This is a genomic window from Bradyrhizobium sp. USDA 4486 (genome assembly GCF_054057995.1).
In genome coordinates this window covers 2,477,589-2,532,225 of sequence record NZ_JBSRZV010000001.1, presented here as the reverse complement: position 1 = coordinate 2,532,225, position 54,637 = coordinate 2,477,589, and the positions used below count along the sequence as shown (strand labels likewise).

The following is a 54,637-nucleotide window of genomic DNA, read 5'->3' as shown; positions in this document are numbered from 1 at the left end:
GCACGCCTGCGGCAAGGTGCAGGGTCGAGAGTCCGAACGAGGTGCCGAACTCGACGATCGCCCTGGCGCGGGAGCTGCGCGTCAGCATGTAGAGCAGCATGCCCGTCTCGCGCGACACCGCAAGCGGTGCGTCCTTCAGGCGGCCATAGAGTTCGGCGTAATCGGTCTTGCTCCGCATCATCCGCGCCCGGTCGGCATCGGACAGGTCGGCGACAGCGGCTTGCGTTGCATCGCTTGCGGCTTCGGCCTTGAGAAACAGGCGATTCAGCAGCGGCGCAAGCGATGTGATGGTCGGGGTGGTCATTCGAGGATCTCCGGGATCGGCAGGAAAGCGCGTGCTTGCGCGGAGCCTGGAATACGACTAATTCGCCGCATTTCCTATTCGCATTGCCGGGGTGTGCCATGGCCGATCGTCGAAGCCGTTCAGTTTCCTCACGAAAACAGCCGCAGCAGGTCCGCTCCACCGAGCTGGTTGCGGCCATTCTGGATGCAGCTGTTCAGGTCCTGGCAAGGGAAGGGGCGCAGCGTTTCACCACGGCGCGGGTAGCGGAGCGGGCCGGGGTGAGTGTCGGGTCGCTCTACCAATATTTTCCGAACAAGGCCGCGATCCTGTTCCGCCTCCAGAGCGACGAGTGGCGGCGCACAAGCGAGATGCTGCGCGGCATTCTCGAAGACCGGGCGAGGCCGCCCCTGGCGCGGTTGCGCGCGCTGGTCCATGCCTTCATCCGCTCCGAGTGCGAGGAGGCTGCGATTCGCACGGCGCTCAGCGACGCGGCGCCGCTCTATCGCGACGCGCCCGAGGCGCAGGAGGCGCGGGCCGGGGGCGAGGGCGTCGTCGCGGCCTTCATGCGGGAGGCGCTGCCCAAGGTCTCGGATGCGACGCGCGAGCTCGCCGGCGAGCTGATCACGACGACATTGAGCGAGGTCGGCAAGCGGTTCTCGGAGACGTCGCGTAGCGAGGCTGAGATCGCACATCATGCCGACGGGCTGGCCGACATGTTCTGCGCCTATCTCGCGGAGCTCGCGCGAGGCCGGGATCATTCCTGACATCCGCATTTGCGCGCCGATATTGTTTCGGAATCCGGAGCATGATGGGTTAGCCTCGCACCGTCCTTCGTCCAGTGCGAGTCCGCCATGCATGTTCTCCGTCCCCAATTCCGCATCGAGGAGCAGCGCGCGCTGGGATTTGCCGCAGGGCGCGGCTTCGGCGTGATCGTGGCGGCGGATGAGCGCGGCCCGCGCGCCTCGCATGTGCCGTTCGTGCTGCATCAGCGCGACGGACGCGCGATCGTGCAGGTTCATTTCACGGCAAAGAATCCGCTTGTGTCGCTGGCGGACGGCAACAGGCGCTTCCTGCTGATCGTTGCCGGCGATGATGCCTACATTTCGAACGACTGGTATTTCTCACGCGACAACGTCTCGACCTGGCTCTACGAGGCCGTGCACCTATCGGGCGTGGCGCATCTGCGCGGGCTGGATGAGAACCGCGGACATGGCGATGCGTTGCTGGCGGTGGCGGAAGCGCGGCTTCCGAAACAGCCTTGGGACCTTGCAGAGATGGAGGGCGGCAAGCGCGAGAGCATGCTGGCTGCAATCCGGGTCGTCGATCTCGTGGTGGACCAGATCGAGGGACAGGCCAAGCTCAACCAGCACAAGCCCGATGCGGACCATGTCGCGGTGGCAAACCAGTTGGCGCGTTCGGAAGAGAGTGGGCATCGGCGGCTGGCGCGAAAGATGCGAGCGCTGCGGCCGGGGCTCGGGTATGAGATCCCTTAGCTTGCCACATCCAGCTTTTGATCCTACGGACCTCCGCATGCTCGTCATCTCCATTCAAAGCCAGGTGGTTCACGGCCACGTCGGCAACAGCGCGGCGGCCTATGCCATGCAGGCGGAGGGCGTAAACGTCGCGGCGGTGCCGACGACGCTGCTGTCGAACCATCCGCGCTATCTAACCCTGCGCGGTCGCGTGCTGGAAACCGAGCTCGTCGCCGATCTGCTGAGGGGTGTCGAGGAGCGCGGTCTCGTCGAGGAAGCGGCCGTGCTCGTGACCGGCTATCTCGGCTCGGTCGGCAACGCCGCTGTGATCGCCGATTTCGTCGAGCGGGCGCTCACGCGCAATTCGAAGCTGATCTATCTCTGCGATCCCGTGGTCGGCGACGATGGCCGCGTCTATGTCGCCGAAGGCATTCTGGACGTGGTGCGGCACCGTCTGCTGCCGGCCGCGAAGATCACGACACCGAACCAGTTCGAGCTCGAGCTGCTGTCGGGCGTCGCGATTGCGGATGCGCAAGGCCTGCGTGCGGCGTGTTCGGCGCTCGCGGGGACCAGCCGCACCGATTTGGTCGCTACCGGCTGCACGCTCACTGATACGCCGGCCGGACAGGTGGAGACGATCCTCTGCGCGCATGGTCAATTGTCGCGCTTTGCAACGCCGCGTCTGCCGATCCGGCCCTATGGCACTGGCGATCTGCTCGCAGGCCTGATCGCGGCGCATCTGGCCAAGGGCCTGGCAATGGACGCAGCGGTGCGGCTCGCCGTCGACACCATCTTTGCGGTGCTGGTGCGCACGCAGCAAGCCGGCACCGCCGAGATGCGCCTCGTGCCGCTGCCGGTAACGGAGCCTAAATCGTAGCGAATCAGGTCGCGCGCTTGCCGGCAGATTGCGCTGACTTCTGCGGCTTGGCCGCGCTTCTCTGCTCACGCGCGGCGTGCGCCTTTGGCGGCTTGGCGCTGGCCACAGCCCGCGCCTTCCTGGACTTGGTGTTCGCGGCTTCCTTGCGTTCGCTCGCAACGCCGCGCTTCGAGATGTATTCCGCACCGTCGATCGGGCCGACATGCGGCGGATCGCGGTCGAGATAGGGTCGGCCGATGCCGAGCGCCTTGCCGTTGGCATCGACCCACTTCCACAGGATTTCGGTCGAGACCCACCGCTGCGCGCGGTTATTGCCCTGGGTGCTGACGATGTCGGCCGCCATGCCATGGCCGTAGCCGCCGCGGGTGCTGCCGCCGTGATAGGAGCGGTCGGAGGCGGCCTTCAGGCCGCTCGCGATCGACTGGCGATAATCGTCGCGGAACGCGCTGGTGATGCCGGGCGAGAGGCCGGCAGCTTCGGCGGCGAGCAGCGTGCGGAACAGTTTTCGCTTGAAACTCTTGTCCATGCCGCCGATGACATAGTCCATCATCGACATGCCGGCGTGCTCGGCCGCCTTCGGATCCTTCCAGCCGAAATCCTCGTCGACCAGCTTGGTGAAGCTGCGCATCACCGTGACCGTCTTGCCCCTGCGCTTGATGGTGACGGCGCGGCGCTCCTGCACCCTGATGGAGTCTTCCTTGGGCGTACGCTGGTAGAGCGTCCAGAGATAGCGGTCGATGCAGGCATCGATGACGAAGCATTCGTCGAGGACGGCGACGGTGTCTGCCGGCGGCGATGCCTTGCTTGGGGCCGGGGCGGGTCCGCCCGCGATGGAGGCGAGGGACGGTTCGTCGGTCGTCACGATCTCGGTGGGATCGGCGGATGCAATCTTGACGGGCTCGGGCGCCGGTGCAGGCGGAGCCTCGCTCATAACTGGCTCCGGTTCAGGCGAAAGCTGCGGGGCTGGGGGGGCTTCCGCCGGCAAGATCACTGTCGTATCGGCCGAAGCGAGCTTGATGGTGGAGACGGGATCCTCGGGCGCTGCTGCTTCAGCGATCGCTGGCGCCGCAGCAACGGCCGCTGCGATGTCGGCCGTCAACGCGATGCCATCCTCGATGGTTGCGGCGCGCGGAACATTGGCGAGTTCGAGACGGGGGAGATCTTTCGCGCGGGACACCGAGGCCGCATTGGCGCCGCTGTTCTCGATGAGCGCCGGAGCGTAGGCGGAGAGGGAGAGCGCCAGCCAGCCGGCCATAACGGCCGAGGGGCACGCGATAGCCACAAGAAGAGACCGCCGATCATTCATGATCCCTGCCTCCAAACGGTTCTGTTCAAAACCCGTCTTGTCCGAACAGTCTTGATGCAAACAGTCTTGCACGGAAAGGCATGTAGCGGCGTCGATTGTTCGGGGGACGATGTGGCGACGCAATGGCGCAAATGGCATAAATGGGGCTTTTCGCCTGGGTGTTGCGCAAGAGCAACGCGAGTTCCGTCGCAATTCCCGGGCTCAAGCAGCGGAAAACGCCCGCAAATTCAAGGTTCTTTTGTTGGTAAATTGAGCGAGCCGAATTTACTCGATCTTGGATTGATCAGGTGCATCTCTCCCGCGCCGGCAACGTCCGGTAGAGTTGGGAAGGACACGATAGTGAAACTGAACACCATGCTGGCCGCTTTCGCCGCCGATGAGTCCGGCGCCACCGCAATCGAATACGGCCTGATCGCGGCGGGCATCGCGCTCGCAATCATCGAAGTGATTTACGCACTCGGCACCAATCTTGTCGCAAAGCTGCAGACGCTGGCAACGGCCTTGAAATAGCGCGTTGCGCGGGCTCGCTGTTGCTTCGCTGCGCTCGCAATGAGGCGTGGAGCAGCGCGGCGTTTTGTCCGGTGCTTTGCGGCAACCTTGCTGACGTGGGTGCGTTGACAGGGCATGACGCATTCCTCGCTTCGTCCCATGGACGCCTTCGATCCCTCCGAGCCCGCCATCCTGCACGATCGTGTCTCCGGCACGATCATCACCTGGACCGCCGATCAGGCGGACGATTACCGGCGGGCCAGCCGGTTGCGCAGCGATGGAACCGTGGCCTGGAAAGCCTATGTCTTCGACGGCTGGGGCAACGTGATGGGTGGTTAGGTCTTCGGTTGGAAAACGCGTCCACCGGCGGGCGTTAGGCATATCGCCATGCACGGTACGCGATATTGCGTTGCGGCAATGCATATCGCAATGCAGCAAATCCGGCTTACATGTGCTCCGCACTTTTCCAGGAGCATCACCATGAACAAGAAGACTCTGTCGATCGCAGTTGCCGCCCTCGCCATCGTGGGCTCGACTGCCGCCTTCGCCGGCGAGCTGCCGGCCTACGAGGCCAATGGCATTCCGGCTTCGCCCCTGCAGGTCCGCGTGCTCGGCGCCAAGAATGTCGAGCAGCAGATCGCAGCGCCCGCCACCAGCGTGACGGCCCTCCAGGTCAGCGTCCTGACCCCGCGCAAGGTGAAGACCGCAACCGTGACAACGGGCTCGGTCCGCTGAATCGATCGCACCGAGCCGAGAGCTTGGTACCAAAGCTTTCCGCGACGTCATGGCCGGGCTTGTCCCGGCCATCTTTTTTGCGCGCCGGCTCGATCTCAGTCCCGGGTTTTTCTGAGGCGTGCTACGGCGATCGTGCCGGCCTTGACGCTGCTGCCGGCTGGCTGCTGCTCGGCGAGGCCCCGACCAGTTGCAGCTGGCGGGTCTTGGCACGGTGCTGTGCGGATTTTACCTGGCGCAGCGGCAGCGCTGATCGAGGGATCAACCTCCCGTCATCGTGAGGCGGCAATTGCCTGCTACTGCTTGTGCCCCGCCATCGCCGGCATAGCTATGGGGAACGTGGATTTCCGCGCCGCCCCCTTTCAGGTAAAATCATTGCATGAGCGAGATCGAAACGCTGTTCGGTGTGCTGCGCCAGTCAGTCGACGAGAACGTCGCCGATCTCATCGAGCGCATGGTGCGGGAGGCGCCGGACCACGCGCTCTCCAAGATCAACCCGCTGCATCTGGCCCGCGAGGCCAGCCTGGACGAGGAGCTGGTGATCGGCGCTCTGCTGCGCGCGGTCGGGCTCGGCATCCTGGAGATGACCTGGAGCGTGATGTGCCCGAGCTGCGCCGGCGTGCTCTCCGCCAACAAGAGTCTGAAGACGGTCAACAGCGCGCAGTATCATTGCGCGTTCTGCGCGGCGGGCTATGAGACGACGCTCGACAATCTAGTCGAGGTGACCTTCACCGTCAGCCCGCGCGTGCGCAAGATCGCCGCCCACAATGCCGACCAGCTGTCGCTCGCCGAATATTATCGCCAGGTGTTCTGGAGCTCGGCGATCGTCCTGCCCAATGATGTCGACGCCCTCATGCGCGAGCTCACGCTCGAAGCCGTCGACCTGCCGCCAGGCGAGCGGGCCATCCTGTCGCTCCAGATTCCCGCGGGCATGCTGATCCTGTTCGATCCGGTGACGCACACCGCGCAGTTCATCGAGGTCAAGGGCGAGGAGACCAGCGAGCGCCAGAACCTCGTGCTGCTCTTCAACAAGGCCGACGTGCCGGTCGACGCCGTCACGCTTCGCCCCGGCGCGCTGCGGCTGACGCTGGAGAACCGCACCGATACGCGCGTGCTGCCGGCGGTGTGGGTTGCGAACGAGCGGCTCGATGCAGTCCTGACGCGGCGGAGGCCCAGCCTCACCGCAAAGCGGCTGCTCACCAACCAGACCTTCCGCGATCTCTACCGCACCGACACGCTCGCCATCGGCCAGCGCCTGAAGATCCTGAGCCTGACCTTCCTGTTCTCCGATCTCAAGGACTCCACCGGCCTCTACGAGCATGTCGGCGACCTCGTCGCCTTCGATCTCGTCAACGAGCATTTCCGCCTGCTCCAGGAGATCATCGCCGCCGAGCGCGGCGCCGTGGTCAAGACCATCGGCGATGCCGTGATGGCGACGTTCGAGACGCCCGACCGGGCGATCGCCGCCGCGATCCGCATGCGCGAGGCCATGAGCGAGCTCGGCGCCCAGCGTCAGCAGCAAGGCCTGTTGCTGAAGATGGGCATCCACGAGGGATCGTGCCTTGCGGTCACGCTCAACGGCCAGCAGGACTATTTCGGCCAGACCGTCAACATCGCCTCGCGCGTCCAGGGCCTCGCCGCCTCGCGCTCGATCGTGGTGACGGAGCAGGTGGTGGAGAATGCCGAGACACGCAGCCTGCTCGAGGCCGGCGGCCTTGTCCCGATCCGCCGCAGCGTCGCGCTGAGCGGGATCGCGGACCGCGTGTCGGTGTACGAGATCCCGTAAGCTTCGAACAGCGGGTGCGGCACCATCCCGGATTGCGTGTTGCGCCATCCGGGCTACGCTGTCCCGATGAGCATTCTCCTCAACATCGACGTCCCCGACGTTGCCGCCGCCACAGACTTCTACACCGCCGCTTTCGGCCTGACGGTCGGCCGCCGCTTCGGCACCGACTTCGTCGAGCTCAATGGCTGGCCGGCGCCGGTGTATCTGCTCACCAAGCAGGCCGGCACGATTGGCGCGGGCGGCGACCGCCGCCGCTATGAGCGGCACTGGACACCCATGCATATCGACGTCGTCGTCGACGATGTCGATGCCGCTGTTGCGCGTGCGCTCGCCGCCGGCGCGGTGCTCGAGGTGCCGGCGCGCGATGCGCCCTATGGGCGGATCGCGATGCTGGCCGATCCGTTCGGGCACGGGTTTTGTCTCTTGGCGTTCAGCGCGAAGGGCTATGACGCGCTGCTCGATGCGGGATCGTAGCGTCGTGGCGAGGCCAGTCCGGCAAAAGTTCGAAAACAACCCCATGCACAGTAGAAAGCAATTGGGATTTCACCGCCGGGTAAGGCGTGGATGGCCGGGACCCCGGCCATGACGGCGTGGGGGCCAGGCTGCCCAAAGCTCCGACGTCATATGCGGTTGCACCGAGCCCGGAGCGACTTCGGCGATCCCGAAATAACGTTTGACGCGTCGGGCAAAACAGGGGCATGATGTCAGGGTGGCGCCGGTGCGACGAGAGCTGGTTGCTGCGCCGGGGCCGCGGAGCGACATGCCAGAGAAGCCGAAGACAAAACCGCAAAGAAAACTGAAGATATACCAGACCTCGCTCGGCTTCTACGACCAGGCGGTCGCCGCACCCTCGATGAAGGCGGCGCTTCAGGCCTGGGGCGCGAGCTCCAATCTGTTCCATCAGGGCGTCGCAAAGGAGACCGACGACCCCGATGTCGTCGCCGCGACCATGGCAAGCCCCGGCGTCGTGCTCAGGCGCCCGGTCGGCTCGGACGATCCGTTCACCGAAGACGCCCAGCTGCCGAGCGCTCTCGCCGACGGCGAACCCAGGCCCAAGCGCAGGCCCAAGGCGGAATCGAAGAAGCGTCCCGTCAAGACCGCACACAAGCCGTCCCGCAAGGCCGACGATCAGGCCGCGCGCAAGGCGGCTGCGGCGTTCGAGAAGGAGGACCAGCGGCGCGAGGCCGAGCGCCGCAAGGAGGAGGCGGCGCGCGCGAAGGCGCGTGCGCGCCGGGACAAGGCCGTCGCCGCGGCCGAAGCCGCGCTGGAAGAGGCGAGGCGGAAGCACGTGGCGCGCACCGAGGCGATCGAGGCCGAGCGGGCCGCGCTCGATGAACGCAGCGAGGCCGAGCAGACCCGTTGGGACAAGCAAAGGCGGAAGCTCGAAGACGCCCTGCGCCGCGCGCGCGAGTAGGCGCGGGCGGATTTGGGACGGTCTGAGAGCGCGCTTTGTCCTTCGAGACGGCTGCTTTCAGCGGTCTTCTCAGCATGAGGCTAAGCGGCATTGGTGCCCGCTGAAGCGATTGCCGCACCTCCGTCCTCATCCTGAGGAGCCCGCCCAAGCGGGCGTCTCGAAGGATGGCCGCAGGGACGGCGCTTCCAGATGCGACAGCCGTGCCGCAGCTTGGGAGTAAATCCTTTACCATGGCGGCCGGTCGTGGGCGGCCCGGTGGAGCATTAGGGGTTTTGCGAAAAACTCTGCGCTAGGTTTCGATCCGGAATTTGCGGCTGCGTCGGATCCCTCGCCTGGCGCTGCCGCGAGCGTACGGGAGTCGTCATGGGCGATCATCGCGCCGCAGTCAGGCATCACACGCTGCGGACCGGCATTGTCGAGTTCGACAACGGCGCCGGCAGCGGCATCAGCGTGCCCTGCACGATCCGCGATGTCTCCGGCACCGGCGCGCGCCTCCAGCTCAACAGCTCGGCCTGGGTGCCGGAGCAGTTTTCGGTGATCTTCTCGAGCGGACTGCGCAAAGCCTGCCGGCTCGCCTGGCGCAAGGAGCGGCTGATCGGCACCGCGTTCGCGGACGGCTATGCGAGCCCGGAGGAGCAGGCCGCCATGATGACTGCGGACGAGCAGTCGCGGCACCGGCTCGGCATCGGCGCGCGTGTGAAAGCCGCGCGCGAGAGCCGCGGCTACACCGAAGCCCAGCTCGCCGAGCGCATCGGCGTTGCGCCCGCCTTCGTGGCGCGGGCCGAGATGGGCGAGGCGGACATTCCGCTCTACCAGCTGATGCACATCGCCGATTTGCTGATGGTCGGCCTCGACGGGCTCGTGGCAGGGCCTGCGCCCGAGGACGCCGACGCGGCGTAGGCGTTGACGACGTATCCGTCTCGGCTCACATCGAGCTGAGTGTGCGCGGCGGCCGGCATCGGCGGAGTCGCAGCGGTCAATCAGGCAAATCGAACAGCGAAATAGCTTGCCTTGCTTTGCATCCTTGAGCACTCTTCGTCGCGAAGGAGACCAACGCATGAAGAAAATGACCCTCGCGTGTGCGCTCGGAACCGCCGTGGTGCTGTGCAGCCTGGCAACGTCAGGTGCGGAAGCCCGGACGCGAAAGGCTGTCGTGGTCCGGGCACCACAAGAGAGGCTCATCGTCACCGCGCCTGTGCTCCGGCCGACGCCGTGGGATTACTATGTCGTTCCGCGCTATCGTTATCGCCCTGAAGACGACCGTGTCGATCCCTATGGCCCACCGCTGGTGCCGTCATATGTTCGTTATGAGGGATGGCGCTGGCCGTATTGGTGGTAGCACCCGGCTCGCGTAGCTCTGGTAAGGGTGGTCAAAGCGACCTGTCCGCCGTAGCTCGAAGAGGTTCGCCTTTGCTCACCCTGCGGCAGTCAGGGCAATCGCATATGAAAACGATGAGATTTTTGGTGCTACCGTTTCCACATCGTCATGGCCGGGCTTGTCCCGGCCATCCACGTCTTCACTCCTGCAAAACAAGACGTGGATGCCCGGGACATAGGCGAGCGAAGCGACGCCGTCCTTGCGGACGGCTATGCCCGGGCATGACGAGTTTGTGGTGCGATCGGCTGCTCACAAGGCACATCCAACCTGCAGCATTATCCGCATATGCGATAGCCCTGCTGCGGCAGGGTAGCCTGCCTTGTGAGCTCACCAATCGGGATCGCCGTAATAGGGGTCCATATAAGGCGGAGGCATCCAGGGACCTCGCGGCGGCCTGGGCCGCCGGGGCGCAGCGTCTGGTACATGGGGCCGGGCACGCGCAGCCGTATCGTTGTTCACACTGCGCACGACGGGCTTTGCGGCTGCGGAGGCCGATGACGCCGTCAGCTGCGTTTGCAGCGCCTGGACCTGCGCGGCGAGGCGCGCATTGTCCGCCGCATCCTTCTCCTGCGCCGCCTTGAGCTGTTGAATGGTGTCGGCCTGCTCGCGCAGGGTCTGCTCGTTGCGGCTTTTCAGTTGCTCGAGCTTGCCGTTGATGTTCGCAAGCTCGCTCGTGATGGCCCTGAGCGATTGCGCGAGATCGGACGATGACGCCTCAGGCGCCGCTGCGCCAGGCTTTGGTCTGCTTTCCGTGTCCTTGGCTTGCGTGTCCTTGGCTTGCGTATCCTTAGCTTGCGTATCGTCGGCTTCGGAGTTCTTGGCGACCGGCGGCGCGGGCGCCGGGCTCGTCTCATCCGCCGCGGCCAGCAGCATGGCCGGCGGCTGCGCCGGACTGTCCACGGCGGAGGCTTGCGATTGTGTGCTCGCGGCGGGCGGACCCAATCGTGCCATGATCGACTTGCTGATCGACTTGCCGATCGACTTGGCCTCATCGCGATATTGCGAAGCGAAGGCCGCACCGAGAAGGCCGATCACCAGCACGAGGCCAACCAAGGCGCGCATCATGGTCCGGTCTCCCTTCAGGCCCTGATCGCGAAGCCTGTCATTTGGACCCTTGGCAGCCGGTGTCGGCGCCTTGCTTGCGGGACCAGCGGCTGCCGTCGCAGCGGCGCTGGCGTGCGAAACGGGCGGGCTTTCGCTGTTGCGTTCCATTCCGGAAACCAGCCGGTCCAGCCGAGCAAGGTCTTGCTCTGCGCTCTTGATCCGGTCATAGGCCCGCGCCAGCCCGCCGTCGACGCGCGCCTCGTCCGGCTTGGCAGCATCAGGCTTGGCAGCATCAGGCTTGGCAGCATCAGGCTTGGCAGCATCAGGCTTGGCAGCATCAGGCTTGGCGGCGTCAAGCTTGGCGTTATCAGGCTTGTCGGTCTCGGGTTTGGGGTCGTTCGTCTCAGGCACCGATGCGCTCTCCATCCGGTCGGGCGTCAATGGGAGGCGGTCCGATCGCTGCAAGGATAGGTCTCGCCGCGGTCCGACACAACGCGTGTGCAAGGAAAAATTATGGCGGACCCGGGGAGCGGGCAGAGTGAGCGCAGCGTGGGTTAGCTCCGCGACCGCGCAAGCGCAGTTCGTAGGTTGAGCCGAGCGGAGCGAAGCCCATCAATGTCGATGATCGCACGATGGGTTTCGCAAGTGTTCTACCCCTAAGGGCTTCCGGCCACGCGGCGCGGGATACGCGGCCGCCGTTAAAGCGCGACGAGATCAGGAATCGTCATCGCGCTTCAGGTTGTTGTTTGCGCATGATCTTTCCGGAAAGCCGCTTCGCGCTTTGCGCTAAGGCGGCCCTCCGGGTCCATGCTTTAGTGACGTGTGGCGCGGATTTCGAGCGTCGTCTGGGTGAGCCTGGCCACGAACCCCTCAAAATGCATGGCCCTTTGTCTGTTCATTTGTTCATGCAGCTCGGCGATCTCTTGGGACTTGGCGACGAAGGCCTCGCACGCCTGTTTCGCGTACGCCATCTGAAGCTCGATGGCCTCGATGGGTGAGCGCGCCGTCGCGAGCTGTCCCAGGAAGGTCCAGGCGTGCTCAAGCGACGTCCTGACGTAATCGCCATAGGCATCGGCAATCGCCTGCGTGCCGGCCTGAGAGGGGTCCCTTGGTGTGACGGGCGCGCTTGCCGCGATCTCTATCCCGGGCGGCAGGGTTGCAGTCGAGGGAACCTGCTCACCGATCAGCCGGCTCGTCTCGACCTCTTGCTTGGTCTCTGGCCCGTTCTCTTGCTTGTTCTCTTCCTTGTTCTCTTCTTTGTTCTCTTGGCTGATCTCCGCCGAGGCATCCGGCAATGGATGCGCCGGGGTTGCGTGGTGCTCCCCGGCCCCGGTCCGTTGCCCGGCCTTTTTCTTGCCGCCGCGCCGGCCGGATTTTCCCGTTGGCTTATTTTCTACCGTACTCAACATTGCAAATGGCTCCTGAATATCGCTGAAGCCGCAAGCCTCCGTCGCGTTTGCGCTGAAATCGCGATTGCGGGTTGTCACTTGCGTGGCGGCGATGTGATGAGATTTGGCCGGAGCCGGCAGTGCGTGGGGCCGGTTAGCCGCGCGACGGCGCGAAGCGCAGGTCGCGCGGCCGATCGGGTTCTTGCTAGAAATTATTCGCGTCTGTACCCTACGTTGCAGAAGTGTTCTGGAAGTGAGCCTGAAATGACCATAGTCGAGAGCGTGGAGCAGGGCGCGGAGGCGAAAATGCCGGCGGGCGTGCTGCTCGAAGGCCCCGTGGTCGATGCAAAATTTCGCGATTCCTACATCTCGTTCGCGCTCATGATCGGAGGCTCGATCGGGGCGCTGCTCTGGACCGTCATTTATGGCATCGGCTGGGTGGAGATCTCGGTCTTCGCCGGCATGTTCGTGCTGACCACGATGGGCATCGGCTTCATGCATCGCTACTTCGTGCATCGCAGCTACCGCTGCGGTCCGGTGATGCGCACGATCCTCGCTGCGATCGCCACGATGGCGGTGCAGGGCTCGATCCTGAAATGGGTGAGCAACCATCGCCGGCACCATCTCCACTCCGACCGGCCCGGCGACGTCCACAGCCCCTACTATGATGGCTCCGGCAACCGCATCGAGAGTTTTGCAAAGGGGATGGGCCACGCGCAGGGTGGCTGGGTGTGGGACAAGGAGACCACCGATGCCGAATACTACGCCAGGGACATCCTGGCCGACCCGATCGCGATGTTCTTCACGAGGACACGCTGGTACTGGTACGCGCTGTCGGCGCTGATCATCCCCGCCGCCCTCGGCTTCGCGCTCAGTGGCATGCGCACGATGATCGGCTGCGTCCTGTTCTCAGGCCTGTTCCGCAGCTACGTCATGACCATGGCCACCTCGCTGGTCAACTCGGTCTGCCACAGCGACGGCCGCTGGGGCTACCGCCGCTTCGATACCAATGACGGCACCACCAATGAGCTCGTCACCACGATCCTCACCTTCGGCGAAGGCCTGCACAACAACCACCACCGGTTCCCGCGCGATGCGTATCTCTCGCATGCGTGGTACGAGCTGGACATCAACGGCCTGATCATTCTGGGGCTGGGAAAGCTCGGGCTGGTGCAGGATATTTTCATGGCGGGCGCGCGTCAGAAGGCCCGGCCGGATGGACCTCGCGAGCCGGGACCGGCGCCCAAGGAGACCGACGCGGCGAGCAGCCGCTAGCGGCCTTGCCCCTACGGCTGGCGGCGGTTGAGACTTTCTCCGAATGCGCCCATATTGCGGGGATGACGAAAGATGCGTTCGAGAACCTGACCGCGGCTGTAACGACGATCAACACGCCGATGCCTGCCGCCATCGACGAAGGCACGCTGCTGGCCTGTCTGAAGGGGGAGATCTCCGAGCGAAAATGGCGCGTGTACGTGCAAGCGTTGTTCGACGAGGTCGATGTCTCAGTCATCCACAATCTCGTCGTTGATCATATCGTGACGTTCGACGAGTTATTGAAGGCAATCGAGGCCTGGCAGGTCACGGAGTCCGAGAATGAAAGATGGGTCAGGGAGATGGCTGCCCTCGCGGTGGGAAGATCTCCTGCAGAAGGCGCTGGTCGCCCTCGATAGTCGGGAGGGCGGCGCCGGACCTTGGACGTTCGGCGGCGGCACCGCGCTGGCGCAGATTCTGGCTCACCGGATCAGCTACGACGTCGATATCTTCCTTTTCAAGTACCGCCTTGAAGAACCTCGCACCGAACATGAACCCGGTCACGAAGTCGCTCTGCGATGGCTGGCAATGGCCGGGCAAGTACCCGAAGCTCACCCTGCGCGACGTAGGTGAGATCGATTTCCTCAACGCCCCGTCATACACCGCCAATCCGACCTATGACCTGAGATTTGGCGAGCGCACGATTGCGGCGGAGCGGTCTGCGGAAATCGCGACCAAGAAACTGGTCTATCGCGCGTCGACCTACACGGCGCGCGACGCCTTCGATCTGGCCGCGATCTATTTGCATGATCGTTCGGCGCTGGGCGAGATCGCGCGATCTCCGGCCATCACTCAGCACGTCGTCTCGTCTGCGTTGAACCGGGTGAACCTCGCGAAGAGCCAATATCAGGCGGAGATGAGAAGTCTAATCAACGCGACTTCGCGTGGGGAGGAATTCATCGACGAGGCTTGTGAAATTGCGTTGGAGGCATTGATGGAGGTTCGCGCTTTGATTCCTGACGGCAGAGCCAGGTCAGGGCGTTGAGTGCGCTGTCACCATAGTGCGACAATCAATAGCGGCCGCCGCTGCTCTTTTGCTGCGTGATCCAGTCCGACAATGTTTTCGGTTTCGATCTTGCAGTCCGGCCCGGTGATGCCTTCGGATTGTCGCGGATGCCTTTCGTCGGACGGGTGCGCGTCGCTTCCTTTGCGCCGACGCCCTTCAATTCAGCAATCGATGCCTCCGCGGCTTCCTTCTCGAGGCGCAGCTGTTTCAAGCGCGCCATCTTGATGCGCTCTGCCTCGATTTCGGGGCGTTCGGACAGCAGCGGCTTGTGGTGAGCAAGCTCGGCCGGAACCAGGACGCCGAGAATGGTTGTCTCACCAAGCGCCTTGCAGGCTTCGAGCCGATGCAGTCCCTCGACCAGAACGAGGCGGTCTCCGTCGAGCCGAACGGAAATGGGGGCCTGTTGTCCGATGTCCAGAATGCTTTCCGCAATCTCCCCGACGATCTCGGGCCTGATCGCCTTCATCTGCTTCGCGGGAACGAAGATCTTCTCGATCGGGAAGCTTTCCGGTTTGGGCATAACTTGACTCCGCTTCTACCGGGCCCGTCGGAACCCATGCCGGTGATGTCTGGAGTTTAGGGGGGAAGGGCTCGACCGCAAAGGCAATTTCGACGGTTGGGTATTGATGAGCGTCGGAGCCGGAACCGATTTAGTGGCACCGTAACTCCGCCGCGGCCGTGGGATTAGTGAGGTAGATGGGTTCGCTGATGCCGAGATCGTATTTTGCGTTCGGTAAGTCTTGCCGAGGGGGCAATCCACCGCGGCTTGTCCGCGCGGGGAATGAGAGATGGGTTAGGCTACGCTAACCCACCTTGCGTGCTAATTGCTGTGCGCCCAAAAAAAGTCATACCGCAATTGTGAATTGGTCCACAGACGGCGGCCGTTCAGTCTGTTTATCTGCCGCCAACCGGCATCTCGTGCGCGCGTTTGGCATTGTGCATCTGGCGCCTTCGCATTTCGAAATTTCTGGGTGATCGCTATGGGCGTTTTTCATCGCACGGCCATGCTTTGCAGCTGGTTCATCGAGTCCACCATGAGCGGGTGTACCGAGAGATTTCGCGTGCGCTGAACAAGGCGCCCAGAGATTTTCCCGAGGCCCCGCCGGCGACGGACGGGGCTTTTTCATGTTCGCAAGCTACCCATTCCGCCCGGCGGAGCCTTCGCGAGAAGGAGGCAGGGTCGTGTGGGAGCATTTTGGACCCGATTTCGCTTTCGACGTGGTGAAAGGAATGGTCGCCGGAATAGCCTCAATGGCATTCCAGGTCGTGGCACCACGCACCTTTCGCGCCGCGAAGCAGTTTCGCGCGCGCTGGGTTGCGAGGAAAGCGGCGAAGCGAGCTGCGAGACGGGCACGCAGCAATGCGGTGGCCAATGATGAGCCGTGAGGAGCGGGTGGCCCGACGCATTAAGCGGATGAAGTTGCTGAAATGAGAAGGGCGGCCCTTTCGGCCGCCCTTTGCGTGTGTCCGGATCTAACGATGATCCTCGAGACGTTCTATGGCCTCACGAACACCCCGTCGTGCTTCCGCACGTATCGCACTTCATGCAGGTCCCATTCCGCACCAGCGTGAAGTTGCCGCACTCGCTGCACATCTCGCCCTCGTAGCCCTTGGCCTTGGCTTCGGCGCGGCGCTCGGCCTTGGTTGGGGCGGCGGACGCGGTACTGCCGGCCTTGCTCCACTGCAGCGCCTCGAGCTTCTCGGTTGGCGAGAGGTCGTGGCTGGCTTCCTGCTTCAGGGCGACGGCGCCTTCGATGGCGTCGCCGGCGCGGGCGGAGGTGCCGTGCGCGGCGAGCGCCGTGACGCGGCTGCCGCCGGATGGCGCGCTGTCGTTGCCTTGCGTGACCGCGGCGCTGCCGCCGCGCATCACGACGAGGTTGTCGGTCCGCGAGCGGGTGAGGCCGCGCGACACCAGCTTGGTGGCGTGGTGGCCGCCGTCCTCGTCCGGCTCCTTGCCTTCCTCGACGCCCTTGCCGAGCGCGTCAAAGCCCGTCTCGTTGGGATCGACGTGGGCGAGGTCGAAGCGAGAGAGGTAGCTCACCGCCAGCTCGCGGAAGACGTAGTCGAGGATCGAGGTCGCGTATTTGATGCTGTCGTTGCCCTGCACGGGGCCCGCCGGCTCGAAACGGGTGAAGGTGAAGGCGTCGACATACTCGTCCAGCGGCACGCCGTATTGCAGACCGAGGGAGACCGCGATCGCAAAATTGTTGATGAAGGAGCGGAGCGCTGCGCCTTCCTTGTGCATGTCGATGAAGATCTCGCCGAGACGGCCGTCGTCATACTCGCCGGTACGGAGATAGACCTTGTGGCCGCCGACGACCGCCTTCTGGGTGTAGCCCTTGCGTCGGTCAGGCATCTTCTCGCGCTCGCGCATCACGATGATGCGCTCGACCAGCTTCTCGACGATCTTCTCCGAGACCTGGGTCGCGCGTGCGGCCATCGGCTTCTCGTAGAGATGATCGACCGCGTCGTCTTCGTCCTCATCGTCGCTGATGAGCTGCGCGTTGAGCGGCTGGCTGAGCTTGGAGCCGTCGCGATAGAGCGCGTTGGCCTTCAGCGCCAGCTTCCACGACAGCATGTAGGCGGACTTGCAGTCCTCCACCGTGGCGTCATTCGGCATGTTGATGGTCTTGGAGATCGCACCCGAGATGAAGGGCTGCGCCGCCGCCATCATGCGGATGTGGCTCTCGACCGACAGGTAGCGCTTGCCGATCTTGCCGCAGGGATTGGCGCAGTCGAACACCGGATAGTGCTCGGCCTTGAGGTGCGGGGCACCTTCCACCGTCATCGCGCCGCAGATGTGGACGTTGGCGGCCTCGATCTCGCGCTTGGTGAAGCCGACGGCCTGGAGCAGGTCGAAGCCGGGGGCCGCGATCGCCTCGGCACCGATGCCGAGCTGGTCGCGGATGAAGTCTTCGCCAAAGGTCCACTTGTTGAAGGCGAACTTGATGTCGAAGGCGGTCGGCAGGGCCTTCTCGACCTTGGCGATGGCTTCATCGGTGAAGCCTTTGGCCTTGAGCGTCGAGGCGTTGATGCCGGGCGAGTTGGAGAGCGAGCCGTGGCCGACGGCGTAGGCTTCGATCTCCGCGATCTCGCTCTCGCGATAGCCGAGCGCGCGCAGTGCAGACGGCACCGCACGGTTGATGATCTTGAAGTAGCCGCCGCCGGCGAGCTTCTTGAACTTCACCAGGGCGAAGTCGGGCTCGATGCCGGTGGTGTCGCAATCCATGACGAGGCCGATCGTGCCGGTCGGCGCGATCACCGTGGTCTGGGCGTTGCGATAGCCGTGCTTCTCGCCGAGCTCGAGCGCCGCATCCCAGGCCGCCTTGGCATGCGCGACCAGGTCTTGTTGCGGGCAGGAGGCGTGGTCGAGCGGCACCGGGTTGACGGAGAGCGCCTCGTAGCCGGAAGCCTCGCCATGGGCGGCGCGGCGGTGATTGCGGATGACGCGCAGCATGTGCTGGGCGTTCTTCTTGTAGCCCGGGAAGGTGCCGAGCTCCGCCGCCATCTCCGCCGAGGTCTTGTAGGTGATGCCGGTCATCACCGCAGTCAGCGCGCCGCAGAGCGCACGGCCTTCCTTGCTGTCATACGATAGACCCATGGTCATCAGCAGGCCGCCGATATTGGCGTAGCCGAGACCCAGCGTGCGGAACTCGTAGGAGAGCTCGGCGATCGCGCGCGAGGGGAATTGCGCCATCATGACCGAGATCTCGAGCACGATGGTCCAGAGCCGGCAGAGATGCTCGTAGCCGGCGACGTCGAACTGCTTGGTCGTCGTGTTGTAGAACGTCAGCAGGTTCGCGGACGCCAGGTTGCACGCCGTGTCGTCCAGGAACATGTATTCCGAGCACGGATTGGATGCGCGGATGTCGCCGGACGCCTTGCAGGTGTGCCAGTCGTTCATGGTGGTGTTGAAGTGCAGGCCCGGGTCGGCCGACGCCCAGGCGGCGTAGCCGATCTTTTCCCAGAGGTCGCGCGCCTTCAGCGTCTTCGTCACCTTCTTGGAGGTGCGGGCGTTGAGATTCCAGTCACCGTCCGTTTCCACGGCGCGGAGAAAATCGTCCTTCAGCGAGACCGAGTTGTTGGAGTTCTGGCCCGAGACGGTGAGATAGGCTTCGCTATCCCAGTCGGTGTCGTAGGTGTCGAACTGGATGTCCTTGTAGCCTTGCTTGGCAAACTGGATGACGCGCTTGATGTAATTGTCAGGCACGAGGCTGCGGCGCGCGAGCTTGATCTCGCGGCGGAGCGCAGGGTTCTTCTCGGGATCGAAGCAATCGTCGCCCGAGCCTTCGCAGTTCACGCAGGCCTTGAGCACCGCCTTGAGGTGCTTCTGGTTGATCTTGGAGCCAGTGACGAGGGCAGCGACCTTCTGCTCCTCCTTCACCTTCCAGTCGATATAGGTCTCGATATCGGGGTGATCGACGTCGACGACGACCATCTTGGCCGCGCGGCGCGTGGTGCCGCCCGACTTGATCGCGCCGGCGGCGCGGTCGCCGATCTTGAGGAAGCTCATCAGGCCGCTCGAGCGGCCGCCGCCCGAGAGTTTCTCGCCTTCGCCGCGCAGGCGGGAGAAGTTCGAGCCGGTGCCGGAGCCGTATTTGAACAGGCGGGCCTCGCGGACCCAGAGGTCCATGATGCCGCCCTCGTTGACGAGATCGTCACCGACGCCCTGGATGAAGCAGGCGTGCGGCTGCGGATGCTCATAGGCCGACTTGGACTTGGTCAGCTTGCCGGTGAAGGGGTCGACGTAATAGTGGCCCTGGCCGGGGCCGTCGATGCCATAGGCCCAGTGCAGACCGGTGTTGAACCATTGCGGCGAATTCGGCGCGACCATCTGCATGGCGAGCATGTAGCGGAGTTCGTCATAGAACGCCTGGGCGTCCTCGTCGGAGCTGAAATAGCCGCCCTTCCAGCCCCAATAGGTCCAGCAGCCGGCGAGGCGATCGAACACCTGCTTGGCGCTGAGCTCGCTGACATAGCGCTCTTTCTCGGGGAGAGCTGCGAGAGCCTCGGTGTCGGGCACGGAGCGCCACAGGAAAGAGGGGACGGACTCCTCCTCGACCTTCTTCAGGCGCGCGGCAACGCCCGCCTTGCGGAAGTATTTCTGGGCCAGCACGTCGGAGGCGACCTGCGACCACTCGGTCGGCACCTCGACGTTATCCAGCTTGAACACGACCGAGCCGTCGGGATTGCGAATCTCCGACGTGGTCAGCCGGAAATCGATCCCGGCATAAGGTGACTGTCCCGAAGTGGTGTGGCGCCGCTCAATTCGCATTGTCTTGCCCCGTCCTTATCTTTGACCGGATCCGCTCCTCGTTGGAAGCGGGCCGGGTCGTCATTTCTCTCTCGCGCTTCCTCACAGGGCCACCGGCCCAAAGGCTTCGCAGTTCAGCCGGTGGAGTCCGGCCCAGTTTCTCCCTGCGCGATGGCTCGATGCGTGCATCGATCATCCCGCCGGCATGTCCAGACACATCCGCCCCAACGGGATGAGCCCGACATGTGTTCAACGCCCCACAACGTCACTTCTTCAACCGATGCCATCCGAGCCTTTTGCCGGCCCGTTCTGGCGCCCGAAAAGTCCGCTTCTTGAGGGCAGACAAGCCCTCATCCCGCAGCCTTTGGCCGGCTGGCGGAGCTAAGATTTGCGAGACCCTTTGGGGGAGTGCCGGCGGGACGCAAACTCACTCGCGCCGAACGGACCGAAAGCTAGGACTCTCCGTTGCGCCCGTCAAGAACTAGTGCGAGTTCCTGAATCAAATACTAAATATGGTGGATTGCGGGGGATAACAGGGGGCAAGCCCGCGCCTGTTCTGGAGCCAAGTATCAGTGAGTCCTCAGGGATTCCCAACCGAAAAAATTTGTCTCCCGTGACGATGCGGACCCTTCATCCCGCTGTTCACAGGGCAGGTATATTTCTGGGCAACGGGATTGCGTCAGCAGGACTCACGTACCCTTACGGAAGATGAGGGCAGGCATGCCCGCCGAGGTGGTGGTGGAGGGGGCGAATCCGGGTCAAGCTGACCTCGATTTTGCCGGACTGCCCACATGCTTGATTCGACTCGCCGGGATACGCGGCCGCGTATCGCCCCGGCCGGCCTGATGTTCCTCGCGATCACCTCGATCGGCTGGGGCTTCAATTGGCCGGTGACGAAATTCCTCCTCGCCGAGCTGCCGCCGCTGACCCTGCGCGGGGTGACCGGCGTGCTGGGCGCGCTGCTGCTGGCCGCGCTGGCGGTGATCCGCCGGCAGAGCCTAAAGGTCGACCCTGCGATCTGGCCGCGCCTCTTGACCGCCGCCGTCCTCAACGTCACCGGCTGGATGGTGCTGATGGGCCTCGCGCTGCTCTGGCTGCCGGCGAGCGAAGCGGCGCTGATCGCCTACACCATGCCGGTCTGGGCCTCGATCATCGCCTGGCCGGTGCTGGGCGAGCGGCCGACATTGCTGCGCACGTTGGGGCTGGTGATGGCCTTTGCCGGGCTGGCCTCGATCATGGGCGGCAACGGCATTGCCGCGAGCGCGGAGAAGCTGCCCGGCATCATCATGGCGCTCGCGGGCGCGCTCGGCTTTGCCGTCGGCACGGTCTTCTCGAAGAGATACCCGATCCACCTGCCGCCGATCACCGCCGCGGCCTGGCAGATCGGGATCGGCTGCCTGCCGATCTCGGTCATCGGGCTGCTGGTCGAGACCTCGCATCTGGACAAGGTGACGCCGGTCGGCTGGTGGCTGCTGCTCTATTCGACCGTGGTGCAGTTCTGCATCGCCTATGTCAGCTGGTTCGCCGCGCTGTCGCGATTGCCGGCCTCCGTCGCTGCGATCGGCACCATGGCGGTGCCGGTCATCGGTGTCGTGGCGTCTGCGATCGCGCTCGGCGAGCCGCTCGGGGCAGGGCAGATCGCGGGACTGGTGTTCACGCTGGCCGCGGTGATGCTGGCGACGCGTTAGGCTTTTCGTTTGAGCATGATCCTGTCGGAAACCGCTGCACACTTTTCCGGATCATGCTCCCAGCGCCTTCCTGATCATCGCCGCCAGCTGATTGCGCCGATAGGGCTTTGTCAGCAGCAGCACGCCGTCATCCAACTTGCCGTGATGCACGATGGCGTTGTCGGTGTAGCCGGAGGTGTAGAGCACCTTCAGGCCGGGGCGGAGCGCTGCCACCTTCTCGGCGAGCTCGCGCCCGCTCATGCCGCCGGGAATGACGACGTCGGTGAAGAGGAGGTCGAATTCCTGGCCGGCCTCGATCAATTCCAGCGCGGCCTTGCTGTCCGCAGCGGCGACCGTCTTATAGCCGAGGCTCTGCAATTGCGCGGTGACGAAGTTGCGCACCAGCGGATCGTCCTCGACGACCAGAATGGTCTCGGCGCCGCCTTCGGCTTGCGGAGCTGTGGCGGCGGCCGTCTCGCTCGCGCCTTCGCCCGGCGGCAGATAGAGCTTGATCGTGGTGCCGTGGCCTGGCTCGCTGTAGATCTTGATGTGCCCGCCCGACTGCTTGACGAAGCCGTACACCATGGAGAGGCCGAGGCCCGAGCCCTTGCCGACCTCCTTGGTGGTGAAGAACGGCTCGAACGCCTTCTGCTGGATGTCGGTCGACATGCCGGTGCCGGTGTCGCTGACCGCGAGCATCACGTAGGGGCCGGGCACCACCTCGGCGTTGGCCTGCGCATAGGCCTCGTCCAGCACGACCCGGCGGGTCTCCAGCAGCAGCTTGCCGCCGTTCGGCATCGCGTCGCGGGCGTTGATCGCCATGTTGAGCACGGCATTGGTGAGCCGGGACGGATCGATATGCGCCGTCATCGGTCCCCGTTCCAGCACGGTCTCGATCTGGATCTGCTCGCCGAGCGTCGGGCGCAAGAGCTTTGCGATGTCGGTGATCGCCGCATTGATCTCGACGTTGCGCGGCTGCAGCGGCTGCTTGCGCGCGAAGGCGAGCAGGTGCTGGATCAGCTCGGCGCAGCGCTCGGCGGCATCGTCGATCAGGCGCGCCACGCGCTGCAGCTCCGGCTGCTGCTTCAGGCTCGCCACCAGCGTCTCGGTGTTGCCGGAGATCACGGTCAGCATGTTGTTGAAGTCGTGGGCGACGCCGCCGGTCAGCTTGCCGATCGCATCCAGCTTCTGCGATTGGTGCAGCTGCCGCTCGGTGTCGCGCGTGGTGGTCGCGTCGTGATAGACCAGCACCGCGCCGGAAATGTCGCCTTGCCCGTCCAGCATCGGCCGGCCGCTGATCATGAGGTGGCGCGCAGGATTGCCGCTGTGCGGGCGGACGATCATCTCCATGGCCTCGAACTGCTCGCCGCGCAGCACCCGCTTGGACGGCAGCTCGTCGGCCTTCAGCGGTGTGACGCCGTCGCCATGAAACACATCTGACAGCGCCAGCAGATTGCTCAGGTTCATCCCGGTCCGGTGCAGCAGTATGCGTTCGGCCGCGGGATTGGACAAAAGGACGTTGCCCTCGGTGTCGATGACCAGCACCGCCTCCGCCATGCTGCGAAAGGTGCTCTGGAGCACGTTGACCGACAGGCGCAGCTCGTCATGCGCGGCGACCAGATGCTCGGTGCGCTCGGCGACCGCGGCCTCGAGCTGCTCGTTGGCGGCGGTGGCTTCCTCGAGCGTGCTCTTGAGCGCGCTCTGGGTGCGGTGGCTCTCGCGCATCACCATGAGCACCAGCAGCAGGATCACCAGCGCGCCGGCGACGTCGATGCCGAGCAGCACGATGCCGGTGCGGCGCGAATCCTGGGAGCGTGCGGTCAGCAGCCGTTCTTCCTCCGCGCTCAGCTGGTCGAGATTGCCCATCACGGTGTCCATGAGGCCGCGGCCCTCGGCCTTGCCCTGGAGCGCGGCAATGCCGGCCTCGTCGTTCGCGGCGCGCAAGCGCATCGCCGCGGCGGCAATCTCCATTCGGCGCAGCGCCAGCGGCTCTGTGCCCTCCAGCAGCGCGACCTGGTCCGGATTGTCGCGCACGTCGCGCTTGAGGCTCGCGAGCGCCGGCGCGATCTGGGCGTGGGCGGCCTCGAACTCATCGCTGAAGGCCTGGTTGCGGTAGATCTCGAAGCCGCGCGCGGCGCTCTCGGCGCGGCGCAGCAGCACGCGTAGATCGGAGATCTTCTTCAGCACCTGGACGGTGTGATTGACCCAGGTGGTATCGGACCGCGACTTGACGTCGAGGGCGATCGAGGCGGCGGTGATGATCAGGAGAATGGCGAGTCCAGCACCGAGAATGACGCGTTGCGTTGGGATCAAGGTGCTTCTTTCTGGTCCTTCGGCAACGCCGCCTCGCCGAGGCATTCCCGGACCGCGGTCAGCAGCGCGTCGGGCGTGAACGGCTTGCGCAGGCAGCGCGTCGCGCCGAGCTCCAGCGCCATGCGGAGGAAATCGGGCGAGGGCGAGGCGGACGATGCGAAGGCGTAGCCGGACATCGCGATCAGCGGCACGGACGGCGCGCGCTCATGAAAGATGCGGATGGATTCGAAGCCGCGCATATGCGGCATGAAGATGTCGACCAGCATCACGTCATAGGCCTGCGCTTCAAGGGCGGCCAGTCCCGTCTCGCCGCCGTCAGCCAGTGTGACGTCGAAGCCCTGACGTTGGAGGAGGACCTCGATGGTCGCGCCGACCATCGGATCGTCATCTACCACGAGGATACGCGGCATGACACTTCCCAGCAAATCGAAGTCCCCATGGGATTTGTGATATCCGCGAATCGTGGGTCGGGTCAATTTTGGATTGGAGCGATGTCGATATGCACGGCGTGGTGCATGAGGTTCCCGCTGCTATGCCCGCAGCGGCGATTACGCCGTTCAATCCCGGCAGTTCGATGAAAAATCGAGGCAAAGCTCGCTAAAGCACAACGAGATTGGGATCATCGCGCTTGAGGTTGTTGTTTGAGCATGATCTTTCCGGAAAACCGCTCCGCAATTTTCGGGATCATGCTTCCGCCGCAGTGAGATCGTAGGCCGCCTGAATGGCTGCCAGAGTGGTGCGCGATTTCGCTGCGGGATCGACGATCACGACCATCACGCGGGCATGCGCCGCCAGCTCCAGGAAGGGAAGCGAGGGCCGCGGCAGCGGGACGGCCACCACCAGCAGCGGCGCCGCGCCGGAGGGGCGGCTGACGCGCACCGGCTCCGAGAGCGAGGTGCCGATGCCCGAGGCGACGACGAGCGCATCCATCAGCGCGCGCGACAGGGCCTGTCGTTCGCCGGGCAATGCGCAGGCGAGCTGGAGGCCGCCGTCGGCGTCGAACACGATGCCGTCCGATCTTCGCAGCAAATCGTCTGCGGCCCTGTTGGTCAGGACGATGCGGCCGCGGCGGTCCAGCAGCATGGCGGCATTGGGCATCAAATCGAGGACCGCGGACAATTGCCGCTGTCCGTCCGCGCGGCCGGCGAGCAGGAGTGAGGCATCGAGGGCGCGGCAGAGATGCGGGCTCAGCTGGTCGAGCAGACGGACGCGCTGCTCTACCTGATCGGTGCCGCGCCGCGAGAGGCAGAATCCAAAGCCGCCGACGCTGCCGTCGACGGCGAAGCCCTTGTAGTTGATGTCCAGGATGTCCTCGTGCCCGTAAGGCGCCAGCACGTCGGCATAGAACGCGGTCCTCCGGATCGAGCCGGGCTCGACCAGGGAGTTGGCGCTGACCGCCTTGCCGAAGGGCACTTTGGTGACCGCGACGGTCCATGGATTCCAGGCGTAGTGCTCGCGGAAGATCGCAGACGGCTCCTCGGGCAGCCGGCGGAGGATCTGGGTCGGAGGCAGCCTGCTTGCTCGCGGCGGGCCATCACCCGCCTGGATGATGACGCGCGATCTCGGCTTGAGGTATTGCCCAAGCGCGATCCCGGTCGGGGCTTGCCGGAGGCCTCGATCGCAGGCGGATGCATGCCTGCATGCGGGTGTGGGAGGTTCGACGATGACGAAACTCACGCTTCATGGATTGCGTTCGTCGAAGGATGTGCAAGGCTTGAATGAGGAGGATCGCTCGACATATCGGCGCTGAGCGCGCTGCTCGTGCGCGATCTACGCGATCGTTGTGATCGCCTTGCTCGCCGGATGATGGGTTCACGATCGGAATACGACGAGGGTTGCAGGCCGAGATCATCCGATCGGTATCGATGCGGCGCCCGATTTGCCATCGCAAATTTCCGGCGGGAGGCGCGGCGCAGTTATGTCTGACTGATCGATTTACCCAGATGAAGGGCACCGCAGCGCGTGCTGCGGGCCACGCGATCTGAAGGCGAAAGGAGGCTGGAACCGGAATTGTGAGGTCATTGAACGCGGCCATCACCCGATAGGGTGAGGCGGCAGGATGTTAGTCGCGGTATCATCATAATGCGTCCTTAGGTTGTTCATACAATCGATAGTTGTTGGTCGGCTCGGGCGGGAGCGCGATGAATCATTCCAGCGACAGGATCGAGAAGGTCCTCGACCTCATCTATGACGCGGCGGCCGAGAACGATCTTTGGCCGCATGTGCTCACGGCGATTGCCGATCTGACCCGCAGCCAGGGCGGCATATTGTTCGGCCAGTCCCTTACCGCGGAGCGGATCTATTTCGATTTCAACGGCCGCCTCAGCGAGGAGTGCAACCGCGCCTATCAGGAGCGGCATATGCAGAATCCGTGGTCGCGCTACATGGAGACCCAGCAGGTCGGCCGGCTGGTGCTGTCCGACGAAGCCATCTCGCTGCGGGAGCTCCAGGCATCCGGCTTCTACGACGAGGTGTTACGGCCGCAGCAGATCGCGCACAACGGAATGATGGCGCTCGCGGCGCGCGAGGATTTTCGTGCCGCCTTCAACATGTGCCGCAGCGCGCGGCATGGCCCGTTCGATCCGGACGAGCAGCGGCTTTTGGAATGGCTGTCGCCGCATCTGTGCCGGTCGGTGGCGCTTGGATTCCGGATGGATGGCTACCTCGCCATGCAGCAGGCAACCTTCAATATCCTCGACCGGCTTGCCGATGGCGTCACCGTGCTCGACCGCAAGGCGCGGGTACTGTTCGCCAATGGTGCGGCCCGCCGCATGGCCGAGGAGGGCGTGCTGCGGCTGCATCAATCGGTCACGACTCGTTCGCCGGCGCATTCGCAGCGGCTGGGCGAGCTGATCCGCCGCGCGCTCAAGGGTGCCGCCGGCGGAACGATGAGCCTGCCGCGCGATATCGACGGAGAGCTTCTGGCCATTCTGGTCACGCCCATCAGAAGCAAGGATCTCGGGCGGCTCTCGGATGCCGGCATCAAGGATGCCGCCGTGCTGCTGTTCATCGTCGATCCCGCCAACCGGCGATCGATCCCGCTCGGGCAGATCATGGATGCCTATGGCCTGACGCACGCCGAGGCGCGGGTGGCGCTCGCGGCTTCGTCCGGTCACACGATCCTGGAGACCGCGCAATCGCTGAAGCTGTCGCCCAACACCATCAAGACGCATCTGCGCCGCGTCTTCGCCAAGACCGCGACCGGCCGCCAGGGCGAGCTTGCCGGCCTGATCACGGCGGTGGGCACGGTCCGGATCGGCGAGGTGGATCAGGCACAATGATGTCTCACCCGGCCGGGTGATGACGGCCGATGCGGCCATCCGCTAGATTTTGTTTCCAACCAGGTCCGGGCCGCTCGCAGCCGACGCGGCCGGATGGAATCGCAAGTGAGGTCTGCCGTGCGGTGGGTGGAAGTGGCTGGCTACATCGCCTCGTCGCTGGTGTTCCTGACCTTCTACATGCGCCGCATGGTCCCGTTGAGGCTCGTCGCGCTCTGCAGCAATGTCGCATTCCTGACCTATGCTTGCGCGCTTCATCTCGCGCCGATCGCCATTCTCCATGGCGCGCTCATCCCGGTGAACATTGTCAGGCTGATCGGCGCGCTGCGAGAGGGCAAAGAGAATCCGCGCGGCGGCGATCCGCGTCCTGATGTCGCCCATTCGAGCCGCTATTTGCCGCGCCGGTCGGAGATCGCGTGATGCAGCGGACCTGGCGTGATGCCGGACGCGCCGGCTGCCGGACGGCTGACAGCGGATGAAATTGTGGAGTTCGAGTGCCTCGATGCCACGGCTCCGCTCGACGAAATCGGACGTCCGGCGTGGTCGTTCGAAGGCGAGCCGTTGACGGTGCGCGAGCGGCGCTGGCTAGAGCTCTACCGCAAGCTGGCGAAGTGCGAGGATGCGTCGGAAACGCGTCAGCGGCGCCGGTAGTTCACCGGCGCCGCCCACTCATCGCGTTGTTCAGGCCGCCTTACGGGCAGGGATGGCGCTCGCCGTCATAGCCGAGATACGTGCCCGAGGCCGGGTCGTAAGACCTGTAGCGCTGTGCGCAATACGCGGCGGCGTCGCCGCCGGTGTCGGGCACGACCGCAACTGACGGCTCATCGTAATAGGTGTCGCCGTAGTAATAGGGGTCATCGTAATAGCCGCCGCCGTAATACGCGTAGGAGCCGAGGCCGCCGATGGCGGCGCCGGCCGCAAAGCCGGGCCAGAAGCCGCCGCCCCGATGATGCCAGCGGTGACCGCTCCAATTGCCGCCGCCGCCCTGCCAGTTGCCGCCCGCCGCTGCGACCGGACGGCCGCCGCCGCTAAACGTCGCTCCTGTGGTTGGACGCATGGCAACGCCGGCGCTCGGGCGCATGGCTGCGCCGCCCGCGAAACTGGCGCCACCGCCGCCGATCCGGGGGCCAGCGGCGAAGCTGCCGCCGCCCATGTGGGGGCCAGCACCACCACCGAAGTGAGCGCCTCCGCCGCCGCCACCAAAATGGGCGCCGCCGCCACCGCCGAAATGGGCTCCTCCGCCACCGCCAGCGGCGGAACGGCCCTGAGCAAAGCTCGGGCTCGCCAACGGAAGCATCAACGCGACTGCCGCGGCGGCACTCAAAACCTTCAGACTGTTCATGATCAAACTCCTTTCCCGGAAAAGCCAACCCGATGAAACAGCGCTGGTTCCTGGGATCACGCTGGTTTGCGTGTGCTCGCCGAGCGTCTCACCTCGCCGCTGTACCTGGGATGAACGGATCGCGACCGATTTGCGACCGGCCCGCAGTCCGGAGCACCCCGCATTAGTGGAGGGCATGGCCGCGCCGGCCGAACTGGACATTTCGGCGTCCGGATGGCATCAGGGCCCCACGAAGCAGGGCCCTTGCCGCATGAAACAATTCCTTCTGAAGTTCTTCACCTGGTGGAATGGCCAGACCTTTGGCACCCAGCTCTGGACCAGCCGGTACGGCGAGCTGGTCGGTGAGGACGAGCAGGGCAACCGCTACTATCGCACCCGCGGCGGGGCGATCGATCCGACGCTGGGCTTCGAGCGGCGGTGGGTGATCTATAATGGCTACGCAGAGGCGAGCCGCATCCCGCCGTCCTGGCACGGCTGGATCCATCACGTCGTCGACACCCCGCCGACCGCGACCAACTACCAGCCGCGCGAGTGGGAAAAGCCGCACCAGCCGAATCTGACCGGCACGGCCAAGGCCTACCGGCCCTCGGGCTCGACGCTCGCCAGCGGCCGCCGGCCCAAAGCGACCGGCGACTACCAGCCCTGGACCCCCGGCTAACCGCCAGCCCCGACGCGAATCTTCATCATGGAGGCGGATGCATCGGCATCCGCTCGCGTCGCTGTGGACAATGGGAACAGCGGGGATGCCGCTTGCGCCGGCGTTGCGCCGGAGCGGGCGATGCGGCTCAATGATTCCCATCTTACGGAGATGGGAGACCATCGCGTTCGGTTCGGGCAACAGTTCGCGACTGTCCCGAGATGCAGCGGCCGCCGAGTAAGGACTCGATCGGGAGATAGGCCCCCGGTCTGGAAGTTCCGAAATCGCCCGATGTGAATGTGCGCCGCCGTAAGAAAGGAAAGGCCGCCTGGGAAAACCGGGCGGCCTTTTTCTCCTGGAGCGATCTCGTTTTGTGGCTTTCTGGGTCCCGGCTTTGCGCAGCAACGCTTACGCGTTGCAGCGCGTCCGGGACACGAGAGCAGGGCTTACATCACGCGTGCAGCGGCGCGCTTCACCGCCTCTAGCCGCCGCGCCTGGTTTTGCGCGCCGCGCTCCTTCAACAACGCCAGCACCTCGGCCGGCGCGGTGTCGGGCGAGCCTGAGTTGAACGGCGGGGCCGGATTGTACTCGATCTGGAGCTGGATGGCTTCCGCCGTGGCGCGGTCGCGCAGGATCGACACCAGCGTCAGTGCGAAATCGATGCCCGCGGTCACGCCGCCGCCAGTGATGCGATTGCGATCGATGCAGACGCGTGTGCGGGTCGGGGTTGCGCCGAACTGGCTGAGCATCTCCATCGCGCTCCAGTGGGTCGCGGCGCGATAGCCCTTCAACAGGCCGGCCGCGCCGAGCGCCAGCGCTCCGGTGCAGACCGAGGTGACGTATTTGGCGCCCGCGGCCTGCCTGCGCAGGAAATCCAGCACCTCCTCGTCGTCGAGCAGATCGTTGGTGCCACCGCCGCCCGGCACGCAGAGCACGTCGAGCTGCGGGCAGTCGGCGAAAGTCGTGGTCGGCGTCAGCGTCAGCACGGAATCGCTCGGCACCGGCTCGATCCGCTTCCAGATCAGGTGCAGCTTTGCGCCCGGTACGTTGGCAAACACTTGCAGGGGACCGGTGAAGTCGAGCTGGGTGACGCGTGGAAACACCACCAGACCTATCTGGAGCGGTGACGACATGGGCGGGTCCTCCAAGGATGAGCTTGACGGACGCAGCGTCTCATGATGCCCTTCTGTCCAAAATGCCGTATTTCCCTCGCTTTCGGACATGGCCATGATCGGCATCCTGATCTTCCCCGACTTCCAGCTGCTCGATGCGGCCGGCCCGATCTCGGCGTTCGAGGTCGCATCGCGCTGCGCCGGCAAGCCGCTCGCGCTCCGCGTGCTCGCGCTCAATGCCGGACCCGTGCGCAGTTCATCCGGCGTCGAGATGATGGCGCGCGACTTCAAGTCGGTGAGTGCGATCACGACGCTGATCATCGCGGGCGGCGCCGGCGTCAGCGAGGCCGCGCGCTGCGAGGTCACGCGCGCCTTCGTGCAGCGGCTGGCCAGGCGCGGCGTTCGCGTCGCGAGCGTCTGCTCGGGCGCCTTCGTGCTGGCCGAGGCGGGGCTGCTCGACGGCCGCCGCGCCACCACGCATTGGGGCCGCACGCGCGAATTCGTTGCGCGCTACCCGAAGGTGAAGTTCGAGCCGGACCAGATCTTCACCCGCGACGGCAACGTCTGGACCTCGGCGGGGATCAGCGCCGGCATCGATCTCGCGCTCGCGATGGTCAGCGAGGACCATGGCGAGGAGATCGCGCAGCAGGCCGCGCGCCAGCTCGTGCTCTACCATCGCCGCAGCGGCGGCCAGTCGCAATTCTCCTCGCTGCTGGAACTGAAGGCGCCGAACGGCCGCTTCGGCCCGCTGTTGTCGTGGGCGCGCGAAAACCTCGACGCGCCGCTGACCGTGGAAGATCTCGCCGATCGCGCCGGAATGAGCGTGCGGCATTTCGCCCGCGCGTTTGCCGCCGAGACCGGCACGACGCCGTCAAAGGCGATCGAGCGCTTGCGGCTCGAGGTCGCGCGCGAACGCGTGCAGTCCTCGCGCGAGGCGATCGAGCTCGTCGCGGAGGTCACCGGTTTCCGCGATCCCGAGCGCATGCGGCGCGCCTTCATCCGCGCCTTCGGCCAGCCGCCGCAGGCGCTGCGGCGCGCGGCGCGGGCGGGGTAGGAAGCCTCGCCCGGCACGCGAGCGTGGAGGCGACGATGAGCGGGATGGAGTACAGCAACGAGACATCGCTATTTCTACAGGGCCTCGAAGCCGGCTACGAGGCCACGACGTGTTCTACGTCGTGCTGCCAGCCGCCGTCGCCCCGGATGCATCTCCGCGCGCCGTCAATCGACGCGCGATCGGCATCAGCATGTACGGCGCTAGATGAATCGGAAACTGCGTCATTGCGAAATAGAGCCAGGTGGCGGGCGGCAGGGCGCCAGCGGTCGCCGCCAGGATCAGGCCAAGGTTGCGCTGTGACACCATCAGCCCGAGGGCCAGCGCGCGCTCATAGCCGATGCGGCGGAACAGCAGCGTGGTGACGGCGAGTAGCGCGAAGTAGATCGCGAAGGACAGAGCTGCGAGGCTGATCGTGAACACGGGTTGCGCCAGGAAGTCGCTCACGACACCGCCCATCACGGCTGTTGCGAAGATCCAGAGGATGATGATGTTGAAGCCGTCGATCGGCTTCTTGTGACGCTGGATCGCCTCCGCGCCGAAGCCCCATCGGATGACGGTGGCCGCCAGCAGCGATGCTGTGAGGATGCCGAGCAGCTTCAGGCCCAGCGTGAGCGGCGAGATGCTGAGCATGTCGCCGAGAAAGAGGCCGGCGAACAGTGAGGCCGTGAAGGGCACGAGTGCGGTGGAGGTCACCAGCGTGATCAGCACGAGCGTGGCATCGAGACCCATCAGCGCGGCGAGGGCCGGCGAAGCCATCATCGGCGAGGCCATGCTCTGGAGCATCAAGGCGAGCGAAAGGTCGGGCGCGCGCGCGGTCAGCCCGGTTGCATGGGCGATCAGCCCGACGATCAATGGCACGCCGATCGTGGTCCAGGCCGTGGCGGTCGCGACCAGCGCGGGCCGTCGCAGATGGCTGTACAGCGCGGCAAGGTCGACCCGCGTGAAGGAGATGCAGAGCAGAACGAAGATCGCCTCGGTGACGTAGGGCCGCAGCAGCGCTCCAATCGGCGGCACTGCCGCCGCGATGAAGACGACGGCGGCCACCGCACGCGTGCCCTGGCTGCCAAGCCAGGTGAGTGCGTGTAGGGGGACGGCGAGGAGAGTCTTGACGGAGGATGGCATCGGCGTCGTTGCTACGGAACTGTCATCCCAACGCCTTCAGCCACGCGCCGAGGCCCTGTAGACGACGACGGCATCGGGATCGAGTACGACGGGCATGAGAGCAGTCTCAGGGGTTTCTGGTTGAACGTCGGTATCGGGGATTGCGCGCCTCGGCCCCGGGGAGAGGCGACCGAACTATCCCATCCGGTGGCGGGTCTGGCCAGCGGGCGGCGGACAGGGCAGGGATGCCGCCCTTTCCCCGCCGTATTCGGCGTGTTAACCCGGTGGCCTGCGAGCGGCGGTATCCCCTGTAGAATGTCCAACAAGCCCGATTCGCTGTTGAAGCCGCGCGAGATGTTCAAAACCTTTACCCTGACAGGCCTTGCGGCGCTGCTGGCCGTTATCGCGCTGACGGTTGCGCCCCCCACGCAGGCGCAGATCGGCACGATCTTCTCCGATCCGCCGCCGCGGCCGCCGGGCAGCATTCCGCGTGGCCAGCCGCAGCCCCAGATCCCCGACGACGACGAAGAGGTACCCGAGCTGCCGCCGCGGGGCCGCGTGCTGCCCTCGCGTCCGATGCCGCCACCGCCGGGTCGGCAAGGCAACATCCAGGGCAATGCCTTGCCCGGGCCGGTCGAGAGCCAGCCGCTGGCGCCGCCGCCGGGCTCCACCGTCGCCCCGCCGAACCAGCCGCCGTCCGTGGCGGTCGCGCCGCCCAATGCGCCGGGAGCCGCTCCGGCTGCGCCCGGTCAGCGCCAGCCGCAGCAGAAGGGCGGGCCCGGTGGTGCCGTGCCGCAGACGCCGGCGAGCCTGCAGCCGGGCGACGAGGTCGTGACCGAGCCGCCAGCCCAGAAGATCGTGAACAAGAAGGCGACCTTCTCTGGCCTCGACAAGATCACCGGCCGCATCATCAATTTCGACGAGGATATCGGCGAGACCGTCCAGTTCGGCGCGCTCAGGGTCAAGACCGACGCCTGCTACACGCGGCCGGCGACGGAAGCGGCCAACACCGACGCCTTCGTCGAGGTCGACGAGATCACCTTGCAGGGCGAGGTGAAGCGTATCTTCTCAGGCTGGATGTACGCGGCAAGCCCCGGCCTGCACGGCGTCGAGCATCCGATCTACGATATCTGGCTGACCGATTGCAAAGAGCCGCAGCAGACCATCGCGACCGCGGCGCCCGATCCCGCGAGCAAGCCGGCTCCGCCACCGCCGCCGCCTGCGCAAAAGAAGGCCGCGCCAAAACAGGCGGTGCAGCAGCGTCCGCCGCAGCCTCTGCCGCCACCGCCGCAGCAGCAACCGGCGCCGCCACCGCCTCCGCCGCCGGAGCAACGGCCGGGCCTGTTCGGTATCCCCGGGTTCGGCCGCTAGGCCCTTAGGCAATTGGGTTCGGCTGGCTGATCGTGGTGCACCTCTCTCTTCGGGAGAGGTAAAGCGTCCGGCGCTGGCCTCGATCGGCTAAAGCGCGATGAGATTTGGATGAATCGTCATCGCGCTTGAGGTTGTTGTTTACGCATGATCTTTCCGGAAAACCGCTTCGCACTTTTCCGGATCATGCTTTAGTGCCGCGAGGCGATGATCTCGAGCGCGCGCGCGCCGGGGATCGCCTCACCCGCGGAGAGCCTCAGAAAGTCGCCGGGCTCGCCGGCGAGCGCCTTGTCGAGCAGGCCGGTGTAGCGGCGCCGCGAGATCTCGACCGCGCCAAAGCTCTTCAGATGCTCGGTGACATATTGCGTGTCGAGCAGCTCGAAACCGCCATGGATCAGCCGGGCCACCAGATGCACCAGCGCGACTTTCGAGGCGTCGCGCGCGGTGTGGAACATGCTCTCGCCGAAGAAGGCGCGCCCCAAGCTGACGCCGTAGAGACCCCCGACGAGCTCGTCGCCTTGCCAGGCCTCGACGCTATGGCAATGGCCGAGCTCGTAGAGGCCGCCATAGAGGTCGCGGATGCGCTTGTTGATCCAGGTGTCCTCGCGGCCCGCCTGCGGCGCGGCGCAGCCGGCGATAGTCGCCTTGAACGCGGTGTTGACGGTGACGCGAAACGCATCCGAGCGCACGGTGCGCGCAAGGCGCGAGGCGACGCGGAAGCCGTCGAGCGGGATGACGCCGCGCAATTCCGGCTCGACCCAGAACAGGGTCGGATCGTCGGCACTTTCCGCCATCGGAAAGATGCCGCAGGCATAGGCGCGCAGCAGCACGGCCGGCGTGATTTCAGACGAGGCGGAGTCGCGCGAAGTCATGAGCCAACAATAGCAGGATCGCAATTCGGTTGCGATGGGTGGCGCGCAGGGTCAGCTTGCCGCGGCGCTGCTGGCCTTGCCGGCGGCGTCGGGCACGCGGTGGAACCGCAGCATGATGCGAGTTCCGGAATGCGCGGGATCGCGCTCGACGGAGGCATCCAGCTTGGCGGCCATCGCGGCGACGATGCGCTGGCCCATGCCGGTCGAGCGCGGATCGGCCTTGGCCTTGTCGCCGACGCCGTCATCGCTGATCGAGAGCAGCAGATCGTCTCCTTTCGAGCTCAGCTCGACATGGATCGGGCCGGCACCATCAGGATAGGCGTATTTCACCGCGTTCATCACCAGCTCGTTGACGATGATGCCGACGGCGACCGCGCGATCCGGGTCGAGCTCGATCGGCTCGGCCTTCAGCGTCAGCCGCGACATCCGGTTGCCTTCGGCCGAGCGGCGGAGATCCTCGAGCAGCGAGTCCAGGTACTGGTTCAGCACCACGCTCTTGAGGTCCTGCGAGGTGTAGAGGCGGCGGTGCACCTGCGCGACCGCGGCGACGCGGCCCATCGCATTGGTCAGCGCCGCCTTGACCTCTTCCTGCGAGGCGGAGCTCGCCTGGAGGTGCAGCAGCGAAGCGATGATCTGGAGCGAATTGCCGACGCGGTGGTTGACCTCGCGGAGCAGCAGCTCGCGCTCGGCGGCGAGCGCGGCATAGCGGTCGCGCGAGGCGTGGATTTCGGCCTCTGCTTCCTCGCGCGCCCGCTGCATCTCGGCTTGGCGCAGCGCGCCGTCGGCCGCGACGTGGAGCAGGGGGATGAAGTCGCCCTTGACGTCCTTGACGAGGTAATCGGCCGCGCCCGCCTTCAGCGCGGTCACAGCGATGGTGGAATCCTGCGACGCCGTGACGAACACCACCGGCGGCGCGCCCGGTATCGCCATGATCTGCTCGAGCGTCTCGAGGCCGTCGAGGCCGGGCATGTACTGATCGAGCGCCACGACGTCGATGCCGCCCTCGGTTTCCGCACGGCGGATGCGCTCGAGGCCTTCCTCGCCGCTTGCGGCATGAACGACCTTGTAGCCGCGCCGCGTCAGGCCGCGATCGACCAGACGCGCCAGCGCGTCGTCGTCGTCGATATAGAGCAATGTTGGCGTGCGCTGGTTCATGAGGCGGCGGGCGGGACCTGGATGACCGAGAAGAACAGGCCGAGCTGCCGGATGGCATTGGCGAAATTCTCGTAATTAACCGGCTTGGTGATGTAGACGTTGCAGCCGAGCTCGTAGCAGCGCTTGATCTCCTGGGAATCGTCGGTGGTGGTCAGCACCACCACGGGCGAGGCCTTCAGATATTTGTTCTCCTTGATCTGCTTCAGGATGTCGATTCCGGTCATGTCGGGCAGGTTGAGATCGAGCAGGATCAAGAGCGCGTTGCCCTTCTGCACGAGACCGGTTCCGTCGGCGCCGAACAGGTGCCTCATTGCGTCGGTGCCGTTCGGGAACGAGACGATCTCGTTGTTGACCCCGGAGCGGCGGATGTTGCGCTCGATCAGCCGGGCGTGTCCCTCGTCGTCCTCGATCATGATGATGGTGACAGGCTGGGTCATCGATCTGCGTTCCGGTTCCTGACATTCCAGGTGACGGGCAGCGTGATCGTGAAGGTGCTGCCCGCGTTCAGTTCCGACGATACCGACATCGTGCCCCCGAGGCGACGCACAAGTGCACGCACATGCGCAAGACCTATGCCCTGGCCGGGCTTGTCCTGGGTTCCCGCACGGCGGAACAGGTCGAAGATCCGTTGGTGATCCCTGGGGTCGATGCCGCGGCCGTTATCGCTGATTTCGAAGATAGCGTAGCCGAGCTTGGTGCGCCCCCGGATTCTGATCTCGCCGGGAACGCCGGTCTTCAAATACTTGATCGCGTTGTCGATCAGATTGGAGAATATCTGCTCCAGCGCAAGGCGATCGCTGACGAGATTGGGCAGGGGCTCGACATGAATCTCGGCCTGCGCCTCGGCGGCCTGGTGTGCCAGGGTCGACACGATCGCCTCGATCAGCGCGCGCGTGTCGATCTTCTCCGGCTGGAACTCGCGGCGGCCCTCGCGGGTGAGGTTGAGAATGGCCGAGATCAGCCGGTCCATCTTGGCGATCGACGATTTGATGAAACCGAGCGCCTCGGCAAAATCCGTCGACAATTGCTTGTCCGGGCCTTCGAGCGCGATCTCGCCGGTCGGCCGCGGTGGCCCCTCGGCGGGGACGTGGGCGAGGCTGCTGATGCGACGGAAAATGTCGCCGCCGAGCTCTTCGAGCTCGCTGGTGAAGCCCATGATGTTGACGAGCGGCGAGCGCAGATCGTGGCTGACGATATAGGCAAAGCGCTGGATCTCGTCATTGGCTTCGCGCAGGTCGGCTGTGCGCTCGTCGACCACGGCCTCCAGATTGACGTTGGTGTCGCGAAGGCGCGCTTCGGCCTCGTCACGGGCGCCGGCCGAGCGCCGCACCAGCCAGGTCGAGACCAGGGCCAGCAGCACGACGAGGCCGGAGCCGATGCCGGTCATCGACGCCGCCAGCGTCTGGCTCCGGTCGGAGTTGGCGCTGCGGATCCGGAACAGCCGTTCCTCCTCTCGGATCATCGCGTTGGCGAGATTGGTGATCGTGTTCGTGGTATTGCCGGCAGCGGCCTCGCGGACAAGTGCTACGGCATCGCCGGGCCGGCCCCGCTTCACGAAATCCATCTCGCGTGAGAACTGGTCGAGCCGGGTCTGGATCGCCGCGCGCAGCTTCTCAATGTTCTCGCGTTGCGCCGGATTGTCGCCGATCTGGCGCGTCAGCTTGTCGAGCGCGGGAATGATCGCTGCGACGGCGTTCTGGTGGTCCGACTGGAAATCCGGTCCCTGCGTCAGGAGAAAGCCGCGAGCGCCGCTTTCGGCGCGCCGGATTTCGAGCAGCAGGGCGTTGATCTGGTTCTCGGCCTCGATGGTGTGAAGCACCCATTTGGCGTCGTCGCGCGCTTTGTTGACGAGGTAGACGGAGCCGGCACTGATTACGGTCAGCACCAGAAGGCCCGCCGCGAACAGCAGGATCTGCCAGAGTGCGCGCCGTCGCCGGCCCTCGGCCGTCACGACGTCCTCGCTTGATCAAATTGGGTGGGATTCAAAACGCCCCCTTGGAACTGCCCCAGCGTCCAGAACGCGATTGGGGCCAATGGGTTCCATGGGGAGAGAGGATTTATTTCGTGCCCGGTTCCGCCTTGCCGGCGAGATACTGTTCCAACCAGTGGATGTGGTAGTCGCCGTCGATGATGTCGTCCTGGCGCACCAGATCGCGGAACAGCGGCAACGTGGTCTCGATGCCGTCCACGACCATCTCGTCCAGCGCGCGGCGCAGGCGCATCAGGCATTCGGCCCGGGTCTTGCCATGGACGATCAGCTTGCCGACGAGCGAGTCGTAATAAGGCGGGATCTGGTAACCCTGGTAGACCGCGGAATCGATCCGCACGCCGAGCCCGCCGGGCGGGTGATATTGCGTGATGCGTCCCGGCGAGGGCCGGAAGGTCTGTGGGTTCTCGGCGTTGATGCGGCACTCGATGGCGTGGCCGATGATCTGCACCTCTTCCTGCTTCGCGGGCAGGTCGCCGCCGGCGGCGATGCGTATCTGCTCCAGCACGAGGTCGATATCGGTGATGCTTTCGGTGACGGGATGCTCCACCTGGATGCGGGTGTTCATCTCGATGAAGTAGAACTCGCCGTCCTCGTAGAGGAATTCGATGGTGCCGACGCCGAGATATTTCATCTCGCGCATCGCTTTGGCACAGGTCTCGCCGATCTTGGCGCGCGCGGCGGCGGCCAGCACCGGCGAGGGGCCTTCCTCCCAGACCTTCTGGTGGCGGCGTTGCAGCGAGCAGTCGCGCTCGCCGAGATGGATCGCGCCGCCGCGACCGTCGCCGAGGATCTGGATCTCGATGTGGCGCGGCTTCTGGAGGTATTTTTCGAGGTAGACCGAGGCATCGCCGAAGGCGGATTTGGCCTCGTTGGCCGCCGTGGACAGCGCGACCTGCAGGTCGGCCTCGCTGTGCGCGACCTTCATGCCGCGCCCGCCGCCGCCGGCGGCGGCCTTGACCAGCACCGGAAAGCCGATCTTCTTCGCGATCGCCATCGCATCGTCATCTGGGCCAACCGCACCGTCGGAGCCGGGCACCACGGGGATGCCGAGCCGCTTGGCGGTCTTCTTGGCCTCGATCTTGTCGCCCATCAGGCGGATGTGTTCGGCCTTGGGGCCGATGAACTGCAGATTGTGCTCGGCAAGGATTTCTGCGAAGCGCGCGTTTTCCGACAGGAAGCCGTAGCCGGGATGCACCGCATCGGCGCCCGTGATCTCGCAGGCCGCGAGCAGGGCGGGCACGTTGAGATAGCTGTCCTTGGACGGCGGCGGTCCGATGCAGACGCTCTCGTCCGACAGGCGCACATGCATCGCATCGGCGTCGGCGGTGGAGTGCACGGCGACGGTCGCGATCCCGAGCTCCTTGCAGGCCCTGAGGATGCGAAGGGCGATCTCGCCGCGATTGGCTATGAGGATCTTGTCGAACATGTTGTCCTGCAGCGAATGGCGAGTGGCGAATGGCGAGTAGGGAAGGCTGACGCCATTCGCTCTTCGCTATTCTCCGTTCGCGTCACTCAATAATGACCAGCGGCTCGCCGTACTCGACCGGCTGGCCGTCCTCGACCAGGATCTGCGTCACCGTGCCGGCGCGCGGCGAGGGGATCTGGTTCATGGTCTTCATGGCTTCGATGATCAGCAGGGTCTGGCCGACCGAGACCTTGTTGCCGACCTCGATGAACGGCTTGGCGCCCGGCTCCGGCGCCCAATAGGCGGTGCCGACCATCGGCGAGGTCACCGCACCCGGATGCTTCGAGAAGTCAGCTGCGGCAGCAGCAGGCGCCGCGGCGGCAACCGCGGCTGCCGGCATAGCGGCGGGAGCAGCTGCAACCGGCATCGGCATGGTCGCGGCGACGCTGATGTTGCGGGCGACGCGCAGGCGCAGGCCCGCGCGTTCGATCTCGATCTCGGTGAGGCTGGTCTCATCGAGCAGAAGCGCGAGCTCGCGGACGAGTGCGGAATCCTCGCTGGAAAACTTTGCGGCTGTTTTGTCGTCTGGCTGGCGCGCCATGTTGTTTGATCCGAATGTTCTGTGTGAGGAGGGTGCGTCAGGCTTTGGGCTTGATGCCGAGCTTGGCGGCAAGGCCCTGGATGGCGAGGCGGTAGCCCTCGATGCCGAAACCGCACAGCGAAGCGAAGGCCGCGCGCGCGGTGTAGGAGTGGTGACGGAAGCTCTCGCGGGCGTGGATGTTGGTCACGTGCACTTCGACCGTCGGGATCTGCACCGCGAGCAGCGCGTCGTGCAGCGCGATCGAGGTGTGCGAATAGCCGCCGGCATTGATGATGATGCCCTTCATCTTGCGCGCATGCGCCTCGTGGATGAAGTCGATCAGCTCGCCTTCGCGGTTGGACTGGCGGCAGTCGGCCTCGAGGCCGAAATGTGCTGCCGTCTCCCGGCACAGCGCCTCCACGTCGGCCAGTGTCGCATGGCCATACTTTTCGGGCTCGCGCGTCCCCAGCATGTTGAGGTTCGGCCCGTTCAGGACGAGGATCGTGTCGGTTGCAGGTTCGGCCATTCCAATCCCGGAAAAGAGGTGCTTCGGCGTGGCCGGGGTTATAGGTAACAAAGCGCGTGAGGGGAAGCCTTGAAGGACCTCCGGGGCGGGTTCAGGCACCTCATCCGTTGCGCAAAAACCTGTGCGGAAACTACGGAAATTGCTTGTTAACCAGCCCGAACCATGGCTGCCGGCCGAATGCGAAGGGGGCGGGCATTGCTGCCCGCCCCCTGAGCTTGCCGTGATCCGGTCTCAGGCGTTCAGGACCGCCACGATCTCGTAGGTGTCCGGATTGACGATCACGATCTCATCCTTGACGAGGACGTACTTGTAGGTCCGCCACTCCGGATAGATCGTCACCACGCGGGACGGCAGGGCATGCAGCTCGATGCCCTCGCGCGGAATGCGCGTGCCGACCGAGATCGAGAAGTTCACGTTGGTCACCGGACGCACGTGCTCCTCGCGGATCACCGAGGTGATCTGGGTGCGCTGCTCGGTCGAGAGCTTGGCTCCCGCACCGGCCTGGCCGACGGTCGTGTTTGTGCTGGTCTGGCCCTGCGCGTTCTGGTTCGCGCTGGTGCCGGCCTGACCCTGAGCGTTCTGGTTGGTGCCCGTGCCGGTACCCTTCTGGTTCTCAGCATTGCTGGTCGAGGCGCCGCTCTTGCTGCCCTCAGCCTTCTGGTCCTTCTGAGCGCCGGACTTGCTCGTGTCCTGGCTCATGCTCTTGGACTTGTCCTGCTGACCCTGGGCGTGCTCGTCGGAGCGCTGGCCCTTGGTGGCGCCGGACTTGTCCTCGGCCGCGTTCTTGTGCATCTCGCGGCCCGAATGTTCGTCCTTGCTCGCGCCCGAGGACTTCTCCTCGGCCGAGGTGCCGGACTTCATGCTGCTGGAGCCGGCCTGGCCGACGGTGCCCTTCTCGGCGCCCGAGGACTCCTTGCCCATCGAGCCGCGCTCAGCGGCGCCGCCAGACGGCTGCGAATGCTGCATCTGCTGCTGCGAGCCCGCGCCGCCAGTGTCGCGGCCCTTATCCTGTGCGTTCGCCAGACCGGTGCCCGCGACCAGCGCGAGTGCGGCAACCGAGATCATAAAGCGGTTCAACATCGAATTCTCCTCACGTGTCCATTTGCGTCATTGCCCGCGCCGACAACGAAAGGAGATTTGAGTTGTTCCGGAACATCGCCGGTTCCGGGGTATTTGTTTCCTAAACGAGAGATGAATGCGCGCGCCGGATTCGCCGGCGTCGGGCAACGAAAAAGGCCGGCTTTTCAGCCGGCCTCGCTACATGCGTCGGTCGTGAGATGCGCGATCGGCTTGTCAGCAAGTCGCCTTGCCGCAGCGGGCGACGCCGATCTTCTCCTTGAGGCCCTCGAGGCCGACGGCGCCGATCACGATCTGCTTGCCGATCACGTAGCTCGGCGTGCCGTTCATGCCCATCGTCTCGGCGAGCTTGAAATTCTCCTCGATGGTGGCGCGCACCTCGGGGCTGGCCATGTCCTTCTCGATCCTCGCGGTGTCGAGCCCGGCTTCCTTGGCCGCCTGCATGGCGCGCGCCTTGTCGGCGGCGCCGCGGCCGCCGAGCAGCTTCTGGTGGAAGTCGAGATATTTCTTGCCGGTGGGATCCTGCATGCGCACGGCGACCGCGACCTGCGCCGCTTCGACCGAGCCCTGGCTCAGTACCGGAAACTCCTTCAGCACGACCTTCAGCTTCGGATCGCTCTTCATGAGGTCGAGCATGTCGCCCATGGCGCGCTTGCAGTAGCCGCAATTGTAGTCGAAGAACTCGACGAAGGTGACGTCGCCGTCCTTGTTGCCGAGGACGACCTGGCGCGGCGAGTTGAAGATAGCATCCGAGTTCTGCGCGATGCTGGCCTCGTGCTTCTTGGTTTCGGCATCGGCCTGGCGCTTGCTGAGCTCGGTCATGGCCTCCTCGAGCACCTCGGGATGGGTGACGAGGTAGTTCTTGATGATTGCCTCGATGTCGGTGCGCTGGGCATCGGAGAAGCTGTCAGCCGACGCGGGCGCGGCTGCGCCGAACATGGCGAGCGCAAACAGCGTGGGAGCAAGCAGGCGCAGCGAAGGCATAGGCAAATCCTCTTATCCAAAGCAGGTTTCGGAAAACGTCCCGGCGGACTGATTCTGGTGTCGTGACGTCGTGGTAGCAGGCGTCGTCTTACTGAGTTTGACTAGTTGCATTTGACCTAGTTGCGCGGCGGCTTTGATGCCACGATGTCGTCGGCCTTGACCCATCCGGGCGTGCCGACGGCGAAACGGGTTTTCGCGCGCGTGGCAAGCTCGCGGGCGGTCTTGTTGTCGCCGCGCAGGTAAGCGGCCTGCGCCGAGGCGAGATCGGCCTCGGCATAGTCGCCCTTCCGGCCATAGGCCATCGCGAGCTGGGTGTAGCCGAGCGGCGCCTCGGGCTCCCGTGCCACTGCGGCACGGAGAATCCGAACGGCATCGTCCGTGTAGGCCTTATTATCGGTTCCAACCAGAGCCTGCCCAAGTAACATCTCGATGAGGGGCGCACTGTTGGAGAGTGCGACAGCCTTGCGCAGGGGCGCGATCGCCTCGGCCGGCTTGCCGCTCTCCAGCAGGGCCTGGCCGCGCACCTCGTAGAAGTACGGGTTGTTGGGCTGGACCTGGATCAGGGCGTCGATCTGGGCCAGCGCGCTGCGCAGATCGCCGTGCAGATAAGTGCTGATGGCGCGGGCATAGCGCGCCGGCAGGCTGTCATTGGTCTGCGGATAGCGGCGATACACCGTCTCCGGCCGCTCCATGAAGGCGGAGATCTTGGCGCGCACCATATCGTGGCGGAGCTGGAGCGCGGGATCGTCCTTCTTGTCCCAATACGGGCTGGAGCTGGCAAACTCCTGCAGCGCGGCGACGCGCTCGGCCGGCATCGGGTGCGACTGGAGGTAGGGATCGGCGCCGCGCGCGGCGAACAGGCTCTCGCTGGTGAAGCGCTTGAAGGTCTCGTACATGCCCTTCGGCGACTGTTGGGTCGCGGTCAGGAATTTCACGCCAGCGCGGTCGGCGTTCTCCTCCTGCTGGCGCTGGTACGACAAGAGCGAGCGGCGGATCATCTCCTGCGGCCCGGCGATCGCGGCCGCGCCGGCATTGGCAAGACCGTTATTGCCGGCGCTGCTGCTGCGGGTGCTGCCCGCGGCGATCGCGCCGGCGCCGAGCAGCATCGCGATGATCATCTGGGTCTGCGCGGCGGCGAGCTGCTCGCGCAGCTTGGACAGATGGCCCCCCGCCAGATGCCCGGTCTCGTGCGCGAGCACGCCGATGATCTGGTTCGGCGTCTCCGACTGGAGGATCGCGCCGTAATTGACGAAGATGCGGCGGCCGTCGGCGACGAAGGCATTGAACGAGCTGTCGTTGAGGATCACCATCTGGATGTTCTGCTTCTCCAGACCGGCGACGCGCAGGATCGGGCGGGTATATTCCCGCAAGAGCTGCTCGGTCTCGGTGTCGCGCAGCACCGGCGGCCCCTTGGCCTGTGCATGCGCGGCCGGGACCGGCAACAGCGCGATCGCCGCGGCCGTGATGAGAGCGGTGAGGGCGGAGGCCTTCCTGCGCAATGCGATCTGGAGCAACATCAGGCGGTCTGGGTCAAACGGTCTGGCAAAGCAGTTTGGTGATTGGTTTTGGCGATTGGCGGCGGACCGGATACGCGATATGCCCTTGTGAGCCGTACCCCTTATGAGCCGTACAATGCGGCCAGTCTGGGGCGCAAGCGCCCCGTTTTGAAGGACCGGACGGACCGGTCCGCCAGCGAAATAGCAGAAATCGATGCACGATGCGACATTGAGGAACCGGTTGGGCCAGTGGCTCGAGCCCTCCCGCCGCAGCGATGTTCCCCCCTTCATGGTGATGGACGTGATGGCCGCGGCGGCCCGAATCGAGGCCGCAGGCGGGCATGTCATCCACATGGAGGTCGGCCAGCCCGCAGCCGGCGCGCCGAAGACGGCGATTGCGGCCGCCCATGCGGCGCTCGAGGCGGGGCGGATCGACTATACCTCGGCGCTCGGCATCCCCTCGTTGCGCGCGCGCATCGCGCAGCACTATCGGGACGTCCATGGCTGTGACGTCAGCCCTGACAGGATCGTGGTGACGACCGGCTCCTCCGGCGGGTTCATCCTGGCGTTCCTGTCGATGTTCGAGCCCGGCGACCGTGTCGCCGTGACGGTGCCCGGCTATCCGCCGTATCGCCACATCCTCAGCGCGCTTGGCTGCGAGCCGGTGCTGATCGAGACCACGGACGAGACGCGCCATGCGCTGACCGGCGACGCGCTGCTTGCCGCCCACCGCAAGGCGCCGCTCAAGGGCGTGCTGGTCGGCAGTCCCGCCAATCCGACGGGCACGATGATGTCGCGCGAGGCGCTCGCCAGCCTGATCGCCGCGGCGGAGGATGCCGGCATTCGCTTCATCTCCGACGAGATCTATCATGGGCTCGACTACGCGTTTCCCGCGGTGACCGCGGCCGCGTTGTCCGAGCACGCACTCGTGATCAATTCGTTCTCGAAGTATTTTTGCATGACCGGATGGCGCGTCGGCTGGATGGTCGTGCCGGAGATTTTGGTGCGTCCGATCGAGCGGCTGCAGCAGAACCTGTCGATCTCGGTGCCGGCGCTGTCGCAGATCGCGGCCGAAGCCGCCTTCGATGGCGCAGCGGAGATGGAGGAGATCAAGCACGGCTACCAGGAAAACCGGCGCATCCTGATCGAGGGATTGCCCAGGGCGGGCTTGCGCAAGTTCCTGCCGGCCGACGGTGCATTTTATCTCTATGCCGACGTCTCGGACTTCACCTCCGACAGTTTCGAGTTCGCCAAGCAAATGCTGGAGCAGGCGAACGTCGCCGCGACGCCAGGGCTCGATTTCGATCCCGTTCACGGCCGCTCGTTCATTCGTCTGTCCTATGCGCGCTCGCCGGAGGAGATGCGCGAGGCAGTTGACCGGATCGCTCACTGGCTTAAATAGCCGCCAGTTTTCGTCAGCCTTCCGGAGTGCAACTTGTCTGACCGTTCCGCGCCCACCGCCGCCACGCATTCTCCTCTCGCCGCATTGATGTGGCCGACCCGGCCGGGCGAAAGCGTCGGCGCACTGCGCGCCGTCGTGCTGATCGCGCTCGGCACCGCCTTGATGGCGCTGTCAGCCAAGGTGAATCTGCCGCTGCCTTACGTGCCCATGACGTTGCAGACCCTGGTGGTGCTGATGATCGGCGCCGCCTATGGCTGGCGCCTTGGCAGCGCAACCATGGTTGCCTACCTCGCCGAGGGCGCGATGGGGCTGCCGGTGTTCGCCGGTCCCGTGGGTGGGATCGCACCGCTGGTCGGCCCGACCGCCGGCTATCTGTTCGGCTTCGTGCTGGCGGCCTTCATGACCGGCTGGCTCGCCGAGCGCGGCTGGGATCGCAGCGTCGTGCTGCTGTTCGCGGCCATGGCCGTCGGTCATATCGTCATATTGGCGGCCGGGTTCGGTTGGCTCGCCTTTGGCCTCGGCCTCGGCGCCGCGAAGGCCTGGCAAGTCGGCATCGTGCCGTTCATCGCGGCCTCGCTGGTCAAGAACACGCTGGGCGCGGCGCTGATGCCGGCGGCCCGCCGGCTCGTCGATCGCCGCGGGTAAAGCGCACCATTCCGAGCAGTTCCAATTGACAGAGCCGGCCAAGTTGATCTTGGCTGGCTCTGATTTTTGAGGGGGAGTGAAACGATGACGACCACAACGATGGCGGCGGCGCCGCCAGCGCCAGCCGCAGCAAAGCCGTGGTACAGAGTTCTCTACGTCCAGGTGCTGATCGCCATCGTGCTCGGCGCCATCGTCGGCTGGCTGTGGCCGTCGCTCGCCACCAATGAGTGGATCAAAGCGATGGGCGACGGCTTCATCAAGCTGATCAAGATGGTGATCGCGCCGATCATCTTCTGCACCGTCGTGTCCGGCATTGCGCACATCCAGGACGCCAAGAAGGTCGGCCGCATCGGCGTCAAGGCGCTGGTCTATTTCGAGGTGGTCTCGACCTTCGCGCTGGTGATCGGCCTCATCGTCGGCAACGTCGTCAGGCCGGGCGCGGGCTTCGGCAATGCCGCCGCCAACGCGCAGGCCGTCGCCAACTACGCCAAGCAGGCCGAGGCGCAGAAGTCGGTCGACTTCGTCCTGCACATCATTCCCGACACCGTGGTCGGCGCCTTCGCGCAAGGCGAGATCCTGCAGGTGCTGCTGTTCTCGGTGCTGTTCGGCTTCGCCATCATGAGCCTAGGGGAGCGCGGCCACACCATCCGCAACTTCATCGACGACGCCGCGCACGCCGTGTTCGGCGTCATCTCCATCGTGATGCGTGCAGCTCCCATCGGCGCGTTCGGCGCGATGGCCTACACCATCGGCAAGTTCGGCACCGGCGCGATCCTCAATCTCGTCGGCCTGATTGCGACGTTCTACCTGACAGCGGCGCTGTTCGTGTTCGTGGTGCTGGGCATCATCGCGCGGCTTGCGGGCTTCTCGATTTTCAAGTTCCTGGCCTACATCAAGGACGAGCTCTTGATCGTGCTCGGCACCTCGTCGTCGGAAAGCGCGCTGCCGTCCTTGATGGAGAAGCTGGAGCGGCTCGGCTGCTCGAAGTCGGTGGTTGGTCTCGTGGTGCCCACGGGCTACTCGTTCAACCTCGACGGCACCAACATCTACATGACGCTGGCGACGCTCTTCATCGCCCAGGCGCTCGGCTACGATCTGTCCTTCAGCCAGCAGCTCACGATCCTGGTCGTGGCGATGCTGACCTCGAAGGGCGCTTCCGGCATCACCGGTGCGGGCTTCATCACCCTCGCGGCGACGCTCGCGGTGGTCGATCCGCGCCTCGTGCCGGGCATGGCCATCGTGCTCGGCATTGACAAGTTCATGAGCGAGTGCCGCGCGCTGACCAATCTGTGCGGCAACGGCGTCGCCTGCGTGATCGTCGCCTGGTGGGAAGGCGAGCTCGACCGTGACAAGCTCACCGCGCGGCTGAGCCAGCAGATCGATCCGACCGACATGGAAACGGCTGTCACGACGGACTGATGCGGATCTAATGGCGCGTTGCGCCGTTAGATCTTGAAATAATAGGGCTGGTCGAGATCCTCGATCAGCCCTTTTTCTTTGGGCTCCCAGCCGAGCGTCGCGCGGGTCTTCGCGCTGGAGGTCGGAACGTCGACGCCGGCGAACCGCGCGAACCAGCCGAAATGCGCTTCCGCTTCCTCCGGCGCCTTCGAGACCACGGGCACGCCGAGCCTCTTGCCGATCACCTCCGCGATCACCTTGAACGGCACGCCTTCCTCGGCGATCGCATGATAGCGGCCGCCAGATGCGCCGTGCTCCAGCGCGAGCCGGTAGACACGCGCAGCGTCGAAGCGGTGCGCGGCCGGCCAGCGGTTGCTGCCATCGCCGATATAGGCGGCAGTGCCTTTCTCGCGCGCGATCGCGATCAGGCGCGGCACGAAACCGTGGTCGCCCTCGCCATGGGTGGTGGGCGGCAGCCGCACGATGCCGGCACGCACGCCGCGTTCGGCGAGCTCTTCGGCGGTGGCCTCCGACACGCGCGGGAAGTGGCGCGCCGCTGCATCGTCCTCGGTCGCAAGGCGTCCGGGCGCGAGCAGCGCCACGCCCGAGGTGACGATGAGTGGGCGGTTGGAGCCTTTCAGCTCCTCGCCGAGCGCGAGGATGGCGCGGCGGTCGAGCTCGCAATTCTCAGTGAACTTCGAGAAGTCGTGGTTGAAGGCGAGGTGAAGCACGCCGTCGGAAGCAGCTGCGCCGCGGCGCAAGGACGCATGGTCCTCCAGCGAGCCGCGATGGACCTCGGCGCCCATCGCGGTGACGGCGGCTGCGCCTGCATCTGTCCGGGCGAGGCCGGTGACGCGGTGGCCGGCGGCGATCAGGTCGCGAACGACGGCGGAGCCGACAAAGCCGGTGGCGCCGGTGACGAAAACACGCATGAGGTATCTCCAGGGATCAATCGAGCCGTTGGTGGAGACGACCATCTGCGCTAGGCTTATCCAGGTAAAGTAGTGACATTATCAGGGTATAATGGCTAACAGGATGAGCGAGAGCGCCAGCGAGAACCTGCTCGGGACCTACTTGAAGGACCGCCGTATCAGGCTCGACGCAGCCGCCTTCGGCTTTTCCGGCAGCCGCAGGCGCACGCCGGGGCTCAGGCGCGAGGAGGTGGCGCAACGGGCCAATATCAGCCCGACCTGGTACACTTGGCTGGAGCAGGGCCGGGGCGGTGCGCCGTCAGCCGATGTTCTCGACCGGATCGCCCGCGCGCTGATGCTGACCGACGTCGAGCGCGAGCATCTGTTCCTGCTCGGCCTCGGCCGTCCGCCCGAGGTGCGCTATCAGGCGACAGATGGCGTTTTTAGGTTGTTGTTGAGCATGATCTTTTCGGAAAACCGCTTCGCACTTTTCCGGATCATGCTTTAGAACCGCTCCGGCCGGTACGGTGTCGGGTCGATCGCCGGCATCTCGCCGCTCATGATCTCCGCGAGCAGGCGTCCGGTCGCGGGTCCGAGCGTAAAGCCCTGGTGGCCGTGGCCAAAATTCATCCAGAGGCCGGGATGGCGGGGAGCCTGCCCAAGCACCGGGAGCATGTCGGGCGTGCAGGGCCGCGTCCCGAACCACGGATCGGGCTCGACGCGCCGGCCGAGATCGATCAGCTCGCGCGCGGAGGCCTCGGCGCTGGCGAGCTGCACCGGCGTTGCCAGCGCATCCATGCCGGTCAATTCCGCGCCGGTGGTGATGCGGATGCCCTTGGCCATCGGCCCCATGGCATAGCCGCCGGCCTTGTCGACGAGCGGCAAATCGAGCGACGCGCCGCCGGCATAGTGCATGTGGTAGCCGCGCTTGCGCACCAGCGGAATGCGATAGCCGAACTTGTAGAGCAGATCGGGCGACCATGGTCCGAGCGTCACGACGGCGTGGGGGGCGTCGATGGGTCCCTTGTCGGTGTTGACCGACCAGCCGGTTGCGGTCTGCTGCAGGCTCTGGGCATCGCCGAGCACGATGCTGCCGCCGAGGCGCTCGAGCAGCTCGGCATAGGCGGTGACCAGCGCGCCGGGATCGGACACGGTCCAGGTGTCGAGCCAATGGATCGCGCCGGGGAGGTCGTCGCGCAGGATCGGTTCGGCCTTGGCGAGCTCGGCGCCGGAGAGCGCGCGGAACCTCACGCCGAACTCGCGCTCGTCGTCTTCCGCGGCCTTGACGGCTTGGTCGAACGAGGCCGCGTCGCGATGCAGATGCCGGTATCCGGCGCGGCGGATCAGATTGTCGGCGTGCGCTTCGCGAATGAGAATGTCGTGCTCGCTTGTCGCGTAGGCGATCAGCCGCGCCCAGGCCTCGATCGCCTCGCGGTGCCGCTTCGGCGCCGAATGCCACCAGTAGCGGAGCAGGGGTTCGATATGGAGATGAAGCGAGGACAGGCTGTAGCGCACGTCGTTGGTGCGGCCGGTCGCGATCTTGAGCAGCGAGGAAAGGTCGCGCGGCATCGGATAGGGCCGCACCGCTTCGGCCTGGATCATCCCGGCATTGCCGTAGCTGGTCTCGCGGCCCGGCTCCCTACGGTCCACGAGCGTGACGGCCCAGCCGCGCTGGCGCAGGTGCAGCGCCGCGCTCACGCCGATCATGCCGCCGCCGAGAACGATCGCACTTTGCATCAGCACTGACCTCGCCAAATCAAAAACCGCCCGGTTTGGCCGGGCGGTTTCGTCTGGATGTTCCTGTTACTCGCCGCCGCCGAAGCGGCGAGACCACCAGCCGGCGCGACGCGGCGCGGCCGGAGTCTCGATCGTCGTTTCCGGCGCGGGTTCAGGGGCCGGCGCGGGCGGAGCAACCGGCTCGCTCGCCTGCGCAACCGGCGCTGCGGGCTCGCTCGGGCTGCTCGTCAGGAAGCTCACCTTTTCCCGGACCGTGGAGCGGCGTCGCGCGGCCTTGTCGTCGGCGGGCTCTTCGGCCGCTGCAGTGGGAGCGGGCTCCGGCTGGGCCGGCGCCTCGGTCGGCACCTCAGCGCGCGGCGCAGGCTGCGGCTCGGCGACATGCTCGGCCTGTGCAATCGAGGGCGCAGCTTCGTTGCCGAGACCGTCGAAATCGGCGACTGCGTTGCTCGCTTCCGGCGGCGCATTGCCCGCGAGCTCGTCGCCGATGGAGCCGGCGAGACCTTCCTCGCCACCGCCACGCCGACGGCGTCCGCCGCGGCGACCACGCCGGCGCCGGCGCTCGCCGCTACCTTGCTGCTCGCCACGAGCGGCCTGCTCCTCGCCTTCCTCGACATCCTGCTCGGATTCGGCGTCGTCCTCGCCTTCGCCGGCGGCCACGGCCGCCTCGGGAAGGGTAGGCGGGCTGTCCTCGCGCAGCTCGCCATCGCGCTGCCCACCGCGGCCGCGGCGGCGACGGCGGCGTCTGCGGCGCTGGCCGTCCTGCTCGGGCCCGGCTTCGCCGACAGCCTGCTGCTCCTCGGAAAGACCCTCAGTCTCCTCGCTCTCGACCTCGGATTCCAGCTCCGGATCGAACTCCTCGTCGTCATAGGCGTCTTCAGCCAGCGGCGGCGGGCTCGCGGCAGCCTGCGCTGCGAGCAGCGCCTTGGCGGCTTCGAGCGTATGCACCTGCTCGCCGCGGTCGATGACGTATGCCTGCGGGCCGCTGACGCTCTGGTCGGCAATGACAGACAGCGTGACCTTGAAGCTGTTCTCGAGGTCGCGCAGATGGCCGCGCTTGTGGTTCAGCACATAGAGCGCGACGTCGGTGCGGGTGCGGACCACGAGATTGTGGGTCGCGCCCTTCATCAGGATCTCTTCGAGGCCGCGCAAGAGCTGCAGCGCCACCGAGGACACCGAGCGGACGTGGCCGGTGCCGCCGCAATGCGGACACGGATCGGTCGAGGATTCCAGCACGCTGGCTCGGATGCGCTGGCGCGACATTTCCAACAGGCCGAAATGCGAGATGCGGCCGACCTGGATGCGGGCGCGATCCTGCCTCAGGCAATCGGACAGCTTGCGCTCGACCGCACGGTTGTTGCGCTTCTCGTCCATGTCGATGAAGTCGATGACGATCAGGCCGGCGAGGTCGCGCAGGCGGAGCTGGCGGGCGACCTCTTCGGCCGCTTCCAGATTGGTCTTGAGCGCGGTGTCCTCGATGTGGTGCTCGCGCGTCGAACGTCCCGAGTTGACGTCGATCGAGACCAGCGCCTCGGTCTGGTTAATCACGACATAGCCGCCGGAGCGCAGCTGCACGGTCGGCGAGAACATCGCGTCCAATTGGCTTTCGACGCCCATGCGCGAGAACAGTGGCTGGCCGTCGCGATACTGCTTCACCGCGCTGACGTTGGCCGGCATCAGCATCTTCATGAAATCGCGCGCTTCGCGGTAGCCGGCTTCGCCGGCGACCTGGATCTCGTCGATCTCCTTGTTATAGAGGTCGCGCAGCGAGCGCTTGATCAGCGAGCCTTCCTCGTAGACGAGGGTCGGGGCCTGCGACTTCAGCGTCAGGTCGCGCACCGTCTCCCACATCCGGATCAGATATTCGAAATCGCGCTTGATCTCCGGCTTGGTTCGGGAGGCGCCTGCGGTGCGCAGAATGATGCCCATGCCCTCGGGCACGTCGAGATCCTGCACCACCTCCTTCAGGCGCGAGCGGTCCTGTGCGCTCGTGATCTTGCGGCTGATGCCGCCGCCACGGGCGGTGTTCGGCATCAGCACGGCATAGCGGCCGGCGAGCGAGAGATAGGTCGTGAGCGCCGCGCCCTTGTTGCCGCGCTCTTCCTTGACCACCTGCACCAGCATCACCTGGCGGCGCTTGATGACTTCCTGGATCTTGTACTGGCGGCGGGGCCGGAAGGTGCGCTCCGGCACTTCCTCCAGAACGTCGTCACCGCCGACGGATTCGACGACTTCCTCTTCGGCTTCCTCGCCGTCCTCGTCCTCGTCGTCTTCACCAGCGGTGTCCGCGGCCTCGGCATGCGGCGCCTCGGTGACATCGCCAGATGCGTAGACGGCATCGGCCGGTTCAGTGGCGGCGGTTACGGCTTCGGCCAGAGCCTCGGCATGTGCTTCGGAGGTGTGAGCTTCGAAGGTCTGGGCTTCCTGCGGCCCGGGAGCAGTCTCGGCTGGGACCACGGGCTCGGCGCCGATCGCTGCGACAGGCGCGGGCGTCTCGGCATGATCATGGTCGTGATGATCGTGCTCATCGTCACGATGGTGATCGTCATGATCCTGCGCGTGATCGTCATCATGGGCATGATGGTGGTCGTCGTGCCCATGCGCTTCATGGTCATGATCGTGGTGATCATGTTCGCCATGCTCGTGGTCGTGATGTTCGTGGCTGTCATGCTCGCCGTCATGCTCCGCATCAGCGAGCAGGTGCTCGCCCTCGTGCGAGGCGGCCTCGGTGTGCAGGATCTCGCCCTCGACCGGCCGGGCCACGGGATCGGCGCCGGCCTCGAGGCCTTCGACGATGTCGCTGCGGACGCGCTCGCCGTGGCCGCGGCGGCGGGCATTACGGTGGCGCGAGCGGCGGCGGCTGTGGGAGCGGTTCTCGCTCTCTTCCTCGGCTTCGCGATGGGCCTGTTCCTCGGCCTCGATCAGCGCCTGCCGGTCGGCGACCGGGATCTGGTAGTAGTCGGGATGGATTTCGCTGAAGGCGAGGAAGCCGTGGCGGTTGCCGCCATATTCGACGAAGGCAGCCTGAAGCGAAGGTTCGACCCTTGTGACCTTGGCGAGGTAGATATTCCCGCGCAGTTGCTTGCGTTGCGCGGTCTCGAAATCAAACTCTTCGACGCGATTGCCGCGGACCACGACGACCCGGGTCTCTTCCGGGTGGGTGGCATCGATCAACATCTTGTTGGGCATGTCTTAACTCTTGGCGGCGGCGGGCGCGCTCGACCGTGGGCGCGAATTGCGCTGCCGGGTGACGCGACGGTCCACCTGATTCGGGGGTGAGGGGAAGGCCGAAACGCCGTCTCTCGCGCCTTGCCGAACCGGAAGCTTCAGGACCGAGGCGGCGCGCGGGATTGTCACTCCGCAGCGTCGCGAATGGTCCTTCAGAATTCGTCGGCACAGTCTGGCGCATCAAGCGTCGGCCCGTATGAAGCATTGGGCGGCGAGGCCGCCCCTCAATCAGTTGCTGCAGGCCAGGCATGGCGCGAGCGCGCTCGCCTTGGGGATCACGAACCGCTCCCTTGGGATTAAGGGACCGGGTAAATGGTCACGCCGCTGTCAGAACCGTCCCGGACACGCTGAGGTAACCAGGGACCGTCCACCATCGGGGCTTGCTCCGCTCCACCTCGCTGCCGCGCACCGCGCTGGTCTTAGAGGGGAACGGAAAACGCTGGATTCCCAAATCTTGGGAGCTCCGGCGCTGCACCGGGAGGCTGAATGCGACACAACCGAAAATATCGGCCGTCAGCATTCCGTACATACGTGGAATGGGCCAACCGTGCAAGGGAGCGTCGCACGCCGGTCACAGTCGGCGAGTTTCGCATTTCTGTCATTAAGGACCGATTAACCCTGTGGTTCTATTGCGTTAAAAGGGCTGCTCGGAGGCACGGAATCGGTGGCGAGCCGCACAAATCAAAGGCTTTTGCTGGGGAGCGCGCTGCTGTGCACTGCACTATTGGCGTGCGCTGATTCCTGGCGGCTGAGCGCGGCGGAAAGCCAGCCGCAACCTGCTGCGGCGGTGGCGAATTTTCCTATCGCCTCGGCCGCGCGCCTCGCCGGCGATGCCAGGCAGACCCGCTTCGTCCTTGACCTCAATCAGACCGTCACCTTCCGCACGGTGACCCTGGCCGACCCGTACCGGGTCGTGGTCGACGTACCGCAGCTCAATTTTCAGCTGCCCGCCGGCACCGGGATTGCGGGGCGGGGGCTGGTCAAGGCCTTCCGTTACGGCCTCGTCATGCCCGGCGGCTCGCGAATCGTGTTCGACCTGACGGGACCCGCCAAGATCGCCAATTCCTACGTGCTGGAGGCGGCCAATGGCCAGCCGGCGCGGCTCGTTCTCGAGCTGGAGGAGGTCGATCGCACCGCTTTCGTGCCCACGATTCCTCCGCAGACCCGCCCGGACCTGCGGCCCGCAGTCGCCGACGCGCCGCCCGCCACGGTTCCGGCCGCCTCGGCGCCTGAAGCGACGCAGCAGAAGGCCGATAGCCGTCCGGTGGTCGTGATCGATCCCGGCCACGGCGGCATCGATAACGGCACCCAGTCGAGCGGCGAGAGCGAGAAGAACCTGGTGCTGGCCTTCGGCCTGGCGCTCCGCGACAGGCTCGAGAAGGCCGGCAAATATCGTGTGGTGATGACGCGGGACGACGACACCTTCATTCCGCTCAATGATCGGACCAAGATCGCCCGCAATCTGAAGGCGGCCCTGTTCGTCTCGATCCACGCCGACGCGCTGCCCAAGGCCGAGGGTGACGCGCAGGGCGCCACCATCTATACGCTGTCCGACAAGGCCTCCGACGCCGAGGCGCAGCGGCTGGCGGATGCGGAAAACCGGGCAGATGCCATCGCGGGGT

General features: G+C 65.5%; 51 protein-coding genes and 1 pseudogene (2 of these 52 only partly in view). 27 read left to right on the top strand and 25 right to left on the bottom strand.

From position 1 onward, the window contains the following. Positions 1-304, bottom strand: partial view of an O-methyltransferase gene (locus ACVWY3_RS12425; RefSeq protein ID WP_456838702.1) — the start only. Its footprint begins 362 nt before the window's first position; only the first 304 of its 666 coding nucleotides appear in the window; it begins with the start codon at positions 302-304; its stop codon lies off the left edge, out of view. 98 nt (positions 305-402) lie between these two features. Between ACVWY3_RS12425 and ACVWY3_RS12420 the strand changes: the two genes are divergently transcribed. The 3 genes from ACVWY3_RS12420 (at position 403) to pdxY (ending at position 2,632) form a co-directional block, all read left to right on the top strand. After that, the gene (locus tag ACVWY3_RS12420; RefSeq protein ID WP_456838701.1) at positions 403-1,047 is read left to right on the top strand and encodes a TetR family transcriptional regulator; all 645 of its coding nucleotides are present in this window, start codon (positions 403-405) and stop codon (positions 1,045-1,047) included. 87 nt (positions 1,048-1,134) lie between these two features. Then, a complete protein-coding gene (locus tag ACVWY3_RS12415) occupies positions 1,135-1,776 on the top strand; it encodes an FMN-binding negative transcriptional regulator (protein ID WP_456838700.1) in 642 nt (213 codons plus the stop codon). A 37-nt stretch (positions 1,777-1,813) separates the two neighbouring features. Then, complete coding sequence (pdxY, locus tag ACVWY3_RS12410) at positions 1,814-2,632, top strand: pyridoxal kinase (protein ID WP_456838699.1); 819 nt, start codon at positions 1,814-1,816, stop codon at positions 2,630-2,632. A gap of 4 nt (positions 2,633-2,636) precedes the next feature. Here pdxY and ACVWY3_RS12405 read toward each other — a convergent pair whose 3' ends face one another. Further along, positions 2,637-3,938, bottom strand: a complete 1,302-nt coding sequence (locus ACVWY3_RS12405; RefSeq protein ID WP_456838698.1) for a hypothetical protein — start codon at positions 3,936-3,938, stop codon at positions 2,637-2,639. Between the two features lie 339 nt (positions 3,939-4,277). Between ACVWY3_RS12405 and ACVWY3_RS12400 the strand changes: the two genes are divergently transcribed. From ACVWY3_RS12400 to ACVWY3_RS12365, 8 genes are all read left to right on the top strand, one after another. Beyond that, positions 4,278-4,448 carry a Flp family type IVb pilin gene (locus ACVWY3_RS12400; protein ID WP_456838697.1) on the top strand — a complete coding sequence of 57 codons (171 nt, stop codon included), beginning with the start codon at positions 4,278-4,280 and terminating at the stop codon, positions 4,446-4,448. Positions 4,449-4,562: 114 nt separating this feature from the next. Next, the gene (locus ACVWY3_RS12395; RefSeq protein ID WP_456838696.1) at positions 4,563-4,766 is read left to right on the top strand and encodes a hypothetical protein; all 204 of its coding nucleotides are present in this window, start codon (positions 4,563-4,565) and stop codon (positions 4,764-4,766) included. A 141-nt stretch (positions 4,767-4,907) separates the two neighbouring features. Further along, positions 4,908-5,162 (top strand): hypothetical protein, encoded by a 255-nt coding sequence (locus ACVWY3_RS12390; RefSeq protein ID WP_456838695.1) that lies wholly within the window; start codon positions 4,908-4,910, stop codon positions 5,160-5,162. Between the two features lie 376 nt (positions 5,163-5,538). Next, the gene (locus ACVWY3_RS12385; protein WP_456838694.1) at positions 5,539-6,945 is read left to right on the top strand and encodes a DUF5939 domain-containing protein; all 1,407 of its coding nucleotides are present in this window, start codon (positions 5,539-5,541) and stop codon (positions 6,943-6,945) included. 66 nt (positions 6,946-7,011) lie between these two features. Continuing rightward, positions 7,012-7,419, top strand: coding sequence for a VOC family protein (locus ACVWY3_RS12380; protein ID WP_456838693.1), 408 nt, complete (start codon positions 7,012-7,014; stop codon positions 7,417-7,419). A 286-nt stretch (positions 7,420-7,705) separates the two neighbouring features. Then, entirely contained in the window at positions 7,706-8,359 is a 654-nt protein-coding gene (locus ACVWY3_RS12375; RefSeq protein ID WP_456838692.1) for a cell envelope biogenesis protein TolA, read from the top strand. Positions 8,360-8,722: 363 nt separating this feature from the next. Next, positions 8,723-9,259 carry a helix-turn-helix domain-containing protein gene (locus ACVWY3_RS12370; RefSeq protein ID WP_456838691.1) on the top strand — a complete coding sequence of 179 codons (537 nt, stop codon included), beginning with the start codon at positions 8,723-8,725 and terminating at the stop codon, positions 9,257-9,259. 157 nt (positions 9,260-9,416) lie between these two features. Beyond that, a complete protein-coding gene (locus ACVWY3_RS12365; protein WP_456838690.1) occupies positions 9,417-9,698 on the top strand; it encodes a hypothetical protein in 282 nt (93 codons plus the stop codon). Between the two features lie 366 nt (positions 9,699-10,064). Here ACVWY3_RS12365 and ACVWY3_RS12360 read toward each other — a convergent pair whose 3' ends face one another. Continuing rightward, entirely contained in the window at positions 10,065-11,207 is a 1,143-nt protein-coding gene (locus ACVWY3_RS12360) for a hypothetical protein (RefSeq protein WP_456843345.1), read from the bottom strand. A gap of 386 nt (positions 11,208-11,593) precedes the next feature. Continuing rightward, a complete protein-coding gene (locus ACVWY3_RS12355) occupies positions 11,594-12,190 on the bottom strand; it encodes a phasin family protein (RefSeq protein ID WP_456838689.1) in 597 nt (198 codons plus the stop codon). Positions 12,191-12,433: 243 nt separating this feature from the next. Here ACVWY3_RS12355 and ACVWY3_RS12350 point away from each other — a divergent pair, with 243 nt between their 5' ends. From ACVWY3_RS12350 to ACVWY3_RS12335, 4 genes are read left to right on the top strand one after another with little or no spacing between them, the layout of a single operon-like run. Further along, positions 12,434-13,444 carry an acyl-CoA desaturase gene (locus ACVWY3_RS12350; protein WP_456838688.1) on the top strand — a complete coding sequence of 337 codons (1,011 nt, stop codon included), beginning with the start codon at positions 12,434-12,436 and terminating at the stop codon, positions 13,442-13,444. Between the two features lie 5 nt (positions 13,445-13,449). Then, positions 13,450-13,839, top strand: a complete 390-nt coding sequence (locus ACVWY3_RS12345) for a hypothetical protein (protein WP_456843576.1) — start codon at positions 13,450-13,452, stop codon at positions 13,837-13,839. Continuing rightward, positions 13,763-14,053, top strand: coding sequence for a nucleotidyl transferase AbiEii/AbiGii toxin family protein (locus tag ACVWY3_RS12340; RefSeq protein ID WP_456838687.1), 291 nt, complete (start codon positions 13,763-13,765; stop codon positions 14,051-14,053). Before ACVWY3_RS12345 ends, ACVWY3_RS12340 begins: the two co-directional genes overlap by 77 nt. Continuing rightward, positions 13,950-14,465: a hypothetical protein gene (locus tag ACVWY3_RS12335; RefSeq protein ID WP_456843575.1), complete on the top strand. Its 516-nt coding sequence runs from the start codon at positions 13,950-13,952 to the stop codon at positions 14,463-14,465. The genes ACVWY3_RS12340 and ACVWY3_RS12335 overlap by 104 nt, the downstream gene beginning before the upstream one ends. A 25-nt stretch (positions 14,466-14,490) precedes the next feature. On the opposite strand, the gene ACVWY3_RS12330 is transcribed toward ACVWY3_RS12335, so the two are convergent. Continuing rightward, positions 14,491-15,006: a chromosome partitioning protein ParB gene (locus tag ACVWY3_RS12330; RefSeq protein ID WP_456838686.1), complete on the bottom strand. Its 516-nt coding sequence runs from the start codon at positions 15,004-15,006 to the stop codon at positions 14,491-14,493. A 984-nt stretch (positions 15,007-15,990) separates the two neighbouring features. Continuing rightward, complete coding sequence (locus tag ACVWY3_RS12325) at positions 15,991-19,761, bottom strand: vitamin B12-dependent ribonucleotide reductase (protein ID WP_456838685.1); 3,771 nt, start codon at positions 19,759-19,761, stop codon at positions 15,991-15,993. 770 nt (positions 19,762-20,531) lie between these two features. On the opposite strand from ACVWY3_RS12325, the gene ACVWY3_RS12320 reads away from it, so the two are divergent. Then, positions 20,532-21,428 carry a DMT family transporter gene (locus ACVWY3_RS12320; protein ID WP_456838684.1) on the top strand — a complete coding sequence of 299 codons (897 nt, stop codon included), beginning with the start codon at positions 20,532-20,534 and terminating at the stop codon, positions 21,426-21,428. Between the two features lie 51 nt (positions 21,429-21,479). Here ACVWY3_RS12320 and ACVWY3_RS12315 read toward each other — a convergent pair whose 3' ends face one another. The 3 genes from ACVWY3_RS12315 to ACVWY3_RS12305 form a co-directional block, all read right to left on the bottom strand. After that, the gene (locus tag ACVWY3_RS12315) at positions 21,480-23,720 is read right to left on the bottom strand and encodes a CHASE3 domain-containing protein (RefSeq protein WP_456838683.1); all 2,241 of its coding nucleotides are present in this window, start codon (positions 23,718-23,720) and stop codon (positions 21,480-21,482) included. Next, positions 23,717-24,130, bottom strand: a complete 414-nt coding sequence (locus tag ACVWY3_RS12310; RefSeq protein WP_456838682.1) for a response regulator — start codon at positions 24,128-24,130, stop codon at positions 23,717-23,719. The genes ACVWY3_RS12315 and ACVWY3_RS12310 overlap by 4 nt, the downstream gene beginning before the upstream one ends. Positions 24,131-24,404: 274 nt before the next feature. Then, positions 24,405-25,397 carry a hypothetical protein gene (locus ACVWY3_RS12305; RefSeq protein ID WP_456838681.1) on the bottom strand — a complete coding sequence of 331 codons (993 nt, stop codon included), beginning with the start codon at positions 25,395-25,397 and terminating at the stop codon, positions 24,405-24,407. Positions 25,398-25,861: 464 nt separating this feature from the next. Here ACVWY3_RS12305 and ACVWY3_RS12300 point away from each other — a divergent pair, with 464 nt between their 5' ends. The 3 genes from ACVWY3_RS12300 (at position 25,862) to ACVWY3_RS12290 (ending at position 27,649) form a co-directional block, all read left to right on the top strand. After that, a complete protein-coding gene (locus ACVWY3_RS12300; RefSeq protein WP_456838680.1) occupies positions 25,862-27,001 on the top strand; it encodes a helix-turn-helix transcriptional regulator in 1,140 nt (379 codons plus the stop codon). Between the two features lie 105 nt (positions 27,002-27,106). Then, entirely contained in the window at positions 27,107-27,418 is a 312-nt protein-coding gene (locus ACVWY3_RS12295) for a hypothetical protein (protein ID WP_456838679.1), read from the top strand. Positions 27,419-27,436: 18 nt separating this feature from the next. Continuing rightward, positions 27,437-27,649: a hypothetical protein gene (locus ACVWY3_RS12290; protein WP_456838678.1), complete on the top strand. Its 213-nt coding sequence runs from the start codon at positions 27,437-27,439 to the stop codon at positions 27,647-27,649. A gap of 40 nt (positions 27,650-27,689) precedes the next feature. Here the strand turns inward: ACVWY3_RS12290 and ACVWY3_RS12285 are convergent, their stop codons facing one another. Continuing rightward, positions 27,690-28,340: a BA14K family protein gene (locus tag ACVWY3_RS12285; RefSeq protein WP_456838677.1), complete on the bottom strand. Its 651-nt coding sequence runs from the start codon at positions 28,338-28,340 to the stop codon at positions 27,690-27,692. A gap of 250 nt (positions 28,341-28,590) precedes the next feature. On the opposite strand from ACVWY3_RS12285, the gene ACVWY3_RS12280 reads away from it, so the two are divergent. Then, a complete protein-coding gene (locus tag ACVWY3_RS12280; protein ID WP_027557785.1) occupies positions 28,591-28,998 on the top strand; it encodes an NADH:ubiquinone oxidoreductase subunit NDUFA12 in 408 nt (135 codons plus the stop codon). Positions 28,999-29,423: 425 nt separating this feature from the next. On the opposite strand, the gene ACVWY3_RS12275 is transcribed toward ACVWY3_RS12280, so the two are convergent. Beyond that, positions 29,424-30,110 (bottom strand): DJ-1/PfpI family protein, encoded by a 687-nt coding sequence (locus ACVWY3_RS12275; RefSeq protein ID WP_456838676.1) that lies wholly within the window; start codon positions 30,108-30,110, stop codon positions 29,424-29,426. A 94-nt stretch (positions 30,111-30,204) separates the two neighbouring features. Here ACVWY3_RS12275 and ACVWY3_RS12270 point away from each other — a divergent pair, with 94 nt between their 5' ends. Continuing rightward, positions 30,205-31,143: a GlxA family transcriptional regulator gene (locus tag ACVWY3_RS12270; protein ID WP_456838675.1), complete on the top strand. Its 939-nt coding sequence runs from the start codon at positions 30,205-30,207 to the stop codon at positions 31,141-31,143. A gap of 114 nt (positions 31,144-31,257) precedes the next feature. Here the strand turns inward: ACVWY3_RS12270 and ACVWY3_RS12265 are convergent, their stop codons facing one another. Further along, a complete protein-coding gene (locus ACVWY3_RS12265) occupies positions 31,258-32,265 on the bottom strand; it encodes a Na+-dependent transporter (protein WP_456838674.1) in 1,008 nt (335 codons plus the stop codon). 294 nt (positions 32,266-32,559) lie between these two features. On the opposite strand from ACVWY3_RS12265, the gene ACVWY3_RS12260 reads away from it, so the two are divergent. Continuing rightward, on the top strand, positions 32,560-33,615 hold the full coding sequence (locus ACVWY3_RS12260) for a DUF2155 domain-containing protein (protein WP_456838673.1): 1,056 nt from the start codon (positions 32,560-32,562) through the stop codon (positions 33,613-33,615). A 188-nt stretch (positions 33,616-33,803) separates the two neighbouring features. On the opposite strand, the gene aat is transcribed toward ACVWY3_RS12260, so the two are convergent. The 10 genes from aat to ACVWY3_RS12210 all read right to left on the bottom strand — a co-directional run bounded on the left by aat (position 33,804) and on the right by ACVWY3_RS12210 (position 43,718). After that, positions 33,804-34,484 (bottom strand): leucyl/phenylalanyl-tRNA--protein transferase, encoded by a 681-nt coding sequence (aat, locus tag ACVWY3_RS12255; RefSeq protein ID WP_456838672.1) that lies wholly within the window; start codon positions 34,482-34,484, stop codon positions 33,804-33,806. Between the two features lie 51 nt (positions 34,485-34,535). After that, on the bottom strand, positions 34,536-35,639 hold the full coding sequence (locus ACVWY3_RS12250; protein WP_456838671.1) for a sensor histidine kinase: 1,104 nt from the start codon (positions 35,637-35,639) through the stop codon (positions 34,536-34,538). After that, positions 35,636-36,076: a response regulator gene (locus ACVWY3_RS12245; protein WP_456838670.1), complete on the bottom strand. Its 441-nt coding sequence runs from the start codon at positions 36,074-36,076 to the stop codon at positions 35,636-35,638. Before ACVWY3_RS12245 ends, ACVWY3_RS12250 begins: the two co-directional genes overlap by 4 nt. Then, positions 36,073-37,590 (bottom strand): sensor histidine kinase, encoded by a 1,518-nt coding sequence (locus ACVWY3_RS12240; protein ID WP_456838669.1) that lies wholly within the window; start codon positions 37,588-37,590, stop codon positions 36,073-36,075. Before ACVWY3_RS12240 ends, ACVWY3_RS12245 begins: the two co-directional genes overlap by 4 nt. A 106-nt stretch (positions 37,591-37,696) precedes the next feature. Then, complete coding sequence (gene accC, locus ACVWY3_RS12235) at positions 37,697-39,055, bottom strand: acetyl-CoA carboxylase biotin carboxylase subunit (RefSeq protein WP_456838668.1); 1,359 nt, start codon at positions 39,053-39,055, stop codon at positions 37,697-37,699. An 82-nt stretch (positions 39,056-39,137) separates the two neighbouring features. After that, positions 39,138-39,635 carry an acetyl-CoA carboxylase biotin carboxyl carrier protein gene (accB, locus tag ACVWY3_RS12230; protein WP_456838667.1) on the bottom strand — a complete coding sequence of 166 codons (498 nt, stop codon included), beginning with the start codon at positions 39,633-39,635 and terminating at the stop codon, positions 39,138-39,140. A 37-nt stretch (positions 39,636-39,672) separates the two neighbouring features. Then, positions 39,673-40,140 (bottom strand): type II 3-dehydroquinate dehydratase, encoded by a 468-nt coding sequence (gene aroQ / locus ACVWY3_RS12225; RefSeq protein ID WP_456838666.1) that lies wholly within the window; start codon positions 40,138-40,140, stop codon positions 39,673-39,675. 231 nt (positions 40,141-40,371) lie between these two features. Continuing rightward, on the bottom strand, positions 40,372-41,220 hold the full coding sequence (locus tag ACVWY3_RS12220; protein WP_456838665.1) for a DUF1236 domain-containing protein: 849 nt from the start codon (positions 41,218-41,220) through the stop codon (positions 40,372-40,374). A gap of 213 nt (positions 41,221-41,433) precedes the next feature. Beyond that, complete coding sequence (locus ACVWY3_RS12215) at positions 41,434-42,201, bottom strand: DsbA family protein (RefSeq protein ID WP_456838664.1); 768 nt, start codon at positions 42,199-42,201, stop codon at positions 41,434-41,436. A gap of 116 nt (positions 42,202-42,317) precedes the next feature. Further along, the gene (locus ACVWY3_RS12210) at positions 42,318-43,718 is read right to left on the bottom strand and encodes a M48 family metalloprotease (protein ID WP_456838663.1); all 1,401 of its coding nucleotides are present in this window, start codon (positions 43,716-43,718) and stop codon (positions 42,318-42,320) included. Between the two features lie 193 nt (positions 43,719-43,911). Between ACVWY3_RS12210 and ACVWY3_RS12205 the strand changes: the two genes are divergently transcribed. The 3 genes from ACVWY3_RS12205 to ACVWY3_RS12195 all read left to right on the top strand — a co-directional run bounded on the left by ACVWY3_RS12205 (position 43,912) and on the right by ACVWY3_RS12195 (position 47,163). Further along, entirely contained in the window at positions 43,912-45,099 is a 1,188-nt protein-coding gene (locus ACVWY3_RS12205) for a pyridoxal phosphate-dependent aminotransferase (protein WP_456838662.1), read from the top strand. A gap of 87 nt (positions 45,100-45,186) precedes the next feature. Next, positions 45,187-45,744 carry a biotin transporter BioY gene (locus ACVWY3_RS12200; RefSeq protein WP_456843344.1) on the top strand — a complete coding sequence of 186 codons (558 nt, stop codon included), beginning with the start codon at positions 45,187-45,189 and terminating at the stop codon, positions 45,742-45,744. Positions 45,745-45,828: 84 nt separating this feature from the next. Then, the gene (locus ACVWY3_RS12195; protein WP_456838661.1) at positions 45,829-47,163 is read left to right on the top strand and encodes a dicarboxylate/amino acid:cation symporter; all 1,335 of its coding nucleotides are present in this window, start codon (positions 45,829-45,831) and stop codon (positions 47,161-47,163) included. A 26-nt stretch (positions 47,164-47,189) separates the two neighbouring features. Here the strand turns inward: ACVWY3_RS12195 and ACVWY3_RS12190 are convergent, their stop codons facing one another. Next, complete coding sequence (locus ACVWY3_RS12190) at positions 47,190-48,074, bottom strand: SDR family oxidoreductase (protein ID WP_456838660.1); 885 nt, start codon at positions 48,072-48,074, stop codon at positions 47,190-47,192. Positions 48,075-48,177: 103 nt separating this feature from the next. Between ACVWY3_RS12190 and ACVWY3_RS12185 the strand changes: the two are divergent. Continuing rightward, positions 48,178-48,495: pseudogene (locus ACVWY3_RS12185) on the top strand (helix-turn-helix domain-containing protein); the annotation flags it as partial. Positions 48,496-48,557: 62 nt separating this feature from the next. On the opposite strand, the gene ACVWY3_RS12180 reads toward ACVWY3_RS12185, so the two are convergent. Then, a complete protein-coding gene (locus ACVWY3_RS12180; RefSeq protein WP_456838659.1) occupies positions 48,558-49,790 on the bottom strand; it encodes an NAD(P)/FAD-dependent oxidoreductase in 1,233 nt (410 codons plus the stop codon). Positions 49,791-49,856: 66 nt separating this feature from the next. Further along, complete coding sequence (locus ACVWY3_RS12175; protein ID WP_456838658.1) at positions 49,857-52,976, bottom strand: Rne/Rng family ribonuclease; 3,120 nt, start codon at positions 52,974-52,976, stop codon at positions 49,857-49,859. A gap of 703 nt (positions 52,977-53,679) precedes the next feature. Here ACVWY3_RS12175 and ACVWY3_RS12170 point away from each other — a divergent pair. After that, a protein-coding gene (locus tag ACVWY3_RS12170; protein WP_456838657.1) for an N-acetylmuramoyl-L-alanine amidase crosses the window boundary here: on the top strand, positions 53,680-54,637 show its 5' portion. 338 nt of this gene lie beyond the right edge of the window; only the first 958 of its 1,296 coding nucleotides appear in the window; it begins with the start codon at positions 53,680-53,682; its stop codon lies beyond the right edge, outside the window.

What these genes read in the sequence shown, in the direction of transcription:
- ACVWY3_RS12385 (WP_456838694.1), top strand. Translation starts at nt 5,539, where the DNA reads ATGAGCGAGATCGAAACGCTGTTCGGTGTGCTGCGCCAGTCAGTCGAC.
- ACVWY3_RS12250 (WP_456838671.1), bottom strand. Translation starts at nt 35,639, where the DNA reads ATGAACCAGCGCACGCCAACATTGCTCTATATCGACGACGACGACGCG.
- ACVWY3_RS12265 (WP_456838674.1), bottom strand. Translation starts at nt 32,265, where the DNA reads ATGCCATCCTCCGTCAAGACTCTCCTCGCCGTCCCCCTACACGCACTC.
- ACVWY3_RS12370 (WP_456838691.1), top strand. Translation starts at nt 8,723, where the DNA reads ATGGGCGATCATCGCGCCGCAGTCAGGCATCACACGCTGCGGACCGGC.
- ACVWY3_RS12220 (WP_456838665.1), bottom strand. Translation starts at nt 41,220, where the DNA reads ATGTTGAACCGCTTTATGATCTCGGTTGCCGCACTCGCGCTGGTCGCG.
- accB (WP_456838667.1), bottom strand. Translation starts at nt 39,635, where the DNA reads ATGGCGCGCCAGCCAGACGACAAAACAGCCGCAAAGTTTTCCAGCGAG.
- ACVWY3_RS12395 (WP_456838696.1), top strand. Translation starts at nt 4,563, where the DNA reads ATGACGCATTCCTCGCTTCGTCCCATGGACGCCTTCGATCCCTCCGAG.
- ACVWY3_RS12180 (WP_456838659.1), bottom strand. Translation starts at nt 49,790, where the DNA reads ATGCAAAGTGCGATCGTTCTCGGCGGCGGCATGATCGGCGTGAGCGCG.
- ACVWY3_RS12360 (WP_456843345.1), bottom strand. Translation starts at nt 11,207, where the DNA reads ATGGAGAGCGCATCGGTGCCTGAGACGAACGACCCCAAACCCGAGACC.
- pdxY (WP_456838699.1), top strand. Translation starts at nt 1,814, where the DNA reads ATGCTCGTCATCTCCATTCAAAGCCAGGTGGTTCACGGCCACGTCGGC.
- ACVWY3_RS12200 (WP_456843344.1), top strand. Translation starts at nt 45,187, where the DNA reads ATGTGGCCGACCCGGCCGGGCGAAAGCGTCGGCGCACTGCGCGCCGTC.
- ACVWY3_RS12270 (WP_456838675.1), top strand. Translation starts at nt 30,205, where the DNA reads ATGATCGGCATCCTGATCTTCCCCGACTTCCAGCTGCTCGATGCGGCC.
- ACVWY3_RS12260 (WP_456838673.1), top strand. Translation starts at nt 32,560, where the DNA reads ATGTCCAACAAGCCCGATTCGCTGTTGAAGCCGCGCGAGATGTTCAAA.
- ACVWY3_RS12330 (WP_456838686.1), bottom strand. Translation starts at nt 15,006, where the DNA reads ATGCCCAAACCGGAAAGCTTCCCGATCGAGAAGATCTTCGTTCCCGCG.
- ACVWY3_RS12380 (WP_456838693.1), top strand. Translation starts at nt 7,012, where the DNA reads ATGAGCATTCTCCTCAACATCGACGTCCCCGACGTTGCCGCCGCCACA.
- ACVWY3_RS12175 (WP_456838658.1), bottom strand. Translation starts at nt 52,976, where the DNA reads ATGCCCAACAAGATGTTGATCGATGCCACCCACCCGGAAGAGACCCGG.
- ACVWY3_RS12280 (WP_027557785.1), top strand. Translation starts at nt 28,591, where the DNA reads ATGAAACAATTCCTTCTGAAGTTCTTCACCTGGTGGAATGGCCAGACC.
- aroQ (WP_456838666.1), bottom strand. Translation starts at nt 40,140, where the DNA reads ATGGCCGAACCTGCAACCGACACGATCCTCGTCCTGAACGGGCCGAAC.
- ACVWY3_RS12375 (WP_456838692.1), top strand. Translation starts at nt 7,706, where the DNA reads ATGCCAGAGAAGCCGAAGACAAAACCGCAAAGAAAACTGAAGATATAC.
- ACVWY3_RS12210 (WP_456838663.1), bottom strand. Translation starts at nt 43,718, where the DNA reads ATGTTGCTCCAGATCGCATTGCGCAGGAAGGCCTCCGCCCTCACCGCT.
- ACVWY3_RS12365 (WP_456838690.1), top strand. Translation starts at nt 9,417, where the DNA reads ATGAAGAAAATGACCCTCGCGTGTGCGCTCGGAACCGCCGTGGTGCTG.
- accC (WP_456838668.1), bottom strand. Translation starts at nt 39,055, where the DNA reads ATGTTCGACAAGATCCTCATAGCCAATCGCGGCGAGATCGCCCTTCGC.
- ACVWY3_RS12320 (WP_456838684.1), top strand. Translation starts at nt 20,532, where the DNA reads ATGCTTGATTCGACTCGCCGGGATACGCGGCCGCGTATCGCCCCGGCC.
- ACVWY3_RS12195 (WP_456838661.1), top strand. Translation starts at nt 45,829, where the DNA reads ATGACGACCACAACGATGGCGGCGGCGCCGCCAGCGCCAGCCGCAGCA.
- ACVWY3_RS12205 (WP_456838662.1), top strand. Translation starts at nt 43,912, where the DNA reads ATGCACGATGCGACATTGAGGAACCGGTTGGGCCAGTGGCTCGAGCCC.
- aat (WP_456838672.1), bottom strand. Translation starts at nt 34,484, where the DNA reads ATGACTTCGCGCGACTCCGCCTCGTCTGAAATCACGCCGGCCGTGCTG.
- ACVWY3_RS12275 (WP_456838676.1), bottom strand. Translation starts at nt 30,110, where the DNA reads ATGTCGTCACCGCTCCAGATAGGTCTGGTGGTGTTTCCACGCGTCACC.
- ACVWY3_RS12355 (WP_456838689.1), bottom strand. Translation starts at nt 12,190, where the DNA reads ATGTTGAGTACGGTAGAAAATAAGCCAACGGGAAAATCCGGCCGGCGC.
- ACVWY3_RS12190 (WP_456838660.1), bottom strand. Translation starts at nt 48,074, where the DNA reads ATGCGTGTTTTCGTCACCGGCGCCACCGGCTTTGTCGGCTCCGCCGTC.
- ACVWY3_RS12310 (WP_456838682.1), bottom strand. Translation starts at nt 24,130, where the DNA reads ATGCCGCGTATCCTCGTGGTAGATGACGATCCGATGGTCGGCGCGACC.
- ACVWY3_RS12215 (WP_456838664.1), bottom strand. Translation starts at nt 42,201, where the DNA reads ATGCCTTCGCTGCGCCTGCTTGCTCCCACGCTGTTTGCGCTCGCCATG.
- ACVWY3_RS12285 (WP_456838677.1), bottom strand. Translation starts at nt 28,340, where the DNA reads ATGAACAGTCTGAAGGTTTTGAGTGCCGCCGCGGCAGTCGCGTTGATG.
- ACVWY3_RS12300 (WP_456838680.1), top strand. Translation starts at nt 25,862, where the DNA reads ATGAATCATTCCAGCGACAGGATCGAGAAGGTCCTCGACCTCATCTAT.
- ACVWY3_RS12245 (WP_456838670.1), bottom strand. Translation starts at nt 36,076, where the DNA reads ATGACCCAGCCTGTCACCATCATCATGATCGAGGACGACGAGGGACAC.
- ACVWY3_RS12390 (WP_456838695.1), top strand. Translation starts at nt 4,908, where the DNA reads ATGAACAAGAAGACTCTGTCGATCGCAGTTGCCGCCCTCGCCATCGTG.
- ACVWY3_RS12405 (WP_456838698.1), bottom strand. Translation starts at nt 3,938, where the DNA reads ATGAATGATCGGCGGTCTCTTCTTGTGGCTATCGCGTGCCCCTCGGCC.
- ACVWY3_RS12420 (WP_456838701.1), top strand. Translation starts at nt 403, where the DNA reads ATGGCCGATCGTCGAAGCCGTTCAGTTTCCTCACGAAAACAGCCGCAG.
- ACVWY3_RS12290 (WP_456838678.1), top strand. Translation starts at nt 27,437, where the DNA reads ATGCCGGACGCGCCGGCTGCCGGACGGCTGACAGCGGATGAAATTGTG.
- ACVWY3_RS12325 (WP_456838685.1), bottom strand. Translation starts at nt 19,761, where the DNA reads ATGCGAATTGAGCGGCGCCACACCACTTCGGGACAGTCACCTTATGCC.
- ACVWY3_RS12350 (WP_456838688.1), top strand. Translation starts at nt 12,434, where the DNA reads ATGACCATAGTCGAGAGCGTGGAGCAGGGCGCGGAGGCGAAAATGCCG.
- ACVWY3_RS12340 (WP_456838687.1), top strand. Translation starts at nt 13,763, where the DNA reads ATGAAAGATGGGTCAGGGAGATGGCTGCCCTCGCGGTGGGAAGATCTC.
- ACVWY3_RS12415 (WP_456838700.1), top strand. Translation starts at nt 1,135, where the DNA reads ATGCATGTTCTCCGTCCCCAATTCCGCATCGAGGAGCAGCGCGCGCTG.